The 57,671-nt window shown below is 39.9% G+C and carries 42 protein-coding genes and 1 tRNA gene (1 of these 43 running past the window's edge); 18 read left to right on the forward strand and 25 right to left on the reverse strand.

Going from position 1 to position 57,671, the window contains the following annotated elements; genetic code table 11:
- Positions 1-289 (reverse strand): hypothetical protein (locus tag J4N24_RS12000; protein ID WP_207533932.1); only part of this gene is annotated, 289 nt, incomplete at its 3' end.
- 38 nt (positions 290-327) lie between these two features.
- On the opposite strand from J4N24_RS12000, the gene J4N24_RS12005 reads away from it, so the two are divergent.
- The 5 genes from J4N24_RS12005 to J4N24_RS12025 all read left to right on the forward strand — a co-directional run bounded on the left by J4N24_RS12005 (position 328) and on the right by J4N24_RS12025 (position 5,036).
- Positions 328-768, forward strand: a complete 441-nt coding sequence (locus J4N24_RS12005) for a hypothetical protein (protein WP_207533933.1) — start codon at positions 328-330, stop codon at positions 766-768.
- On the forward strand, positions 758-1,006 hold the full coding sequence (locus J4N24_RS12010) for a hypothetical protein (protein WP_207533934.1): 249 nt from the start codon (positions 758-760) through the stop codon (positions 1,004-1,006). The genes J4N24_RS12005 and J4N24_RS12010 overlap by 11 nt, the downstream gene beginning before the upstream one ends.
- A gap of 109 nt (positions 1,007-1,115) precedes the next feature.
- On the forward strand, positions 1,116-1,862 hold the full coding sequence (locus tag J4N24_RS12015; protein WP_207533935.1) for a rhamnogalacturonan acetylesterase: 747 nt from the start codon (positions 1,116-1,118) through the stop codon (positions 1,860-1,862).
- Between the two features lie 60 nt (positions 1,863-1,922).
- Entirely contained in the window at positions 1,923-3,362 is a 1,440-nt protein-coding gene (locus J4N24_RS12020) for a pectate lyase family protein (RefSeq protein ID WP_207533936.1), read from the forward strand.
- Positions 3,363-3,380: 18 nt separating this feature from the next.
- A complete protein-coding gene (locus J4N24_RS12025; protein ID WP_207533937.1) occupies positions 3,381-5,036 on the forward strand; it encodes a glycoside hydrolase family 43 protein in 1,656 nt (551 codons plus the stop codon).
- A 117-nt stretch (positions 5,037-5,153) separates the two neighbouring features.
- Here J4N24_RS12025 and J4N24_RS12030 read toward each other — a convergent pair whose 3' ends face one another.
- The gene (locus J4N24_RS12030) at positions 5,154-5,624 is read right to left on the reverse strand and encodes an Lrp/AsnC family transcriptional regulator (protein WP_207423497.1); all 471 of its coding nucleotides are present in this window, start codon (positions 5,622-5,624) and stop codon (positions 5,154-5,156) included.
- Positions 5,625-5,725: 101 nt separating this feature from the next.
- On the opposite strand from J4N24_RS12030, the gene J4N24_RS12035 reads away from it, so the two are divergent.
- A complete protein-coding gene (locus J4N24_RS12035; protein ID WP_207533938.1) occupies positions 5,726-7,597 on the forward strand; it encodes an Nramp family divalent metal transporter in 1,872 nt (623 codons plus the stop codon).
- Between the two features lie 442 nt (positions 7,598-8,039).
- Here the strand turns inward: J4N24_RS12035 and J4N24_RS12040 are convergent, their stop codons facing one another.
- Positions 8,040-10,253, reverse strand: coding sequence for a TonB-dependent receptor (locus J4N24_RS12040; RefSeq protein WP_207533939.1), 2,214 nt, complete (start codon positions 10,251-10,253; stop codon positions 8,040-8,042).
- 92 nt (positions 10,254-10,345) lie between these two features.
- Between J4N24_RS12040 and J4N24_RS12045 the strand changes: the two genes are divergently transcribed.
- The gene (locus J4N24_RS12045; protein ID WP_207533940.1) at positions 10,346-11,002 is read left to right on the forward strand and encodes a metal-dependent transcriptional regulator; all 657 of its coding nucleotides are present in this window, start codon (positions 10,346-10,348) and stop codon (positions 11,000-11,002) included.
- 42 nt (positions 11,003-11,044) lie between these two features.
- Positions 11,045-11,494 carry an SsrA-binding protein SmpB gene (gene smpB / locus J4N24_RS12050; RefSeq protein ID WP_207533941.1) on the forward strand — a complete coding sequence of 150 codons (450 nt, stop codon included), beginning with the start codon at positions 11,045-11,047 and terminating at the stop codon, positions 11,492-11,494.
- A gap of 46 nt (positions 11,495-11,540) precedes the next feature.
- Here smpB and J4N24_RS12055 read toward each other — a convergent pair whose 3' ends face one another.
- Complete coding sequence (locus J4N24_RS12055) at positions 11,541-12,200, reverse strand: protein-L-isoaspartate(D-aspartate) O-methyltransferase (RefSeq protein ID WP_207533942.1); 660 nt, start codon at positions 12,198-12,200, stop codon at positions 11,541-11,543.
- Between the two features lie 145 nt (positions 12,201-12,345).
- Here J4N24_RS12055 and J4N24_RS12060 point away from each other — a divergent pair, with 145 nt between their 5' ends.
- A complete protein-coding gene (locus J4N24_RS12060) occupies positions 12,346-13,083 on the forward strand; it encodes a hypothetical protein (RefSeq protein WP_207533943.1) in 738 nt (245 codons plus the stop codon).
- On the opposite strand, the gene priA is transcribed toward J4N24_RS12060, so the two are convergent.
- Together priA and J4N24_RS12070 are read right to left on the reverse strand one after the other, a co-directional pair.
- Positions 13,080-15,560 carry a replication restart helicase PriA gene (priA, locus tag J4N24_RS12065; protein ID WP_207533944.1) on the reverse strand — a complete coding sequence of 827 codons (2,481 nt, stop codon included), beginning with the start codon at positions 15,558-15,560 and terminating at the stop codon, positions 13,080-13,082. The genes J4N24_RS12060 and priA overlap by 4 nt on opposite strands.
- On the reverse strand, positions 15,547-15,939 hold the full coding sequence (locus J4N24_RS12070; protein ID WP_207533945.1) for a DUF423 domain-containing protein: 393 nt from the start codon (positions 15,937-15,939) through the stop codon (positions 15,547-15,549). Before J4N24_RS12070 ends, priA begins: the two co-directional genes overlap by 14 nt.
- Before the next feature lie 67 nt (positions 15,940-16,006).
- Here J4N24_RS12070 and J4N24_RS12075 point away from each other — a divergent pair, with 67 nt between their 5' ends.
- Both J4N24_RS12075 and J4N24_RS12080 read left to right on the forward strand, forming a co-directional pair.
- Positions 16,007-18,616: a DUF3352 domain-containing protein gene (locus tag J4N24_RS12075; RefSeq protein WP_207533946.1), complete on the forward strand. Its 2,610-nt coding sequence runs from the start codon at positions 16,007-16,009 to the stop codon at positions 18,614-18,616.
- A 1-nt stretch (position 18,617) separates the two neighbouring features.
- Positions 18,618-20,042, forward strand: a complete 1,425-nt coding sequence (locus J4N24_RS12080; RefSeq protein ID WP_207533947.1) for a DUF5723 family protein — start codon at positions 18,618-18,620, stop codon at positions 20,040-20,042.
- Here J4N24_RS12080 and tsaB read toward each other — a convergent pair.
- The 7 genes from tsaB to J4N24_RS12115 form a co-directional block, all read right to left on the reverse strand.
- Entirely contained in the window at positions 20,028-20,720 is a 693-nt protein-coding gene (tsaB, locus tag J4N24_RS12085) for a tRNA (adenosine(37)-N6)-threonylcarbamoyltransferase complex dimerization subunit type 1 TsaB (RefSeq protein ID WP_207533948.1), read from the reverse strand. The two genes, J4N24_RS12080 and tsaB, sit on opposite strands and share 15 nt — an antisense overlap.
- A gap of 44 nt (positions 20,721-20,764) precedes the next feature.
- Positions 20,765-21,010 (reverse strand): membrane protein insertion efficiency factor YidD, encoded by a 246-nt coding sequence (gene yidD / locus J4N24_RS12090; protein ID WP_207533949.1) that lies wholly within the window; start codon positions 21,008-21,010, stop codon positions 20,765-20,767.
- Complete coding sequence (locus tag J4N24_RS12095) at positions 20,991-21,383, reverse strand: ribonuclease P protein component (RefSeq protein WP_207533950.1); 393 nt, start codon at positions 21,381-21,383, stop codon at positions 20,991-20,993. Before J4N24_RS12095 ends, yidD begins: the two co-directional genes overlap by 20 nt.
- A gap of 55 nt (positions 21,384-21,438) precedes the next feature.
- Positions 21,439-21,597, reverse strand: coding sequence for a 50S ribosomal protein L34 (gene rpmH, locus J4N24_RS12100; RefSeq protein WP_013632808.1), 159 nt, complete (start codon positions 21,595-21,597; stop codon positions 21,439-21,441).
- Positions 21,598-21,711: 114 nt separating this feature from the next.
- Positions 21,712-22,305 (reverse strand): hypothetical protein, encoded by a 594-nt coding sequence (locus tag J4N24_RS12105; RefSeq protein WP_207533951.1) that lies wholly within the window; start codon positions 22,303-22,305, stop codon positions 21,712-21,714.
- Positions 22,292-22,789 (reverse strand): RNA polymerase sigma factor, encoded by a 498-nt coding sequence (locus J4N24_RS12110; RefSeq protein WP_207533952.1) that lies wholly within the window; start codon positions 22,787-22,789, stop codon positions 22,292-22,294. Before J4N24_RS12110 ends, J4N24_RS12105 begins: the two co-directional genes overlap by 14 nt.
- A gap of 30 nt (positions 22,790-22,819) precedes the next feature.
- On the reverse strand, positions 22,820-23,341 hold the full coding sequence (locus J4N24_RS12115) for a hypothetical protein (RefSeq protein WP_207533953.1): 522 nt from the start codon (positions 23,339-23,341) through the stop codon (positions 22,820-22,822).
- Between the two features lie 132 nt (positions 23,342-23,473).
- Between J4N24_RS12115 and J4N24_RS12120 the strand changes: the two genes are divergently transcribed.
- From J4N24_RS12120 to J4N24_RS12130, 3 genes are all read left to right on the forward strand, one after another.
- Positions 23,474-24,850 carry a dicarboxylate/amino acid:cation symporter gene (locus J4N24_RS12120; protein ID WP_207533954.1) on the forward strand — a complete coding sequence of 459 codons (1,377 nt, stop codon included), beginning with the start codon at positions 23,474-23,476 and terminating at the stop codon, positions 24,848-24,850.
- Between the two features lie 194 nt (positions 24,851-25,044).
- Positions 25,045-25,121: transfer RNA gene (locus J4N24_RS12125), tRNA-His, on the forward strand.
- A 181-nt stretch (positions 25,122-25,302) separates the two neighbouring features.
- Positions 25,303-25,899 carry a histone H3 family protein gene (locus J4N24_RS12130; protein WP_207533955.1) on the forward strand — a complete coding sequence of 199 codons (597 nt, stop codon included), beginning with the start codon at positions 25,303-25,305 and terminating at the stop codon, positions 25,897-25,899.
- Positions 25,900-26,041: 142 nt separating this feature from the next.
- Here J4N24_RS12130 and J4N24_RS12135 read toward each other — a convergent pair whose 3' ends face one another.
- On the reverse strand, positions 26,042-26,407 hold the full coding sequence (locus J4N24_RS12135; protein WP_207533956.1) for a DUF2200 domain-containing protein: 366 nt from the start codon (positions 26,405-26,407) through the stop codon (positions 26,042-26,044).
- 376 nt (positions 26,408-26,783) lie between these two features.
- Entirely contained in the window at positions 26,784-28,358 is a 1,575-nt protein-coding gene (locus J4N24_RS12140) for a glycoside hydrolase family 43 protein (RefSeq protein ID WP_207533957.1), read from the reverse strand.
- 335 nt (positions 28,359-28,693) lie between these two features.
- Between J4N24_RS12140 and J4N24_RS12145 the strand changes: the two genes are divergently transcribed.
- From J4N24_RS12145 to J4N24_RS12160, 4 genes are all read left to right on the forward strand, one after another.
- Positions 28,694-30,481 (forward strand): glycoside hydrolase family 43 protein, encoded by a 1,788-nt coding sequence (locus J4N24_RS12145; protein WP_207533958.1) that lies wholly within the window; start codon positions 28,694-28,696, stop codon positions 30,479-30,481.
- A 171-nt stretch (positions 30,482-30,652) separates the two neighbouring features.
- Positions 30,653-33,046 (forward strand): glycoside hydrolase family 127 protein, encoded by a 2,394-nt coding sequence (locus tag J4N24_RS12150; protein WP_207533959.1) that lies wholly within the window; start codon positions 30,653-30,655, stop codon positions 33,044-33,046.
- Positions 33,047-33,057: 11 nt separating this feature from the next.
- Complete coding sequence (locus J4N24_RS12155) at positions 33,058-33,879, forward strand: CE1 family esterase (protein ID WP_207533960.1); 822 nt, start codon at positions 33,058-33,060, stop codon at positions 33,877-33,879.
- A gap of 191 nt (positions 33,880-34,070) precedes the next feature.
- Entirely contained in the window at positions 34,071-35,186 is a 1,116-nt protein-coding gene (locus J4N24_RS12160) for an alpha/beta hydrolase-fold protein (protein WP_207533961.1), read from the forward strand.
- Positions 35,187-35,611: 425 nt separating this feature from the next.
- Here the strand turns inward: J4N24_RS12160 and J4N24_RS12165 are convergent, their stop codons facing one another.
- The 10 genes from J4N24_RS12165 to J4N24_RS12210 form a co-directional block, all read right to left on the reverse strand.
- The gene (locus tag J4N24_RS12165; RefSeq protein ID WP_207533962.1) at positions 35,612-37,750 is read right to left on the reverse strand and encodes an endo-1,4-beta-xylanase; all 2,139 of its coding nucleotides are present in this window, start codon (positions 37,748-37,750) and stop codon (positions 35,612-35,614) included.
- A gap of 23 nt (positions 37,751-37,773) precedes the next feature.
- On the reverse strand, positions 37,774-38,745 hold the full coding sequence (locus J4N24_RS12170; protein WP_207533963.1) for a DUF5627 domain-containing protein: 972 nt from the start codon (positions 38,743-38,745) through the stop codon (positions 37,774-37,776).
- A 38-nt stretch (positions 38,746-38,783) separates the two neighbouring features.
- Entirely contained in the window at positions 38,784-40,547 is a 1,764-nt protein-coding gene (locus J4N24_RS12175; protein ID WP_207533964.1) for a RagB/SusD family nutrient uptake outer membrane protein, read from the reverse strand.
- A 31-nt stretch (positions 40,548-40,578) separates the two neighbouring features.
- Complete coding sequence (locus J4N24_RS12180; protein WP_207533965.1) at positions 40,579-43,485, reverse strand: SusC/RagA family TonB-linked outer membrane protein; 2,907 nt, start codon at positions 43,483-43,485, stop codon at positions 40,579-40,581.
- A 29-nt stretch (positions 43,486-43,514) separates the two neighbouring features.
- Positions 43,515-45,410, reverse strand: a complete 1,896-nt coding sequence (locus J4N24_RS12185; protein WP_207533966.1) for a RagB/SusD family nutrient uptake outer membrane protein — start codon at positions 45,408-45,410, stop codon at positions 43,515-43,517.
- 9 nt (positions 45,411-45,419) lie between these two features.
- Complete coding sequence (locus J4N24_RS12190; RefSeq protein ID WP_207533967.1) at positions 45,420-48,596, reverse strand: SusC/RagA family TonB-linked outer membrane protein; 3,177 nt, start codon at positions 48,594-48,596, stop codon at positions 45,420-45,422.
- 516 nt (positions 48,597-49,112) lie between these two features.
- Positions 49,113-53,072, reverse strand: a complete 3,960-nt coding sequence (locus J4N24_RS12195; RefSeq protein WP_207533968.1) for a hybrid sensor histidine kinase/response regulator transcription factor — start codon at positions 53,070-53,072, stop codon at positions 49,113-49,115.
- 221 nt (positions 53,073-53,293) lie between these two features.
- A complete protein-coding gene (locus tag J4N24_RS12200; RefSeq protein ID WP_207533969.1) occupies positions 53,294-55,711 on the reverse strand; it encodes a hypothetical protein in 2,418 nt (805 codons plus the stop codon).
- Positions 55,712-55,750: 39 nt separating this feature from the next.
- Entirely contained in the window at positions 55,751-56,884 is a 1,134-nt protein-coding gene (locus J4N24_RS12205) for a DUF4249 domain-containing protein (protein ID WP_207533970.1), read from the reverse strand.
- Positions 56,881-57,671: the end of a TonB-dependent receptor gene (locus J4N24_RS12210; RefSeq protein ID WP_207533971.1), read on the reverse strand. The gene runs 1,981 nt beyond the window's last position; 791 of the gene's 2,772 nt are visible here — the last part of the coding sequence; its start codon lies beyond the right edge, outside the window; the stop codon is at positions 56,881-56,883. The genes J4N24_RS12205 and J4N24_RS12210 overlap by 4 nt, the downstream gene beginning before the upstream one ends.

Below are 57,671 nucleotides of genomic sequence, written 5' to 3' on the forward strand. Positions count from 1 at the left end.
AATCGATCCCATATTTTAGTTGCACTTCACTAATGGTAGATCGGCCCGAGAGAATTTCCCGAATGATCTTATTCCTCTCAGATGGGCTACGCCTTTTCTGCCTGTTTGCCAAATACTCCGAACTTCCGTATTTGACCGCCCAAGCCAGAACAGTGGACTTAGCTAAATTATGGCGATCACAAATCAGATTAATTGATCCACCTTCACGCTCAACTTCTGCGATAATCGTTTTCTTGTAAGACTCTAAATAAAGCCTACCGAACTTCTTACCCTTGATTTCTTTTGACATCGTAACTTAAATTTAGTGATTAATACTTGTTCGTAACGATGTTAAGTTTATACAGGACGAGTCACGGCAAAAAGGAGAATTGTCATGAGTTCACCGCCAAGTACCGCCAGATCACCGCCAGATACCGCCAGGCCTTTTCGATTTGGAATAAAATCCTGAAACTTGAGCTATGGATAATAAAAACAGGAATTAGACCGGAAGTGTATAGCCCCTCTAGGAATAAAACAAAAAGGGGGCAGATCCCAGACAGGTTCGAGGCAACTTCGGAAAGGCTTCGAGGATTTCCGAAGAAGGTACCCCCTTTTCTCGAACAATCCTCGAAGAAATTACTCTTCCTTCCGCATTTCGCCGCAAAAGCCCGCAAATCCCCGCAGTTCGCCGCAGACATTGGCCGCAGTACTAAACTTACATTTCTACCCTTTACATTTGTGGCGTTAAAGTATTTCTTTGCGTTTAGCTGTTACCTAAATGACGAATGAAACGATCACTGGAATTGGAGAAAAAAATGTCTTCTTATTTTATTATTCTTCTTTTGATATCCTGGGGTCCATTATTCCTTGTTATGATATTAGGGACTGGCTATATCTTTACTATAACTACACTTACAGAGCTCCCATATTTTCCAGTGGTGTAATAACGGGTGAGCGTTTGAAAAGGCTAAAGTCTAAAGCTCTTCCAATAAGCAGATCTAATAGCCTAACGGGAACGTTTGCATAAAAAATTATAGGAATACAATAGTATGTCAATGAAATAGTTCATAATCTTGCGTAGGGTTCTTCCCGCAAACAACCATTTTATTAATCATATTTATAGCCACCATTTTTAAATGAAAGCCTTTGCTATTAAAGGAAGCTTCTTTTCCTTGTTTATTCTTCTTAGTTCGTTCATAATTAAAAAAGATAAAGTTACTATTTATATTATAGGAGACTCGACTGCGGCAAATAAAGAAGCAAAAGCTTTTCCCGAGACCGGTTGGGGAATGAAGTTGCAAGACTTCTTCAAAGGCAACGTGTCAGTTGATAACAGAGCATTGAATGGCAGAAGCACTAAATCATTCTTGAACGAGAATCGTTGGCAGCCCATCATCAATCAATTAAAAGCAGGAGATTACGTTTTTATAGAGTTTGGTCATAACGATGAAAAGATCAACAAGCCAGGAACAGGAACAACTTTGGAAGAGTTTAAAACGAACCTGGTTAAATATGTCAACGAAACTCGTGCTAAAAAGGCCTGCCCTGTGCTACTTACTCCAGTTATGAGAAGGTCTTTCGTTAACGGAGTATTTCAGGACTCACATGGTGAGTATCCTGCTGTAACCCGACGAGTGGCTGATTCTCTCCATGTACCGCTTATTGATATGCATAAAAAAACCGAGAAGCTTATTATTGGGCTGGGGGAAGAAAAAGCAAAATCACTGTTTAACTATGTTGATTCGGGAGATGTAAACTACCCTAAAGGTAAAAAGGATGACACCCATTTTAACCCTTACGGTGCTCAAAAAATGGCAGAATTGGTAGTTGAAGGTATCCGAGAACAAAATATTGATCTAAAAAAAAAGTTGAAGAATAAATAGTTGCACTTCGATAAAATTTGAATTGACATATAAAAAGTTAAGAAGTTAAAATGATGAGTGATGAGTATTAAAAGTAGTGTAGCATTGTCGTTACTGGGTATGTCTATCCTTGCTTCTTGTTCCAAGAAAAGTACAAAAACTGAAATTGACCCTTCCGCGTCACCTAAAGTTGTACCTGTTAATGAAAAAGCATTGGCCTTTCCAGGAGCTGAAGGATACGGAAAAGAGACAACAGGAGGACGAGGTGGCAAAGTTATTTTCGTAACTACTTTGGAAGACGGCAACGAGCAGGGAACTCTTCGCTATGCTATTAATCAAACAGGTTCTAGAATTATCTTATTCAAGGTTTCTGGTAATATAATCCTTAAAAGTCGGCTTCAAATTAAAAATGGAAATGTTACCATAGTTGGGCAAACCGCTCCTGGAGATGGAATTTGTATTCAGAATTATGATGTAAATATTGACGCTGATAATGTGATTGTCCGCTACATGAGGTTCCGCATGGGAGATTTAACACGGTATGAGCAAGATGCGTTTTGGGGAAGATACCATCAAAACATTATGATTGATCATTGCTCTATGAGTTGGTCCATTGACGAGTGTTCTTCTTTTTATGCAAATAAGAACTTCACCATGCAGTGGTGCCTCTTGGCCGAAAGTCTTAACAAATCTTTTCATGAGAAAGATGACCATGGATATGGAGGAATCTGGGGAGGAAATGGGGCCTCCTTTCATCACAATTTACTGGCGCACCATAATAGTAGGAATCCAAGGTTCGACGGAGGATTTAGAAGTGGGACGGGAGTAAGTCCTGTAGGTAAAGACCAGGTTGACTATAGGAACAACGTTATCTTCAACTGGTGCGGAAACAGCGCTTATGGTGGTGAAAATGGACAGTACAATATAGTAAATAATTATTATAAACCGGGTCCGGCAACTCCTGCTACAAGAAATAAGCGGATTATGCAGATCTCGATGGAAACAACAAATCCATCCACCTACAGTCCGGGATACGGAAGTTTCTATATAAATGGTAATTATATATATGGGAATTCTGTAGTGAGTGCTGACAACTGGAATGGTGGTGTTAATTTCGATACCGGGGTAAATACAAGTTCGGCAAGAAGTGCAACGCCATTTAACTTGACAAGCATCACCTCCTATTCCGCTGAACAGGCGTATTTTGCGGTTCTAGACTCTGCCGGAGCAAGCTTCAAACGTGATGCGGTGGATGCACGAGTAGTTGATGAAGTAAGAAATGGAACGGCAACCTACAACGGATCAAAAACCGGATTACGAGGGATTATTGATTCGCAGACCGATGTTGGTGGATGGCCTGTTCTTAAACAGACACCCTCCCCTACTGATATGGATGGAGATGGGATGCCAGATGCATGGGAATTATCAAAAGGACTTAACCCTAATGTTGCAAATGCAAACGGCAGAGAACTTAGTACTGCCTATGATAATTTAGAAGTATTTATTAACAGTATAAAATAGTATCACTTTAACACACAGATGAACAACCTAAAAAACGTCCTTCTTACGGGTACATTAGCGGTTGCCGGACTAGCGTTATACGCCCAGACTGGAAAACCTAACTATGTATCAAAAGTATGGGTGGCAGACCAGGGAAATGGAACGTACAAGAATCCAATCCTTAACGCCGATTATTCAGATCCTGATGCCATTCGTGTTGGCGACGATTATTATTTAACATCTTCTTCATTTGAAGACATCCCGGGATTGCCAATCCTCCATTCGAAAGATCTTGTTAATTGGACTCTTATTGGTCATGCACTATTGAGGCAGCCGCCATATGACCACTTCATGAAGAGCAGGCATGGCGAAGGAGTATGGGCACCAGCTATTCGATACCACAAAGGAGAATATTATATTTACTATCCGGATCCTGATTTTGGTATTTACCTTGTGAAGGCAAAGAATCCTGCAGGCCCCTGGTCTGCACCAGTAATGGTTGCTGAAGGAAAAGGTTTGATAGATCCTTGTCCGTTATGGGACGAGGATGGAAAAGTGTACCTGGTTCATGCCTATGCAGGAAGTCGGGCGGGAGTTAAAAGTATTATAGCAGTACGACAGTTGAATGCCGAAGGTACTAAAGCGATCGATGAAAGTGTTTTAGTTTACGACGGGCACGAAACAGATGTAACGATAGAGGGTCCGAAGCTATATAAAAGAAACGGATTCTACTACATATTTGCGCCTGCAGGAGGAGTTCCTACCGGATGGCAATTGGTTTTAAGATCAAAAAGCATTTATGGCCCTTACGAACGTAAGGTAGTGATGGCTCAGGGCAAAAGTACGGTTAATGGACCGCATCAGGGAGCCTGGGTAAGTACACAAACCGGGGAAGACTGGTTTCTTCATTTTCAGGATAAAGACGCATATGGTCGCGTAGTGCATCTAAACCCGATGAAGTGGATAAATGACTGGCCTGTTATTGGAGTTGACCCAGACGGTGATGGGACCGGAGATCCTGTCCTTACTTACAAAAAACCTAATGTTGGTGGTAAAGTTAATCCTATTGCAACACCACCAGAAAGCGATGAGTTCAATAGTATTAAATTAGGTCTGCAATGGCAATGGCAAGCTAATCCTAAATCCACCTGGATGTTTATGAATCCTGGAAAAGGTAGCTTGAGGCTTTTCACAGATAAAGCACCGGAAGATTCAAGGAATTTATGGGAAGCGCCAAATGTACTGTTACAAAAATTTCCTGCGGATAATTTCATGGTAACAACGAAAATGACATTTACCCCTAACGAGAAGCTTGAGAACGAAAAAGCTGGGTTAACCATTATGGGCTTCAGCTATGCCAACGTTGCCCTTAAAAGTAAAAAAGACGGCGTATTTCTGGTTTATACCCTGGGAAAAGACGCGGTGAAAGGTAAACAAGAAGATGAGAAAGTCATCACCAAGCTGGAAAATAAAAAACAAGCAGTTCAGTTTAGAGTAAAAGTAACAGCAGGAGCTAAATGCCGGTTCAGCTACAGCTTAGATGGAAATCAATTCACTGAAATTCGTGATGAATTCCAGGCAGAAGTTGGAAGATGGAAGGGGGCAAAAGTCGGCTTATTTGCAACCCGTGATGCTCAGACCAATGATTCTGGTTATGCAGATTTTGATTGGTTCAGAGTAGAGCCAGTAAAATAAATTTAATAAGCAGATAGAAGGGGCAATAGCGGTCAGCGTTATTGCCCTGTTTTTTGTTTATTACAGTGATGTCAAAAGATCTTATGGCTTTCCAATGTATTTGTCCTTATAAACAAATCAATAGTCCAGCGGCATTACCGGATCCTGTTTACTTGTAGAGAGGATCATCATAGTCTGAAAGGTTTTCACAACGCTGATATTGCTTATCTTCTCCATAATCAATTTCTCATAAGCTTTGATATCCTTTACATAGACTTTCAGAATAAAATCACACCCTCCAGTAACGTGATGACATTCCACTACTTCCTTAATTTCCCTTACTTCGTCAGCAAAAGTTTGTATCGTATTGCTCTTATGAAAATCAAGTTGAACCTGAATAAAGGTTTTAATACCAAGGCCAAGTTCTTCTTCGTCAATCACAGCATGATAATTTTTTATCACTCCTGAATTTTCCAGCTTTCGCACACGTTCCAGTGTAGGTGCCGGTGAGAGTCCTATCATGTTAGATAACTGAAGATTGGTAATTCTGCCGTTTTCCTGCAGGATCTTCAATATCTGAAGGTCGATTTTATCGGGTTGGTAAGACATGGGAGTCGATTTTAGAACGCCAAAATAAAACAATTTAAAAACTTCTCTTATTGTTAGAGTGATCTAATTTAATTATTAGATTTGCAAAACACGTAACATCCATGCTTGCAGATAAATACAGTGAATCATTAGAAGAAGTTCATTCGTCGGTACATACAAAAGGGAAAACAGGCTGGCGCAAACTGTTAGCTTATATTGGTCCGGCCTATCTAATTAGTGTAGGATACATGGATCCTGGTAATTGGGCTACAGATCTGGCGGGTGGAAGTCAGTTCGGCTACCAACTTATCTGGGTATTATTGATGTCAAACCTTATTGCCCTATTACTTCAATCGCTAAGTTCGAGGTTAGGTATAGTAAGAGGTCTGGATCTCGCCCAGGCTTCCAGAAATGCTTATCCTCACTGGGCTAACATTCCATTGTATGGATTAGCTCAAATAGCTATAGTGGCTTGTGATCTGGCTGAAATTATCGGGATGGCCATTGGATTAAATCTGCTCTTCGGTCTGCCTTTGATATGGGGAATTTCAGTTACTATTCTGGATACTTTCCTTCTTCTATTTTTACTAAACAAAGGTATGCGGATGATGGAAAGCTTTATTGTTTCAATGGTTTTCATTGTTGGGGTGTCTTTCCTGGCTGAAATGTTTATTGTTAAGCCTGGATTGTTAGAGGTAGCCAGTGGATTTAAACCAAGCCTACTTAGCGGAAATGCGCTTTATATCGCAATCGGAATTATTGGAGCTACTGTAATGCCTCACAATTTATATCTCCATTCCTCCTTAGTACAGACCAGAAAAATAGACCGCAGTCCTTCTGGAATTAAAGAGGCTTTAAAATTCAACTTTATAGATACTACAGTAGCGCTCAACCTTGCATTCCTGGTAAACGCCTCAATCCTGATTCTTGCAGCAACGGCATTTTATAAGAATGGATACTTTGAAGTAGCTGAAATACAGGATGCTTATAAATTGCTTGAGGGAATTTTTGGTTCTCTTGCCCCTACCCTATTTGCAGTAGCTTTAATCGCTTCAGGCCAAAGTTCTACCATAACGGGAACCCTTGCTGGTCAAATTGTAATGGAAGGCCATCTTAACCTTAGGATACAACCCTGGCTTAGAAGGCTGATCACCCGGATACTTGCTATCGCTCCCGCTTTTATCACCATCATTTACTTCGGCGAAGAGTCCCTTGGGAAACTATTGGTATTAAGTCAGGTGGTTCTTAGCCTCCAGCTAGGTTTTGCTATTATACCTTTAATTCATTTTACAAGTGATAAGGAGTTGATGGGCGAGTTTGCTATAAAGCCTATTACTAAAGTGCTTGCATGGATTAGTGCAACTGTTATCATTGGCCTAAATGCAAAACTGGTTTTTGAGGAAGTGTACGGTTGGATAAAGGAGACTGAAGGAAGCTGGTGGATTTACATCATTGTACTACCTGTTATCGCTGGTGTTTTTCTGCTGCTTTTATATATTCTTGTGATGCCCCTCTTTAAGCAAACACCATCCCAACTATTAACAGTACCCCATGGTGATGCAAGTGACATTACAGAAATTCAATCGGTGCACTATCAAGACATTGGAATAACGCTGGATTTTTCAAAAAAGGATAAAGACAGCATACGACATGCGATTTTACAAGGGGGAAAAGATGCTCATTATTATTTGATCCATATTGTAGAAACTGCAGCTGCCCGCTATCATGGGGAGAAAACTTTGGATTATGAATCACGAAGTGATTTGGAGAATGTACAAAAGTATCAACAAAGCCTGCAAAAGCTGGGCTACGATGCTACTGTATTGATTGGATATGGAAATACTGCCAAAGCTATTACTAAGCTGGCGAAAGCAAATAAGCTGGATTTATTGGTAATGGCTTCGCATGGTCATAAAGGATTGAGTGACCTTGTTTTTGGTACTACTTTGGAATCTGTAAGGCATAATGCGGGAATTCCGATATTGATAGTGTAAAAAATGGATGAACACGAATTTAAGGGGATTTTCGCGAATTCTCACTAACTGATTTAAGAGCGAAATTTTTAAAACACGAATTACACTAAGCATAGGTCTAGAATTTAAAGAGTCACGAATTCTGGAGGATTTTCACGAATTTTCACTAATGCTTGTTCAGAGTTGGAATCATAAAGACTGAAAGAGCACGAATTAATAAAAACACGAATTGCACGAATTACACTAAGCATAGGTCTAGAAGCTTAAAGGTTAAATATTAAGAAGAATTTCGGAGATTTTCTCAACGTGGATTGTCCTAACATATCTTAATCCAGAATTCGTGTTTTAATTTAGGCGCCTAGCCGATTCGTGTAATTCGTGCCACTCCTTCAATTCGTGATACTCCCTAAAGTACTCTACGCCTACATTTCGTGAAAATTAGCCTAATTCGTGAAATTCGTGATCATTTCATTACATTCATTCTTACTCCCAGAAACCCTCTTATCCCCTGGTTCGGTGCGTATACGTATGTTGGGTCGAAGCCATCTTCAAATGGCTTGTCTGCTCCTGCTATCAGGTATGGAAGGCCTTTGTTGGGAGTAAAGTTCAACAGGTTCTTAAGCCCACCGTACAGTTCCAATTTGCGGAAATTATAGGTAAGCTGAACATTTTGCAAGCTCCACACTGGTGATTTTGCTGGACGGGGATCATTTTCCATCAGGGGAAGTTTCATAGGGCCATAGATATTCCCGGTGTAGTCAAACGACAGCTTATTTTTCTTTATGGGTATGGTTAGCGCCCAAGTTCCCATCCATGGTTCTGTTAGCAATTGACGTTCCCTTATTTTGTTTGTAGCCACATTATTAACAGTAGAAACATCCATTAATGTAAAGCCAGTGATGAGTTTGATAGCATTGGCAAAAGTGAGGTCCAAATTGGCACTTATACCCTTGGAAATGGCATATCCCCTTAGGTTATCATAAATGATCTTATTGACGTCCGTTTCATAGTCGGCCACAATTCTGTTATTGAAATATGTGTACCATGCGGAAAGTTCCAAGTTAGCTGGCGAATAGGACTCCCTAGCAATGGTTGTATTAAAATTCAGATTGAGATTATAGCTTTTTTCAGGTTTTAGGTCGTCTAATATGACAACCTCGCGTGCGCCAGTTAGTGCGGCATGATCTTCTGTAAAAATATTAACCACCCTGAACCCTGTTCCTGCATTTAATCGGAACACGTTGTAATCATCCATCTTCCATTTCCAGGCTAAGCGAGGAGTTAAAATATTACCGTGATTAGAATTATAATCGTATCGTAGACCTAAGAGAATATTGTGTTTAGGATTTATAGAAATATCATCCTGGATAAAAATTCCGGGAAGCCAAACATTCTTTGCTTGATTTCCCGCCCCTCTTGAAGCAGTGGTATTATCGGTATAATAGGTATAACGTAATGCGGTCCCTAACAGGAGGTCGTGATTAGTTAGCTTTTTATCCCAGGTTAACTGGTTAAATGCGATGCGTTGAGTTGCAACAAAGGGAGTGACACCATAAGCGGAGTTTTGGTGGTGATCATTATAAGAGAAGGAATAGACCATACGCTCTTTTAAAGGAAGCTGATAATTTCCAAGGAGTTCCCATCTTGAGGTGTAAATACTTTCGCCATAAAAAACACTACCTCCTCGATAATTTCTGTTCCAACTCATTTGTCCGCCCCACCGGTCCTCATAAAAATATCTTCCAGCTAAACTGAACAATCGATTTTCTTTTCGCTGCAGCGACCACTTCTCGAAAACGGATATCCGATGCTGCTGAGTTACATCCGTAAATCTATCGTTATTATTATCGATGGGATTTTTATAGTTGAAATAATTCAAACCGGTAAGGAATGCACTTTTTCCGGAGGTCAATTTAAAACCGAGGTCTGTATTCAACTCTCCCCAAGTAGTGGAAAACACGTCTGCTGAGAAATTTGGTGCTGAGCCGGTTTTCTTAGTGATTATATTAATTAAACCACCAACTGCTTCAGAACCATACAGCGAAGAGGCGGGCCCTTTCACGATCTCAATCCTGTCTATTAAGGAATTTGGAATTCCAGAAAGCCCATAAACGGTAGAGAGACTGCTAACGATAGGCATCCCATCAATAGTTACCATGGTGTATGGCCCCTCCAAACCATTAATGTGTATATCTCCAGTATTACAAATATTACAGTTTACCTGGGGGCGTACGCCGTTCACGTTCTGAAGGGCATCAAATATACAGGCGGTAGGGTTTTTTTTGAAGAAGGCGGGCGAATAAACTTCGACGGGAACCGGACTATCCAAGCGGTTAACCTCCTTCATTGTCCCAGAGATTACAACTTCTCTCAATTGTTTAGAAGCAGTTTTAAGATCGAAGTCGACTATCAACGTATCATTATTAGCCAGCTTAATAGTTCTACCAGCATCTTCGAAACCTACTGCAGTTATGTTTAAGCTGTAAGTTCCTTCGGTAAGCTCATTTATCATATAGTAACCGTTACTATCGGTTACCGCAACCTGACGGTTTCCATTTTTAATACTTACAAACGGCAATAAATTTTTATTGGCTGTCACCTTTCCATGGATCATACCTGATTGGGCGAAAACATTGAAAGAAGTAAGAATTAGACAAAACAAAAAGAGAGAGCGCATATGACAAAATATTTATTACAATAATAACAAAACAAATTAAATTAGGTTTATCTAACTTTTATTCTCCTGATTTTTTGGTTAATTTTATCGCCATGCTGTCATTCACAGAAGAAAATTATCTGAAAGCCCTTTTACATATCACGCTTGAAGTAGAGCATAAAAATGAAGCGGGGACGAACGAATTAGCCTCATATCTAGGCGTTAAGCCCGCTACTGCAACGGATATGCTAAAGAAATTGAAGGATAAAAAACTGATATCTTACGAGAAATATGGAAAGATCTCTCTTTCGGATAGTGGCAGAAATAAAGCAATAGAAATACTGAGAAAACACCGGCTTTGGGAAACTTTCCTTTACGAAAAATTAGATTTTACATGGGATGAAGTACACGAAGTTGCGGAACAATTGGAGCATATTCAATCGCAGAAGTTGGTAGATAAGCTGGATAAATTTCTTGGTTTTCCGGAGTATGATCCACATGGAGATGCTATTCCAAATGCTAAAGGAGAACTTAAACCCTCCTTCAAGAAAACCCTTTCCGAAGCTGAAGAAGGCACCACTTGCAGGATGGTAGCGGTAAAGGATAATACGGTTTCATTTTTAAAATATGTAAGTCAACTCGACTTAGGAATTAACACACACATACAAGTATTAGCACGTCAACCTTATGATGGGTCTATGGAAATTCTGATAAACGATAGCAAGATCACCGTATCCCAGAAATTTGCTGAAAACATTCTTATAGTTTGATGTTTTGTTGATACCTTTTAAACACCCTGATCTAAAAATAATATGGGCAATGATTTAAGTATTAGAAATAAGAAAGCTTATTTCGAATATCATATACACGACAAATATGTAGCGGGCATTCAACTGCTCGGCACCGAAATTAAATCTATCCGGCAAGGTAAAGCCAACATTAACGATGCATTTTGTGCTTTCCTTAATAATCAATTGTACATTAGGAACATGCATATAGCAGAATATTCTCACGGATCATTCTATAACCACGAACAGAAACGCGATCGTGTTTTGCTGCTTACTAAGAAGGAGATGAAGAAGTTGAAAGACAAAACCGAAGAGAAAGGCTTTACGATAGTTCCTCTGTCTTTGTTTATTTCTGAGAGAGGTTTTGCAAAGCTGGAAATTGGTCTTGCCCAAGGAAAGAAAGCCTTTGATAAAAGGGATACAATTAAAGAACGGGAAAGCAAAATTGAGCTGGACCGTGCAATGAAGCGATAAAAGAATTAACTGAGGGAAGAAGAAATACTTCCCTCTTTTTAGGTATCTACCAAGCCTGATCGCCTACAAGGGGTACAAAGCGGAAGGTGTCCAGTTCAATTCGTTCGAAATCGGTTTCATTAACCCTAAATACGGTTATCATTTTCTGAGACTGTTCGTCTCCTACAGGTATAACACAGATTCCTCCAACTCTTAGCTGTTTTAATAAAGTTTCAGGAACAAAAGGAGCCCCAGCAGTAACCAGAATTTTATCATAAGGAGCATGTTCAACAATGCCTTTTGAACCATCTCCGAGAAAAAATTCAGGAGTATACCCCATCTTGCCAAGAAATAATTTGGCTTTCTCGTATAACTTCTCCTGACGTTCAATGGTAAACACCTGGGCCCCTAACTCTAGTAATATACAGGTTTGATAACCTGAACCAGTTCCTATTTCAAGAACTTTATCCCCCTTCTTGATATGAAGTAATTGAGTTTGATAAGCGACAGTATAGGGTTGCGAAATGGTTTGCCCCTCGCCGATAGGGAAAGCAATGTCTTTGTAAGCCTGTGCCCAGAACGTTTCATCAAAAAAATAATGGCGGGGAACTCTTCCTACAGCATCCAACACAGCCTTATCTTCAATTTTCCGCTCCTCTCTGAGTAACTCCACTAATTTTTTCCGGGCACCTTTTTCTCTGTAGTTATCAACAAACTTGTAAGCCATGTAATCACAAAAATACGCTTAAAGAGCCATTTCAAAGAAAGCGATTATAAGCTTAGAGTCTATTTAACTAAAAATGAGAGTTATAAATATGCCTTACTTTCAAAGTCCGAAACTTTGGTTATTTTCGCACTCTGATTAACCTCACATGAAGAAACTGTTACTCTCATTCTTATTACTGCCTTTTCTTTCACAGGCTCAAATAGTTACTATAGATTCAGTAAAAGCACCAGCACGGAGACCTGCACTTCAAAAAATGAGGTCACAAAAATTGTATTCCTATTCACTTGGCGTTAAAGCGTTCAGTTACGAAGAACTTCCACAGATACTTAACCAGGTTAATAATAACAACTTTCAAAGGGAGTACGTTACAGGTTTTATTTTCAAGTTTAATGACAATCAGATAAGCTATAGGGTTACCGGAAACTTTTTTTCAGATGATGTTGCATTCCGAAACGATTGTGAGGAATGCGAAGAAGCTAAAGGAAAACTAAGAGACAATTCCCTGCGTTTGGGCTTTGAAAAGAATATGGTCTATGGAACTGTTCAGCCTTATTTTGGTTTTGATCTGGGATATAGAAGAAACAGTTTTAGAGGAAGTTCTTCAAATGCGTCATCATTGAATTATACAAACCCTTACGATGTAAAAACACAGAAAAACGGTTTTTCCATTTCTCCAATGGTGGGTATAAAGTTTAATGTTATAGATCACATCACTTTAGCGGCCGAAAGCAGTCTCGATCTATTGTATAGCTATGAAAAACAAGAGCGGTCTTTCAAAGACGGAAATCACACCAGAACCGTAAATAATTATAAGAAATGGGAATTTCTGCTTCGGCCAATTGGATTGCTTTCACTTCAATATAATTTTGCTGAACAGTACTAATAGGGATCTACATCTACCTGTATAAATACTCCTTTATTCGTTTTATCAGCTTCAAAATTTAATAAGGTATTTTTAAGGTGTTCTTTCACTTTAGTAAGTGAGATTCCGTTCCTTTCAATTTTTAAGTAAATTGACTTGATATAAAAGTTACGTATACGTGATACCAGTGGATCTTCGGGTCCTAATATCCGCGGACCGAAGCTCTTTCGTAATTCATTTGCAAGTCTAAAAGCTATATCACTTAAAAGCATCGCTTCCTTATGTTTCACATCCAGCTTTATTAACCTATACAAAGGGGGATACTGAAAACTATTCCGTTCTATGATCTCCGTTTTATATAGCTCCTCATAATCGTTTTTCAAAACCTGCTCTAATACCCGGTGTTTAGTGTTATGGGTCTGAATTATAACTCTCCCCTCCTTGTCTCTACGTCCTGCACGCCCGGCAACCTGCGATAATAATTGAAAACTACGCTCGTAAGCGCGAAAATCAGGATAGTTAAGAAGGCCATCGGCCCCAATGATACCGATAACGGTTACAGCGCCAAAATCAAGACCTTTTGCCACCATTTGAGTCCCAACTAAGATGTCAATCTTGCCATCCTCAAAATCACCGAGAATTTGCTGAAAACTATTTTTAGTACGTGTGGTGTCAAGATCTAGTCGTGCTACTCTAGCTTCGGGAAAAATATACTGTAGGTCGTCTTCTATCTTCTCTGTACCAAATCCCTTTTGTTCTATATGCACGGAGCCACAAGCGGGACAAATAGATACCGTGTCTTGCTTGTAACCACAATAATGGCAATGAAGCTTGCCTGAACTTTTATGGTAGGTTAAACTTACATCACAATTGATACACTTAGGTAAATAACCACAGGTTCGGCAGAGAAGCACTGGTGTATATCCCCTACGGTTCTGAAACAAAATAATTTGTTCTTTATTGGCCAATGCCTTGCTCATTTCCTCTATAAGAACACTAGTAAAATGAGCCTGCATCGTTTTCTTACTGGTCTCTTCTGTGATGCTTATTACATCAATTTTGGGCAAGACAGACGATCCATAACGTTCATTGAGCTCGACTAATCCATACTTACCGCTCTGAGCATTAAAATAGCTTTCTAATGAAGGTGTTGCAGAGCCCAATAAAACTTTTGCTTTATGTAAGTAAGCAAGGAAAATTGAAGTATCCCGGGCATGGTATCTCGGGGCTGGATCGTACTGCTTGAATGAGTTTTCATGCTCTTCGTCCACTATTATGAGGCCTAGATCTGAGAAAGGAAGAAAGACAGCAGAACGAGCTCCAAGAACAATTTTAAACTCATTCTTCAAAACTTTATTCCAAACCTCAGCTCGTTCGTTATCACTAAATTTGGAGTGATATATACCGATGTGATTGCCGAAATATTGCCTTAAACGTTCAATTAACTGAGTAGTCAGACCAATCTCAGGCAGCAAGTATAACACTTGTTTATCCTGCTGAAGCACTTCCTCAATAAGTCTGATATAAAGCTGAGTTTTACCAGAAGAAGTTACACCATGAAGTAATACTACCTCTTTTTCAATAAACAGTTTTTTCGTAGCCTCAAGTGCAGTCTGCTGTGCATTGCTTAATTCAAAGTTTTGCAGAAGCTCGACCTCTTGATCACTAAAGCGGCTAACCACCTTGTGCTCAAGAATGAAGACATCTTTTTCTACCAGTCCTTTTATTACAGCTGCACTACATCCTGACTCTTCCTGCAAAGCTTCCCTCGTGATTTCTTTGCTGTCTTTAGCAAGTTTGAAATAGGCTAAAAGAGCATCCAATTGTTTGGGCGCCCGCTCAAGAACTTCGAATAAGCCTCGTCTGCTATCAGCATCTTCGTAGAAGGGATTTAATACAATGTACGCCTTGCGACGTGGTTTATAACGCTCAACTACTTCTTCCGAAATATGAATGACACCCTTATTAAAAAGGGACTTTAAAAGCGGGAAAACAGTCTTTTGCCCCAGTAGCTTGGCAATATCTCCAACTTTTAGCTCCGGCTGAATTTCAAGTGCGTCGACCACGAGAAACTCCTTGTCTGTCAACTGCGATTTATCGTACTCAGAATCTTTTAACAGAAGAATTCTTGTCTCGCTGGCAAGTTTCAAGGCTGCTGGCAATGCCGCTTGCATTACCTCTCCTAAATGGCACATATAGTAATCGGCTATCCATGTCCATAGCTGTAATTGAGTGCGATTAACGATGGGCTCTTCATCAAGAACATCCAAAATATATTTTGCCTCGTACAAGGTTGGCGCCTGCTCTGTAATTGCAAAAGTTATAGCAGTGTAAATGCGACTTTTTCCAAACTGTACGATAACGCGTTTACCCACCCTGATTTGTGCATTCAGAACCGCAGGGACCCTATATGTATAAGTCTTTGAAATAGCAAGCGGCAGAATGACCTCTACAAAATAGGTATGCCTTTCTGCAACAGTTTCATTAAACTCGAGCATCACCAGTTCTTAATCCTGTAACTAATAAACAAACCCAACCGACAATAAAGAGAAGACCACCCAAGGGAGTTATGGGGCCAAGAAATGGCAAATTTAAACCAGTTATAGCTCTCGTACTCAAGAGGTAAATAGATCCTGAAAATAAGATAATTCCAATAGAAAATGCCCAGAAAGCAAGGGTAGTCAACCTACTTTTTGGGGATAGTAATGAAAGGAATAATAAAGCCAGAGTATGATAAAAATGGTAGCTTACAGCAGTCCTCCAATTCTCCAGGTCCTGAGATGTAAGATGAGCCTTTAATCCGTGAGCTCCGAAGGCTCCAAGAATTACGGCTAAAGCACCAAAAATGCTTGCTGTAATAAGAATTTTTCTATTCATATGGTTTGCTAATTTAACTATAGTAATGAGATTTCTTCCGCCTAAAAAGCTAATTTTGTGGAATCCAATGAGAAAAACAATCGCCCTCAGCATCGTTTTGATCATAGCTATCATTGCTATGGCCATAAAATATTTTTCTGCTCTGTCTGTCCATAGCAATAACGTTTCAAAAGCTCTCAAAAATATTCCTGCAGATGCTGCCTTTATACTCAACTTCAACAATGACCAATCATTCTATGAAATTTTTAAAGACTTCGAGCTTTTTGATGCTATAGTAGGAGAGCAAAGGTCTGATGAAATTAATCAATTACAACAAGCGCTGCTGAGGCAACCGGACTTTGACGAAGCAATTGCTGACGAAAATATTTTCATTTCAATACACCCTAATAAAACCAATTCTGTAGACTTCCTTTATTCAATCAATCTAAATGAAGGTTTGACACTTTCGGAGATAGAAGAAGCTTTAGGCAGGAATAGAGACATAAGCAGCGAAAAAAATTCAGAAACAGGCATATATACCATCTCCATTAAATCTTTAAAGAAGCCTTTTTTCATGCATATTGAAGCAGGGGTAGCAACGGGAAGCTTTTCTCAAGAACTATTAAATAGAAGTATAAAAAAAGGCATAACGAGAATAGACAGTAAGTTTGTTGAGGAAATTGACTATGCAGTAACTCATAACCAAAACTCGCCAGTTAATATTTTCATCAATCACAATCGCAGCGGTGATTTTATAGGGCAGTATACACAAAACGTTCCAAATGGAGCACTTACATTAATTACAAGGGTAAAAGGCACCTCTTCATTGAGCATGAACTATAAAAGCGATGCTTTGATGTTCAATGGAATTAGTAAAATAGACAGTACTACGCCTACTTATCTCGGCTTATTTCTAAACCAGCAGCCTGTAAAAAATAATTTGAAGCAGGTAATGCCTAAGAACCTCTCGTATTTTATTTGCTTCGGAATATCCAATTACAATGAATTTGAAGAAAAGCTACATCACTTTTTTGAACGCAGAAAAGAACTTTCAAAGCTTCGTCAACAGTTGACATCAGTACAAGAAAAGACAGGAGTTGATCTGGATAAAGAATTAAAACCTTTTCTAGCAGATGAGTTTGCTGTACTTGAGACGGAAGGGAGAGAGCGTTTGGCAATTGTTAAAGTTAAGAATGGCAGAGAGGTAAAATTGACACTGGAACAGATCAGTGAAATGCGCGATGATATGATAGGTAGACTTAATCATTCAAACCTATTCTATTACTACCTCGGAGATCCTTTAAAGCAATTTTCCCGCCCTTATTTTGCCATCGTCGACAACTATCTTGTATTGGCGAATAGCACTAGTGTCATTACTAATTACATAAACACTTACGGTAGCGAGAAGCTATTGGTGAATACACCCGAGTTTGCCGAACATAATCAATTTATTGCCAATCAGAGTAATATCTTTTATTTCATTAACAATAAGAACGCACAAAGGCTAATCAGAAATTCACTAAGACCGCAGTATTCAGAGGCCTTTAAAAGCGGCAGTTATGGATTGAAAGACTTTTATGGACTATCCTACCAATGGAGCAGCGACGATGGCCATTTTTTCACAAACCTTTATGCAAACTATAAATCAAGTGGTGCCCACAAGTTAACTGAAGTATGGAAAAAAACATTGAGTAATAATATCGCAATAAAACCTCAACTGGTTGAACTTGAAGGAAAAAAAATATTGTTACTGCAAGACAAAAGGCATGCTATTTACGCCATCTCTCCTACCGGAGAAAAGTTATGGGAAACTTCTGTAAACGCTCAGGTATTGGGAAATTTTCAAATAGTAGATGATAAGAACATTATCTTTAATACCACCAGAGAACTTTGCAAATTTGATAGCCAGGGAAAAATGATTGACGGATTCCCTGTTAAACTTCCGTATAATGCCTCTCACGGTCTTTCAAGCATTTCAAATAGCATATACATTCCAGCAGTTAATGTAATTATGAGGTTCGACAAAAATGGGAGAGTACTACCCAACTGGAACCATACGTTAAGCAGCAAAATTTTATACAATCTTGAAACTGCGAAAATTGGAAATGCACATGTAATAGCAGCGGGAACTGAGACCGGCACGTTTTATTTCTACGATGAATTTGGTGATTTACTAACGAAAGCCGAAGTAGGGGCAACTCAATTCCGTAACTCTATTTTCCTTGAGTCGGGGGATAGTCCCGAAAATTCCCGAATAGTTACCATAGATACTGCCGGGACAATTATTTTTATCTCAATGAAGGGTTCTGTTACGAAGAAACAAATTGCTGAATTTAAAGGAGCGTACTCGTTCGCGTATGTAAATGTTGTTGGAGATGATAAACCCGAATTTGTTTATCTTAATAAATATAGCCTGTCTATATTAAGCACTGACGGAACCCCACTAGCTATAAACAGCTTTAATTCCAAATCCAGCAAGGAATTAAGATTGTTTAAGAAGAATAATTATTCGTGGATCTGCGGGGTGGAGGAAAAGAGCACCAAGGAGTTGTATTTATTCAATGAAGACGGTAACTTGTCGAAAGGTTTTCCTGTAAAAGGAGATGGTTACTTTCTAGCTGGGCCAATTAATAATAACAACAAACAGTCTTATCTGTTTTCTGGTATCGGGAATAGCCTTGGCCTTTATAAATTTTAGCATGTATAAATTTGCTCTCCTGGCGTTTCTTTTTACAGTTTCCTTTAATACTCGGGCCCAGCACTGGGCACTTTTTAATACAGGAACTTTGTACGATACTTTTGAAAATCCATCTCAAAAAGCATTTAAAGCAGATACCAGCAAGCGAATAGCCTTTAATTTCCTTATCCCTACCGGCGGAGCATCTGTAGCGGGTCAGGGACCTGCAGAAAGTACGATCAGGCAATTGTTTTATCTGGGCCCACTTGACACTAAAGGACTTGATAATAATAATACTCAATACAATAGGATATTTGCAGATCAGAACATTTACATTGGAATGCTGCGGATATTTAAGACCGTGAAGTATAACAGGGAATTCGGTTTATCATGGCAGATAAAAACAGAGGGAGATTATGCTGTAACCAATCAGACGTTTACAACCTTTCAGAATCCCCTGATCGAGGATAAGACCTACTATAAAAACACGCTGAATGATTACGGGAAAGCGCAATCCTACCATCAGTTCAGTTTAACATACCGGGAGAACTACAACAAGCGCCTGGCCTTTGGAGCGAAATTAAGTTACCTGAGCGGAATGCTTTACTCAAAGCTTTCCATAACGCAATCGGAACTAGCTATCGATCAGGAAGCACAGCAATTCGATGCCTCTTTAAAAGGGTACTATCGTACTAATTTCCTCTATAATAAATTCAGCAAGCGATCCCTGATCCCCCATATTCACAATCCGGGACTCGCCATGTCGGCAAGTTTTAACTATCGTACCCTGCGCGGGCTGTATATCCTGGGTAACATAAAAGATCTTGGCTTTATCATATGGCGAAAAACGCCATATAAGTATACTATTAATCAGGAGATCAGTATCGATGCCTCTAACCCCAAAAATATAGACAATCAACTAACAGAAAGCCTTGAAGACGATGTTCTTGAATACCCTACCCATGAACGCTTTGTATCTTCCATCAACGGAAAAGCGCAACTGCTATTCAGTAAAACATACAACAGGTACCAACCTAATCTAATCCTCTCCAAAAATCTGTTTAACAATTACGGGAACGCCACTCTTGTCAACAATTACAATTACAAGGCCTGGACATTCAGTCTTACTTCAGGGTATGACCTTAGAAAAATTTTCGAATTTGGAGGGCAAATTATGTATAAGAAGCCGAATGTAGAATTCTTCCTGGGTAGTGACAGGTTATTTAAGACCATCGCATTAAGTCGTGGAATATCAGCCATGCAGGCAGACCTATCGGATCGCAGGCAGAACGAAACGCCGAAAGGTAAGGGCTATACAGGAGCCTCAGCATATCTTGGCTTCGCTTTGAAGTTTGGAAGGGTTCTCTACCATTGGCAAAACAGCAGTGAAATACCTGGGGTAGAGCCGGCTTTTAGTAAAAAGCCTAAAAAATCAGGAAAGTTTTGATTTAGGTTTTGCTACCAAAAAGTCTTTCAGATAATAAGGCTCAAAATAGGCAATATCCTCGAATTGCTGAGCATTATACTTTTCAAAAGCAATGCCTGAGAAATGTATTGCCGAATTGAAGAAATCAGTAACAAAAACAGCATGATTAGAGGTGCCCAAAATATCCTGGCACTTCTCAGCTCCATCACCAAAAAAAACAACTGTATTAGACGCAAGGACATTTGAGAATGATTCAGGATCTATAATTTTGGCTTCTACGGGTGATATTTCTGTTAAATGCTGATCAAAGATAGCCGTATACACCTCCATCCTCCTTGCATCTATCATTGGACATAGCAATACTTCTTGCTCACTGAAGCGGCCTATAAGACCAGCAGCCATGGCCTGCAAGGTACTTACGGCAACAAGAGGTATATCTAATGCATAACACAAGCCCTTTGCAGCAGAGACGCCAATTCGAAGGCCTGTATAAGATCCGGGACCCTTACTAACAGCTACCGCATCAAGGTCAGACATCGTCCTTCCTGAACACTTTAAAACCTCTCCAATGAAAAGAGTTATATGACTAGCGTGAATGTTCCTTTCGTTCATTTCCTTCACAGATAAAACATTGCCATTTTCTGCAAGTGCAACGGAACAAGAAGTTGTAGAAGTTTCAATTTGAAGGATCAGTGCCATAAGAGCTGCAAAGATGCAATTTTTAATAGAAATGAAGAACCCAATTAAGGTACCGGGTCATGACCATGACCACCCCAGGGATGGCATCTACCAATCCTTTTAATGGTTAGCCAACCACCTCTAAATGGACCGTGTTTTTTAATTGCTTCTACTCCATACTGGGAACAAGTAGGTGTATAACGACAAGATGCACCAAGGATAGGTGAGATAAGTAATTGATATATTCGTATTAGCAGAAGGAAAGCGGATCCTATTGCCTTCAAAAACAAATCAATCAGTTTTTTTAACATAGGCCCTGGTAAGCTGCGATAAAGCAACTTTTAATTTCTTTTCTATGAATGTATAATCTGCTATTTCCTTGCCTACAAAATGTATTGAAAAAATAAGTTGAAGGTTATTTTCACGAAGAAAATTGTATAATAGCTCTTCTTTGTTTAAACGATAAGCTTCACGGATTCGTCTTTTCAGCAAATTGCGGTCTACAGCATGTTTGAATTTGCGCTTGCCTACGCCAATAACTATTTGGGATGGAGGGTTTCCTGATGAGGAAAGTGGTAGGTGAACAACACGAAAGGGGTAAACTAAAAAAGAAGAACCGTTATGAAAAAGCTCATCTAAAAGCTTTTTGCTGCATAACCGCTCTTCTTTTCTAAATTTATACATTTTGATTGAGGATGCCTTTTGCAGATTGCGCTACAGGCTGCAATCAAAATAAAAATTATGCTTTATGACGACGCTCGTCAGAAACTGTTAATCTCTTTCTACCTTTAGCTCTTCTAGACGCTAAAACTCTTCTACCGTTTGCTGTAGCCATACGCTCTCTGAAACCGTGTTTATTTCTTCTTTTTCTTTGAGAAGGCTGGAATGTTCTTTTCATGACTTTATATCAAAAATTGTAGCTTTTTTAAACAAGAGCGCAAATATAGCCGCATTTTCTTGCAAATCAAACATAAGTTGAGAATTTATTTCAACAAGCTAAAACAAGTCAGGATTAATCCTCAAATTGCTTTTCTAATTTCTCCAAATTCCCGATCATTTCCTGCAGTTTATCCTGTTCCCGTTTCTTGTAAGATTGCATCAGTATCCAACATAACACAAACCAGCTAATCGTAAACACAACGCCGGTGATTGTTTGCCATAGTGGTGCAGCAACAAAGACTTCAACAAAATAAAGCGCAAATGCAACTCCCAAAGTTGTGCTGTAGATAGCAAAAGTACGGGTATTCAAATTATAACGGCGTGTTTTATACCTCTTTAAATATACGATGTACTTATCAGGCTGCTCCAGATAAAGATTATTGTCACGTATACTCTTATAGTCTTTAAATTGGATAAAAACATAGTAAATACAACTTGCAATTAAAAGAGAAAGAGATAAATGAGAGGTCAACAGAAGAAATGATTTAAAGAGCCAAAGGCCGATAAGAAGTACTATTATAGCCGACATAATCAGACTCTCAATAAGTAACTTCTTGGAGTAACCAGCCTTAGTTTTCTTTACTTGCCTAAGTACATCTTCATAATTAAGCTTAGGAACAGAAGCCTGACCTGTCCATATATTTTTCAAAGCATCAAAGTCCTTCATAACGATTATATATGTCTGTCAGCTTGTTCTTTATACGATGTATCTTAACTCGAAGGTTCCCTTCTGAGATCCCTGAGATTTCCGCTATTTCAGGATATGGTACTTCATCTAAAACCATAGTTATAATTATCCTTTCACTTTCCTCTAACTTAGAAATACACTTATACAGCAAGGCAATTTGTTCGTTTTTCTCAGAAAGCTCCTCCTTTTTATTCTCAATAATATTATCAGTGAGCTCATCTTTAGCCTGCCTTTTCTCCACTCTCAACCACGAAAGACAAGTATTTACAGCAATACGATAGATCCAGGTTGAAATCATTGCCTGATTTCTGAACTTGTCCAAATTCTGCCAGACCTTCATGAAAGTTTCCTGCATAAGGTCATGGGCGGTGTCCTCATCACCGGTATAACCGAAACATAAGTGATAGATCTTACGGGAATTGGTCTGAAAAATTTCCTTAAAGACGGCTTCTTTATTAAGCATTTGCTTTTAGATAGACGTTACAACGCGTTGTTACAAGGCAAATAATTTTTTATTAAACCACTTAGCATTCCGGTCCGCCTCGTCCAAAATCTGTCCATATTCCGAAGAATAATCAAACTGAAGATCTTCATGTAATTTAGGAAACAGTTTCTTTAACTTTTCAACCTGGCGTATTAGTATATTATGTAAGGGTTTGTAATGCGTTTTAAGATCAGCATAGAGCAAGTAGTTATGGCAGAACCATAACAGCAAGATCACCTCGGCTTCAACAGAGGCAGTATACTTTGCATGCTTTGCTACTAACCGCAAGATCTTCCTTAATTGCTTAGCACTATGGTAGTCGTACTTTCGAAGAGAATGAAACTCTTCAATAAGCAAGGTTTTTACTGATTCAACATAAGAAACAGGGTCTTCAGCGTCGTATAATAGAAAGCTTAACAACTCTTTATTCTCTTTCTTATATTTTGCCAGCCTCAAGCAAATATCCACTAATTGGTCCCGGTTTAGGGTGTTCAATTCCTTTTTAATTTCACTTATCTTTTCGGCTTTCATCTTATTGATTTACAGTGGAGACAAATCTATAGTGTTTTCATCTATTGCGAATCCTCAATTTTAAATCAATACAAGTCTTAAAAATTTCATACTTTGACATCTGTTTACTATTTTTCGATCTAACACATTTTCATGAAGCTAAAACAGGCTGCTTTATCCGCTATTATCAGCGTTTTCTTAGTTACTCTCCTCACTTTTTTAAATTCAACAAAAATAGTTGCTCTTTCTCCAGAGGTTTTAAAAGCAATTAGATGGATCGCTACCATTCCCATACTCCTTTATGCCATAAAAAAACGATCGTTAACTACCTGGATTTTAGTTTCGATGGTAGTAGGAGCTGAAATAGGCCATGATTTCCCCGAGGCGGCGAAAAATCTGCAGGTTCTAAGTAAGGTATTCCTGAAAATGATCAAAACCATAGTAGCCCCTCTCCTTTTTGCTACCTTGGTTTATGGAATTGCAGGTCACGCCGACTTAAAACAGGTAGGACGAATGGGATGGAAGTCTATTGTTTACTTTGAACTTGTAACAACTCTGGCCCTTTTTATTGGTCTTGCAGCTATAAATCTTTCACAGGCGGGTGCTGGAATTAAAGTACCAAAGGGGATCCATGAAGAACTTCCGCATGTTGCGCCTCAGAACTGGCAGGACATTATCCTCCATATTTTCCCGGAGAACATTGCTAAATCTGTTAGTGAAGGGCAAATATTACAAATTGTGGTATTCAGTGTTCTATTTGGGATTGGCCTTGCAATGGTAAGGGAAGACAAGCGTTTGCCCATGCTTCAATTTACGGAGAGTTTAGCAGAGGTAATGTTTAAATTTACCAATATTGTTATGTATTTTGCTCCAATTGGGGTTGGCGCTGCCATTGCTTATACTGTTGGTCATATGGGTATCGAGATCCTTGAGAACCTTGCAAAGCTTCTGGGAACATTATACGTTGCCCTTATAGCATTCCTTGTATTAGTACTTTTACCAATTGCACTATTTGTAGGGGTGCCAATAAAAAGATTTATTCAGGCAATTTCAGAACCTGTTTCTATAGCTTTCGCAACTACCAGCTCTGAAGCAGCTTTGCCAAAGGCAATGGAGAACCTTGAAGCATTAGGTGTACCACGAAAAATAGTGGCATTTGTTATGCCGACGGGATACAGTTTCAATCTCGACGGTACTACACTTTATCTTGCCCTTGCCTCAATATTTGTTTCCCAGGCAGCAGGATTAAACTTTACTTTAGGCCAGCAGCTCCTTATTGTTTTTACCCTGATGCTGACAAGTAAAGGAGTGGCAGGCGTGCCCCGGGCATCACTGGTAATTTTACTTGGAACAGCAGCTTCCTTTGGAATGCCATCCTGGCCTATCTTAATTATTTTGGGCATTGATGAATTGATGGATATGGCACGAACTTCCGTTAATGTAATCGGAAATTGCCTTGCTACCATCGTTGTTGCGAAATGGGAGGGTGAATTTAATCCGGATCAGGGCAAGGAAGTCGACAAATGTTAAAAGGTTTCTACTTCGATAATGAACACGAAACGAGCGGATTCTTCAAAAAAAGGCTTTTTTAAGATTAATTTTATGAGCTTTTTTAAGCCTTTTTTTATCACCTGCACCTAACCTCATGATTCTCAACCAATAAAAATTACACAAGAAATTTGCAGTGTATCAGAATTGGTATATCTTTGCATCATAACAAAACGGTAGGTATAGCTCAGTTGGTTAGAGCATCAGATTGTGGTTCTGAGGGTCGTCGGTTCGAGCCCGATTACTTACCCCAAAGTTAACAAAAGCCCTTTACTTATAGTAAAAGGGCTTTTTTATTTTATTCTCTAACCCTACATTACCCCGGCAAATGTTGAAAAGCTTATTTAATTATTTGAAAGATTAGCAATAAATTAGCGCTATGATGACCCAATAGTCAGAGGTCAAAAAATACATCAAATTATAATTTTTTTCACTTGCACACATTAAATAGACTACTCCTTCTGAAGAGTGTTTTAAGGGATAATTTTACAGAGCAGTTTATAAATAGGTATGAAGCATTTGTTCTTACCGGAGAAGAGGCGCAGGCTATTTTAAACAAATCGCAGGTAGTTTTGGAAACATTTCCCAGCATTACTGACGCTGCTATCCTTAGTTCAATATTTGCTGGCGAGCTTTACGAAACATTTCCTGTTGCCGTAATTGCCGGTACTTTAAAGTATAAAGGGGTGGAGTTGTTTTCAATCACACAGGCATTTCCTACAAGTGGGAAAACAGTTTCTGTTCAGGTAAGACAGAAAGCGCACTTTTGGATTGAATTTGGGGGATACATTATAGATATATCATTCTTCAAACGACTTTATTCAGGAGAGGTCAGAGCCCCTTTCCAACATGCAATAATTGGAGACTTTGGTGCAAGCAGAGGGGCAATTATTTCTAAGGCCGACCTTGTGAATAAATACGGGTTCGATTATGAACCTCAATTCTCTCTTTCCCAATATCAAATTTCCAGGCTATTGGAGGAGGCAAAAGGAGTAGCGACCACAGTACCCATTCCCGGTGTCTCAACTTAAGGCTACATGATAAGCCAGAAACACTCACCTTATTCCTCATAATTTACCTCGATCTGTTGTACTCTATCGACTTCAACAAGACCTCTATGCCAGTCGTGAAAGCAACGCTATCTGAAGCTTTCCTGCTGACCAAGCTTTGCAACTAAACACCTCTTAATACTTTTTCCATTTTTCGACCTTTGGACAACTCGTCCACCAATTTATCGAGATATCTAACTTGCCTCGTAGTAATATTCTCAATTTCTTCAATTCTGTAACCACAGATTAGACCTGTAATTAAGTGTGCGTTTGGATTTAATTTTGCATTTTGAAAAAAAGTCTGAAAAGTAATTTTCTGTTCGATAAGCTCCTGCTGTTTTTCTTCATCATAGCCGGTTAGCCACTCAATAACCTGATGTAATTCTTCTTTTGTTCTACCCTTCTTTTCAACCTTAGCCAAATAATGAGGATATACAGAAGCAAAAGTCATTTTTGCCATGCGCTCGTCGTGATTACTAGAAGTGCTCATATTTCAAATCAATTTAGATTTCAGATATCTGAGAATTTATAAAGTTAGTTATTGGCACGATAAGAACATAATTACACATATCTCGAACATCTGTCCCATTATCTCGAAGTATGTAGCAGTAACTTTGAGATATGAACTCGAGGGCAAAAACCTTTACACTTCCTTAATTCCCTCCTTCTTAATTGGTTATAAAATTGGTTTAAACCGCCTCTCATCAGGGGCGGTTTCTTTTTATACTAAAAATATGCATTGATCCTCATTTTTGTAAAGCAAGTTCAATATTGTTAGCAAAGGATGGTGGAAAATAAAAAAGACCGGACAGTTCGCACCTGTCCAGTCTTTCATTCAAATTATTGCATTAATTAAACTGCCTTGTCTACTTTAAAGCTGAAATCTTATCTTCCAGGCGGAAGTAATCGAAGTCTGCGTATCCTCCCGGACTTTTTGTTGCGTAACTGAACAGGCCAAAACGATAGCCCATAAAATGAGGAATTGAGTAAGACATAGAAAGAGCTGAACCTATCGCCTTCCATGCCCTTCCGTCAAGACTATAATAGAAGTACCCCTTATCCGCCCTGTTTTTAAAATCACAATCAGCCTTTAGATATACTATTTTCTGGTTTATTGGCACTCCCTGTACTTCAACAGTTTTCCGGTTCACCGTGTTAATCATTACAATGGTTTTGGTTCCCCCTTCAGCTTTTACACCCACCCAACCGAAATCTCTTTGTAATAAGATCAAACCCGCTCTGTCACCGTCCTTCATTCCTGATACATCCAAAGCAGTAATTGCTGCGCTTTCGGGACCAAAAGTGCGTTGAGTAAGTGTATTACGAGCCAGGAGAATGGAGGTATCTACCCTGCCTGTTTTTAATCTTAAAAATCCAGATCGGGTTTTAACAGACCAAAGACTGTTATCTGGGTTATGGTTCCATTGCCATACCAGTGGAAGATCTGCGTCACCCTTATGACGAGAAAATTCATCTGACGCCACAATTCCAGGATTGATTCCTTTGTTCGCTGGCAGATTAAGTTTTTCTGGCACCTTCCCCTCTATTCCATGAACTGGCCAACCATCCTCCCATTTGACCGGGACCCAATACGGAATTCGTCCTACAGCTCCGAAATCCCGGAACAAATAAGCATACCACTCTCCTTTTGGAGTGCTAATGAGTCCGCCCTGAGCAACTCCTTTATCTTGCAAGGCTACTCTCCCTTCATATGGGCCAGTGATTTTATCTGCCCTATGCACAATTACAGTCCTCATCCCCCCCCTTGGCCAGCTAATATTAAAAAGGTAATATTTACCATTCACTTTAAACATCTGTGAACCTTCAGCGGGTAGTCCTCCAGCGTCTGGGCCCGTGGGTAAGCCAGCATTCTCAATTATCACCTTTTCCGTTCCGGCTTTAACTCCTGTTAAGTCCTCTGTTAATTCTCTTAGGGAAATTTTTCCGCTTCCATTGATCATGTAAGCCTTTCCATCGTCATCAAAGAACAAGGAATGATCGTGTAAAGCAGGTTTAAAAGAAACAGCTTTCCAGGGTCCTTTCTCTATGTTTTTGGTTGAATAGATATACGTTTTGTTAGTAGTTTGAGCAAACGTAGATACGTAATAAGTTCCCTTATTGTATCGAAGGCTGCTTGCCCACGAGCCGCGTCCATAAGTGCTTTTACCATTTGTAAGATTTAACTCATCAACATCGTCCAAAGTATTATATGCATAACTAACAAGTTGCCAGTTTACGAGGTCTTTAGATTTCATTATGGGTACACCTGGACTCATATGCATAGTTGTACTACTCATATAATAGGTATCCCCAACCCTTATCATAGAAAGGTCGGGCACGTCAGCATGAATAATGGGGTTTTGAGCCGTCTGGCCGTTAACAGATAAACCAATAACAACGCCAAGGGCTAAGAGACAAAAATGTAAAATATTTCCTTTCATAAATTTGGTTGTGTAATTTAAGGAAGATTCATATCAGGACCAACAAGATAGAACTTCCAAAACTGATGCTTAAGAGTTGCTGACAAAGAGGGCGACTCCTGCAAAAACAAAACTATTTGAGATAACAAAGGGGACACTGCATAAATGTGGAAAGATATAGAACAAATGTGCAGCCCATACTCAATTAAAAGCTCAATTAAAGCATTTTAACATTTGTGCTATAAACATCTTCATCAGTATCCCTCTAAGAGTAAACCTTCAGCGATTTTTGATCCTGAAATAGAATAACTAACAACAAATACTTTTATCAAATCAATTAAATAACCTTTTTATTAATGAGTTCAACTAAACTGTCGACCTTTTGGGGGAACAAACTAGCAGCTGCATTTATCTCCTCCATCGTCATCTGCTCAAGTGCAACTTCGCAAACTACTGTTAAATCATCCAAAGATGCACCTGTATTCTCTCAATTTACCTACAAAGGGAACGATCGTATTTATAACGAAAATCCATTGAAAGACGACGAGTTTTACACTCCAGTTCTGCAAGGTTGCTATCCTGATCCCAGTATCACCCGGAAAGGCAATGACTACTATTTGGTAAACTCTTCGTTTGCTATGGTTCCAGGTGTTCCTATTTTCCATTCTAATGATTTGGTTAACTGGAAACAGATCGGACATGTATTAGACAGACCTTCACAACTAAAAGTACAAAATACCGGTATCTCTGCAGGAGTATATGCACCCGATATTAAATACAACAAGAATAATAATACCTTCTATATGATCACTACCCAAATTTCAGCGGGCATGGGTAATATAGTTGTAAAGACACAAGACCCTGCTAAAGGATGGAGCGATCCGGTTAGGCTTAAATTCGATGGTATCGATCCTTCTTTATTTTTCGATGATGATGGAAAGGCCTATGTATTACATAATGATGCGCCCCCAAAAGACAAAGCACTTTATGAAGGTCACCGTGTAATTAAAATATGGGACTATGATCTGGAAAACGATAAGGTGATAGAGGGTTCTGATAAGATTATTGTTGATGGAGGGGTAGATATCAGTCTGAAACCTATATGGATCGAAGGACCTCATCTTTACAAGAAAAATGGAAGGTATTACCTGATGTGTGCAGAAGGAGGTACAGGCGACTGGCATAGTGAGGTAATTTTCGTCAGTGATAGTCCCAAAGGACCATTCAGGCCAGCGCCAAGCAACCCTATCTTAACTCAAAGGCACTTTCCAAAAAATAGAGCGAACAAAATGGATTGGGCTGGTCACGCTGACCTGGTAGAAGGCCCTAATGGTAAATACTATGGAGTATTCCTGGGAATCAGACCGAATGAGAAAGACCAAGTAACAACTGGACGGGAAACCTTCATGTTGCCCGTCGACTGGAGCGGAGAGTTTCCGGTTTTTGAAAACGGCCTTGTTCCTCTTAAACCAAAGATTAAAATGCCTGCAGGAGTAAAAAATCAAACGGGACAAAATGGTTTCCTTCCAAATGGTAACTTTAGTTTTACTGATAATTTTACTAATGGAAAATTAGATTACAAATGGATTGGCATCCGCGGACCAAGAGAAGGGTTTGTCTCTCAGACGAAAAATGGACTCACAGTTACGCCATTCGAGAAAAACATTAAAGCAGTAGCACCAATTTCAACGCTCTTTTATCGTCAGCAGCATAATACCTTCGAGGCTACAGTAACCCTCAAATATGCTCCAAAGTCAGAAAAAGACATGGCGGGACTGGTTTGTTACCAAAGTGAACGTTTCAACTACGTTTTTGGCATCACTCAAAAAGGGAACAATAGCTACATTGTCCTTGCCAGAACAGAAAAGGGGAACACTACCGTGCTTGCGAGCAGTAAGGTCGATACCAGGAAGCCCGTTCAATTGCAGGTAGAAGCCCAGGGAGATACCTATCGTTTTAACTACTCTACTGATAAACAAAATTTCAAAAATCTTGGTGGGACTGTTTCCGGAGATATTCTTACAACCAATGTTGCCGGCGGATTTACTGGAAGTCTGATTGGCCTTTACGCCACTGCAGGAAATGACATTCAACCGAACTTAGAAGGGCAACCGGTAGTTAACACCTCTGCTACCCAACCTTAATCTCCTTTAAATGTGAAATCGAGAAGGGTCTGGATTGGATGCAATCGCCCTTCTCTTTTCTATTAGCGAGTTAGTTTGCCTAAAATTTTTATTGAAGCGCGAACTCAGTATCTTAGGTGCTGTTGCCATAACCAATAAAACAAACAACAACACAAATAGACCAATTAAAAAATGAAACATACTATAAGGAAACTTGCTGCGGCGCAGGCATTTTTTTGCCTATTTTCTGCCTCTGCTTTAAAAGCGCAGACCAAGCTCTATCCGAACGAATTCTCTCTAAAAGACGTAAAGTTACTGGAAAGCCCCTTTAAACATGCCCAGGACCTTAATATCCAAACCCTTTTGAAATATGACGTAGACAGACTGTTTGCAGGCTACCGAAAAGAGGCAGGACTTCCTTCCAAAGCCGCGATTTTTCAAAATTGGGCAGACCTCGACGGACACGTTGGTGGCCACTATATTTCCGCGCTTGCAATCAATTACGCTGCAACCGGAGATATGGAGTGCAAAAAGCGCCTGGATTATATTATAGGAGAATTAAAAGCCTGTCAGGATGCCAATACCTCAACCTATCCAGATTGGGCCAGAGGATATGTGGGAGCGGTTCCAAATGGGATTGGAATATGGCCCAAAATTAAATCAGGAGATGTTAGCCTGATCTGGAAGTACTGGGTGCCCTGGTACAATGTCCATAAAACCTATGCAGGATTAAGAGACGCATGGTTGTATACAGGTAGCGAACAGGCAAAACAAATGTTCCTTAAGTTCTGCGATTGGGGTATTGATATTACATCCAGTCTTTCAGACAGTAAAATGAATGAAATGCTGGGGAATGAACATGGAGGCATGAACGAAGTTTATGCTGATGCGTATGCCATGACCGGCGAGGAAAAGTACCTAAGGGCTGCGAAACGATTTTCACATAAAATGCTCTTGGATGCAATGGCCGCCTCAACTGATAACCTTGACAACAAGCATGCTAACACCCAGGTACCCAAGGCCATTGGCTTTGAGAGGATTGGAGAGATTGCTAAGGATGAGACGTATAAAAAAGCAGGCAGCTTTTTCTGGGAGACTGTTACCACAAATCGCTCGATTGCCCTTGGGGGGAATAGCAGGAGAGAGTTCTTTCCAAGTCGGGGAGCCAACATTGATTTTGTGAATGATGTAGAAGGTCCTGAATCTTGCAATACCTATAACATGTTGAAGCTTACGGAAGATCTTTTTAGAGTGGACCCGCAAGCCAGATATGCCGATTATTATGAGAAGGCGCTTTATAATCACATCTTATCAACTCAACACCCTACCCATGGAGGATATGTTTATTTTACCCCAGCTCGCCCGCGCCATTACCGTGTATACTCCTCCCCTAATGAAGGAATGTGGTGTTGCGTAGGAAGTGGAATGGAGAACCATGGAAAATACGGGCAATTTATTTATACACACACTAATAACGATCTTTTTGTTAATCTTTTTTTACCATCAGAGTTAACTTGGAAAGAAAAGGGAATCAAACTTAAACAACAAACAAATTTTCCTTATCAAGCTCAGACAAGCCTCGAAATTACCGAAGGAAAAGGTTCCTTCGCATTAAAGATCCGGTATCCCCAATGGGTGAAAGAAGGAGAGTTCAAAGTACTGGTAAATGGGAAGTCTGTAGAAACTAAGGCATTACCTTCTTCCTATGTATCCCTAAATCGCACCTGGAAAAAAGGTGACCGGGTGGATGTTATGCTTCCTATGCATACCACGGTTGAACATTTACCAAATGTTCCAAATTATATTGCTTTCATGCATGGGCCAATCCTTCTGGGAGCTAAAACTGGAACAGAAGACCTAAGGGGTTTAATAGCAGGCGATAGTCGTTGGGGACACATTGCGAGCGGAAAAAAGCTTGCTGTTGATAAAGCTCCTATACTAATTGAAGATAATATTGAGTCTCTTGGGAATAAATTAACGCCTGTTTCAGGAAAACCGCTGACATTCAAATTAACAGGAGTTAAGATAGTAAATCCGACAGATGTAGTTTTAGAGCCATTCTATAAAATTCACGATTCAAGATATATGATGTATTGGATGGGATTATCCAACAAACAGTACAAATCATATCTCGACTCGGTAGCGAAAATTGAGGAATTTAATCTTGCTCTTCAAAAAAGAACCGTTGATTTTGTTGCACCAGGAGAACAGCAACCAGAAGCCGATCATTTTATTCAGAAGCAAAACTCGAATACTGGGAATACGATGGACCAGTTCTGGCGAAGTGCGCAGAATGATGGTTTTTTTAGCTATTCCCTCTCCACGAATAAGGAAACCAATCTAAGCCTTATTGTTCGTTACTGGGGAGCTGAATCAGGAAATCGAAAATTTGACATCTATATTAATGATAAGAAGCTTGCATCTGAAGACATTTCTGGAAAATGGAACCAGCAACAGTTCCAGGAAGTCGAATATTCCATTCCCGAATCTATATTGAAAGGAAAAGAAAAGATCATTGTGAAATTCCAGGGCCAACAAGGAAATATTGCAGGACCTGTTTATTATGTGAGATTAGTAAGGAAATAATTAAGTATATAATGAAAACTACATCACTAAGATCAATAAGAAAGCTTTTATCTGTTATATATTGTCTCGTGTTTTTTTCACTTGCCGTGCAAGCTGAAGAAATTCAGGTGGGTGGCGTAACACGACACTTTCTTGTACATGTGCCAGCAAATCTACCCGCTAATCGACCCTTAATTATTTCAATGCACGGTTTTAACCAGGACGCCGCATATCAAAAGGCTCAAGCCAAATGGGAACAGGTGGCGGATACAGCTGGTTTTACAGTCGTGTTTCCCGATGGTCTTAATAAAAGATGGGATATTTCAGGTTCAACAGACCTTGATTTCATTCTTTCCATTATAGACAATATGTCTGCCCGGTACAAAATTGATCGCAACCGGGTCTATCTATCTGGCTTTTCCATGGGAGGAATGATGACTTACTTTGCGGCAAATCGTATTTCTGATAAAATTGCAGCCTTTGCTCCAATAAGCGGTTATCCGCTTAGGGGCCAAAATACAGAGAGTGCCCGACCAGTACCAATTATTCACACTCATGGAACAACAGACGATGTTGTAAGCTACAGCGGAGTAGAAGCTTGCATGAATGCCTGGCGAATCAGAAATGGCTGCTCTGAAACACCCATGATTACCAATCCCTACCCTGCTAGTAATCCTAACTCGATAGCAAGTAAAACTTATTGGAATGCCGGAGCAAATGGAGTTGCAATGGCATTATTAACTTTGAAGGGAAAAGGCCATTGGATTTCTAATGACGTAGTAAATGGAGTACATACGAGTGAGGAGATCTGGAAGTTTTGCAAGAACTATTCTCTTCCTACCTCAAAACCTTAGTTTATCAGCATTAGCACTATTTTAGACCTGGGCAACACAAATCCTTATCACAATTATTCTTATTAACCAATGCCAGTGGGGAGTCTACCCTCTGGAAAGCCCCTTGAACATTCCTGCTAGAAGACTGAACAATTTTAGCATTAGACTTTTTTGGCCAGCCTTACTTTAGTTCTTTTAACTAACAAACTGATATGAGCCTTAAATTTATTACTATTGCTTTATCCCTCGCTTTATCCACCGGAATTTGCGGGGCACAGACTAGTTCTGAAAGTGTAAAAGATGATTTCAAACCCTCAGCCTTAAACCAGCCGGGACAAGAATTTCCACAAGTTAATTCTCAGGGCTACGCGCGATTCCGGATTCATGCTCCCAAAGCCGATAGTGTAAAAGTTAGCCTTGGATTAGGAGGCCAGGGAGGAACCCGCCTCGCCAAGGGAACGGATGGTTTCTTTACCGGCACCACTTCTGGACCTATGGATGAAGGCTTTCACTATTACCATTTAACCATTGACGGAGGAACTTTCAATGATCCCGGCGCTTTAAACTTCTACGGCTCTACCAGATGGGAAAGTGGCATTGAGATCCCTGCGAAGGATCAGGATTTTTATGCGCTTAAAGATGTGCCGCACGGGAATGTTCAACAGATTTTATTCCCTTCAAAAAGCACTAATACCTCGCGAAGAGCTTATGTATACACCCCTCCAGGATATGGAAAAAGCTCAAAGAAATATCCGGTACTATATCTTCAACATGGATGGGGTGAAGATGAGACAGCATGGAGTAATCAGGGCCGCGCAAACTTAATCATGGATAACCTTATCTCTGAAGGAAAAGTTAAACCATTTATAATCGTGATGACTTACGGCATGACGAATGAAATAAAATGGGGAGGAATGAGAAATTTTAAAATTGATGCATTTCAAACAGTACTTACTGAAGAACTTATCCCCTATGTAGATGCAAATTTCAGCACACTAGCAAATAGAGATAGCAGGGCTATGGCGGGCTTGTCTATGGGAGGCATGGAGACGCATACAATAACACTTAACAAGCCTGACTTATTTGGTTATTACGCCTTGTTAAGTGGAGGGACCTTTAACCCCGCCGAACTTAAGGATAAAGCAAAGCCTCGTTTAATTTTTCTTAGCTGTGGCAGTAAAGAACGGCCAGAAGGTGTAAAAAATGCTGTAGCAGCATTAAAAGAAGCGGGTTATAACGCAGTGTCTTATGTTTCTGATAATACTGCTCACGAATTTCTTACCTGGAGAAGAAGTTTAAGAGAATTAGCTCCGCTGCTATTTAACTAGGTGCTTCTAAAGCTTAAGCTCAGAGGAAAATGCAGGGCTATTCTCCATCTGAGCTTCTCCAATCTAATTTATCGCAATTTCACAAGGTCCATAATCTCTGCAGTTACCCTACTACCTAAGCGAATGAGTTTAATTACACAACAAGCAAAATTCAGATCCGATTAATTCGTGCATTTGAGAAGGCGGGAGTTACATTTTCGACTCCTTCACAGGACAAGCAGAGGTTCCCTGCCAGGAGTTGTTACGTAATAAAAATCATTAGAACTAATATAAGGAAGAGAAATTTCTATTTAGCTGGAGAGGTGGCAGAGCATTAAGTACAAGCAATGGCAGCTATTGGAGAAATATTTATAGAATTTCCTCATAAAAAAAACCAGGAGTGATTCTCTTAAAAGAATCACTCCTGGTTAAAAGATTAGTTATTATTATTTGTCTTTTAGAGCGTCGGCAACACCCATGTAAGCAGGTTTGCGTGTAAAACCTTCTGTCCACAGGCCAATTGGTTCTCCTGCTCTCCAACTTGAGCTCGCAGGACTATCTGTAGGACTCCAGATCGTAATTCCATATCTCTGAGCTTTCGGTACAAGCTCGAAATATTTCTCAATTACATATTTATACATGTCTAACTGCGCCTTGTACTGGGCTTCTGTAGCGTCCGGCGTTTTAACATTGCCTAAACCTAAATCTAATTCTGACACCTTAATCAATTTGCCGGTTGCAGCAAGTAGAGTAAACATCTCCGCAATTTTGGCCTTGTCAGTATTGATATCAATGTGCATTTGAGTTCCTATACCGTCTACAACAGCACCTTTACTTTCTATATACTTCACATATTCAATCAGGCCACGGCACTTGGCAATACTATATTCCAGATTATAATCGTTAATAAAAAGCTTATCTCCTTGATTGGCATGTTGACGAGCTATCTTAAATGCTTCCACTGCATAATCTTTACCCATGTAATCCTGCCAGTAAAACTCATCTTCCGCGAGCTTTTTACCCACGCCCGTTTTTAATTCGGACGGACGGCCATCATCCATGGGCTCATTGACAACATCCCAGGCTTTAACATAATATTTGCAGGTATCAACCATCCCCGAAATAAATTGGTTCAGAGCGTTGGTAATTATTGTTTTCTTTTCTGCAGGTGTTTTTTCAATGATCTGATCAAGTGCACCACCGAAACCCTGGCCTTGAGCTGAGAGACCACGAGTTGATCCATTACCCCAACCACCCCAGCTACCTACTCCTGATTCGAAATCAGAAGTAGCGATTAGATTTTCAGTACTTCCACTTGCAGTTAATTTTACGTTGTCTATATTAACAGTCCCGGCATAATCTCCGAAACTAATTATGAACCTATTACGATCAGCCTTTGAAGTAGTAACTTTCAGTTCATACTCTTTCCATGCATTGCCTAAACTAAGGGTTCCAAAAGAGTTTGAAGAATAATCCGACGACGACTGTAACTCTGCACGTATAGCACCTTCAACACTTCCCTTTGCCACAATCTTTAAGGTATACTCTTTGTTGTTTTGTAAAGCGGGGAAATCATAAGCAACCTGAGCATCCCAAAAGTTTTTGGCCGATGGATTTGTAAAAAAGAACGAATAGCCCGCATTCCCGCTGCCTTTGGCATTATACTTTTTCAAAGAAATATTATCAAAATAATAACTTGTCGCATTTTTACCTAAATTAAACGCGATAGCTCCACTCGCAGCCATGTCCTGGGTGACTGTAATAGCTTTAGTGTATTTTGACCAGGTAGTTTTAGCGGGAATACTTCCAAAAAAGTCATAAAATTTATAAGAATAAGGAACAATATGCGCCTGAGTTGGGAAACTTACATCTGCGTCAGCCTTTACATCCATACTTAACTCATATTGTTCCCCTACCGCTACAACAGGACTGAATTTAATAAAAAACTGCGCATCCCAGTCGTTTGCTCGAACCACATCATTCGTTATTTTCAATGCTCTTCCCGTTCCCCCTGCGCCTTGCCCTGCAGGGGTAAAAGAAAGCTTTGCATTTGCATTTGACTCGTAATTTGAATTGTTATCTGTCTCAAAATTTGCTTCGGTAACAGGGTCCCAGGTAGGCGTACTTTGGCCGGGAATTATTAGTGGTGCAATAAGTTTATTTAAATAGGTAGCATTCTGATTTGCATGCCAGGTAAGTGTATGTCCATAAACCGCCATCCCTGCGTTTTTTGCAGTCTCCAGCAGGGTTTTTACGTTATCAAGGGATAGTTTTCCGTCCGCCTGAACTACCGCTCCATGTTTCATTTCATACCCCAGAACAATTTCATTGAAATTGGTATTAGCTAGTCTATACTTCACGCCTTTGTTAACATACTCTGAAAGAGACAAGGCAACACCAAGTTTGAAATTAGAGGTCGGGTCGGCTTTCAAATAAGTTTTCAATGGTTGGTATGCGTCAATTAGCTCCTGCTGGGCGAAACTGGCAGGTTTATCGACATGATAATCAAGAAGCTCACTTTTTGTACAAGAAGCCATCAGCGCTGAGGCAGCGAGGCTTAGTGCCAATATATTTATATTCTTCATTCTAATATCTTTTAAAGCTTAAACTATTTGCTTACAGGAGTAAAGGTTTCCATCTTTACCCCACGATCACGTACAACCAGCGTATCTGTTGAAACAACATGCATTGCGGCTAGATCTACCTGGTAATTTAGATATAGAGCATCCCGGTCTTTAGCTCCCCAACTGTTCTTCTCGCCCTTCTTCACAAACTTCCCACTTCCGGATGCTGTGAAACTATTATCTCCACCATTAGTAATGGAACAATTTCCGTTATTATCGAAATTCAATTGAAGCTTACAAGTGATATTTTGGTTATTCTGATCCTTGAAAATGACAGGGAACTCGGCAACGGCAAGAGAATTTGTCTTTAGTCCCGAAACTTCGTCGTCTTCTACGTATTGCTTATGTCTTACGATCGTTTTATTCAGTGATGTATTTCCATTTTTTCCGGTTACTACATCCTTTCCTCTTCTTAGATAGTTTGCATGCCATGGATTAATATATTTCACGGCATATAAAACATAATTTTTACCCGCTACTATTGAGTCTGCATTTTGAACATTGGTCATTCGCACCGGAATCACATAAGTATTTTTTAAAGAAAGAGGATCAGCAAAAAAAGCATCAGATAATTCTACCTGCACCCCTCCCGCTATTTTACCCTTAGGAATAATAATTTGATTAGACGTAAGGCGGTAGTAACTTGATGGCATTGCAACAATATCGCCACCCGTATTGAAAGCTTTATTAGCGGCAAGTGAATTGTCAATCTGAACGCCAACTGTTACATCAGATTTGTTAGAGTATACTCCTCCCATTGTTGCAAAAATTTCAAACTTATGCTCATTATCCAGGGAGGTGTCGAAGACATCCTCACCTAGTGTTATAGTTCTTACAGGCCCCTGGTAAGCGAAATAAACCGATTGAAACTCATAATCATCAAACTCCCAGTCACCGTTCTTACAAGAACTTAAACAAACGGATGCTATCAGTACCATTAATAATAACTTCTTCATTTTTTCTTTCTTAAAATCAATAGTGTTTAATACCGTAATTATTGCCATCCGGCATTTTGTAATAGATTAGTATATTTAACCGTTTCGGTATAAGGAATTGGACCATAAATCATGTAGTTATCATAGGACCTGTTTTCCACATTAATAATAGAGTAATTTGAACCTGAAATACTAATCCCTTTCGCTGTTTCATTCAGATTGCTGTTCCATCTTCGCAAATCCCAGAATCGGAAACCCTCAAAACATAGTTCTAGTCTTCTTTCGTTCCTGATTAAGTTTCTCATCGCATCTTTATCAGCCTTTATTGATTCCAAATAGGGATCGCCATTAGAAGTTCCTACTCCTGCTCGCCTACGGATGGCTTTAATCACATCGTAAGCAGAATAAGTATGTGCTCCGGTGGCCAAAGGCCCCCAGGCTTCATTAGCAGCCTCAGCATATGCAAGGTACATTTCTGTATACCGGATATGAGGGTTAAAGTGCTTTTGAGTTGTGGTAGATGAAGGGTTGAGGTTTACATCCTGCCTTAAAAGCTTTCTCAAGTAATAACCAGTTCTTGTTGATGTTTCAACTTTATTTAAACCGTCATTGGTGGGGCTAGTGGCTGAAGTGTTTATTACCGAATTCGAAGTCCCGGCAGTGCTGCCGTTTACAAGAATAAAAAGGTTTAATCGTGGGTCGCGCCCGGTATATGGAGTACCAGCATTAAACCCGGAGTTTGCCAGATCAGAAATGGGATAACCGTTAGCCATAGGGAAAGCATCAACGAGGTTTTGAGTTGGATTAACCCTTCCGCTACCATTTAAAGTTGGGGGAAAGTTGTTCCTTTCCAGATCGTTGCTTGTACCCACATTTCCCCTCCACAAAATATCAGGGGAATTCGCACCGGCAGCAAGCGCATCAATACCTCCCGTTGTATTATACCATTGAAGGTCATTATTGCTGTCTCCTCTCGTTAAATTAGATAATCCGCCACCTAGGTCGATCACCTCTGCCGCATAATTTGCTGCGGCTTCCCATTTAGAAGCTCCGCTATTGAATGCTGGACTTGCAGCCAATAAAGCTGCCTTTGCTCTGATTGCTTTCGCTATACGCCCCGTCATACGGCCCATGAAACTTGCCCCGAAAACCCGGTGATAATTATCAGGATTAACGCCTGCATATTTTGCGGGTACGGGACTATTATCTGTATAATCGACAGGCAATAGCTCTTCAGCTTTATTTAAATCTGAATATAACTGTTCCAAGCAAGCTTCAAAAGTGGCACGAGGTTGATTGAAGTCGGACGTCACTGTCTCATGCTGTAGCAATAGCGGGACTCCGAGTAACTCTCCGTTAGCTGCCTTACCAGCATGGCTCTGTAGTAGATAAAACATAAATAGCGCTCTTAATCCGTAAGCCTCACCCTTCATCCTGTCGTTGAACATTTTGCTGATGACAGGATCTACTGCCCAGGTAACGCTGTCGGTTACAGCGAAAAACTGATTAAGGTACTGGATGGCAGACCTGCTATTTCGCCATTGATCAAAAGGGTTGTTCATAGAGGTCCACTGCCCGGTAGCCGCTTTGAGAAATCCACTGTTACGGTCATTTGTAACTGCATCATCGGTAGCTACTTCATTGAAAGACCATGAGTTTGTTGGAATACGTGTATATCCATTTAATAAAAGGCCCTGAGCATACGTTGCATTGGTATAAGCGTTTTGCAGCTCCAGGTTGTTTTCAATCTCAGGCTCGAACATATCCTCACAGCTGCTAAACAACACTACGATTGATAAGCAGATTAATAATATCTTTTTCATTTAAATAAAATTTAGTTTATCGATCCCTCAATTAAAACATGGCTTTCACGCCCAAATTGTAAAATCTGGTCTGTGGAGCGGAGCCGATATTTAGTTCCATAATTTCTCTTTCTTTTGCTACAGTGAGCAAATTAAACCCGTTTACGTAGGCCCCAAATTCCCTGATAAATCCCTTACCTAATAAGCGGGCGGGGAATTGATAAGAAACCTGCACCTTTGCAAGGTCAAATCTGTCTGTGCTGTATAACCAAAAATCTGAGTTACGATAATTGTTATCACTGGTACCGGTAGTAAGCCTTGGGAAAGTGGCTGTGCTTTTTGTGTCCTCGGTCCAGCGGTTGCGCACCACAGCCGAATACTTGTCCTGTCCGTCGACCCAGAAGTAAGAATTGTTTTTCATTGCAAAAGCTCCAAACCGTCCTGTTCCGAGAGCAAAAAATGTAAGGTTTTTCCATTTTGCAGTTAGGTTTAGGCCTAAGGTTAAAGGTGAGCCAGACCATCCTCCCCTTCCAAGGTAAACTTCGTCGCGTGTATCTACAATACCATCATTATTCTGATCTTTATATTTAATATCGCCTGGTTTAACGCCACCTGAAGCTAAAGTGGATTGGCTTGGAGAGTTGGCAATATCTGAAGCATCCATGAAGAGCCCCGCGCTTTGCAGTCCAAATATAGCGTCGAGAGGTCTTCCTACTCTGAGTTGATATTCATCCACAAATTGGTTATCTGAAGCTCTTACTCTTGCTTCAGTTTGATAGTAAGTACCGTTCAAACCAAGGCTCCAGTTCGTCTGTCCCAGCTTCTTATTGAAATTCAAACCAAGATCAAAGCCTTTGCGCTGATCATTATCATAATTTACAAAAGGGATATCTGAATAGACAGGAAAACCAGTTGAAAAATAATTAGGATAAAGTGAAGTTGGCTGAACGATGTTCCCCTTCGTTTGGCTGAAAAACGCATTCCCAGTGAATGATATGGAATTGTTGAAAAAGGAACCCTCCAGGCCAAAGTTAATCTCCCTTCTTTGCGGAAAAGTCATGTCAAAATTATTACCCCGTCTTCTATCAAAACTATGAACCAACTGCCCATCTTTCCAGCTGTACCAGGCGGCGTCGTTATAGGTATAATAACCCTGATATAAATAGTAATTTGTTATATCCAGATCGGTGTTTAAAATACCTGCAGAGGCTGTAAGTTTCAGGTCATCAACTGCGGAGTTATCTTTAAGGAAGCTTTCCTCACTTAATCTCCAACCAAGGCTTATAGTAGGCGAAAAAGCGCCTCTGTTTTTCTCGGGTAGCCGGGCTGAATAAACATATGCACTACTGAAATCAGCATAATATTTCTGACTAAAGTTATAGGCTAACTGCAGGCCCAGATTTGCATTATTAGTTTTATGATAACTGCCCGATTCTCCAATGTGGAAGCCATACCCTAATAAAGTACCAGAAAAATTATGTCTTCTATTAAATGAACGATTATAGTCAAACTGACCAGAGAAGGCGATATTCTGACGATAATAACTGCTACTGATGTTCTCTATACCAGTTTTAGAATCATCACCAAATTTAGTAAGAGCACTGATCTGATCAAAACCAGCATAATTATTCCAGGAAGCTTGATATGTAGCGTAATTGTTATTGTACCCCTGCGTAAAGGAAGTTAAATAATCGATGGCTAGAGCTGATTTAAAAGACAGTCCCTGCAGCAAACCATTCAAATCGAAATCCACTCCTGTGTTAAACTGGAATTGCCGGCTTATACTTTTATTTGATCCCCCGGCATAGATGGTTCCGAACACATTTGTCTGATCCAATTGTGTTCCACCCAGCAGATATTTTCCGTCTATTATATAATTACTGTTATTAACATAGATCGTGGAAGGATCATCACCATTTTCAACCATACTAATTGGAATAAGCGGAGAAAACCTGTTCGGACGGACGGTAGCGGCACTTCCCCAGTAATCTGCATTAACGCCTTTTCCGGTATAAAAGCTTGCTGTTGCGTCTACATTTAATTTGATGATCCGGTTAAGCTTCATGTCAATATTTCCCCGCAAGTTGAACCTATTAGCTCCTCCATTATCGGCTGCTTCGCCAAAGTTTAGCAGGGATCCGTTTGACCAGTAACCAAGGTTGGTATAATATTGTGCCTTATCATTACCACCTGAAATCTCCGTTGTTACATCATAGCGATTATAACTGTCTTTCAAATAATCGGACGAGTAGAAATTGAGATTAGGATAACGGTATGGATTGGCACCGGCAGAAGTGTTATAGATGTCGTTGGGAGTATATAAACTGCTTAACCCATCGTTTCGAAGTGCTTCGTTGTATAGCGTCATGTACTCTGCTGATCCCAAATATTCCGGGTAGGCTGTTGGTACATTTACACCCGCATTTGCTCTAACATTCACTTGCTGCCCATAATTTCCGCCTCTTTTAGTGGTGATATAAACTACACCTTTTGCTGCCCTGCTCCCATAGAGTGCCACCGATCCGATCCCTTTCATAACCGTGATCTGATCAATTTCGGTAGGCATTATATTATTAGCATCGCGTGGAACACCATCCACTAAAACTAAATAACTGTTGTTTCCCCAAATATTTCCATGAAAACCAGGGGCTAAGGCTTCAAGGTTTTCCAAACTGTAGGTCGAATAATTCTTTTCCATCAATTGAGAAAGATTCACAACCGAAACTCCCCCTAACAAATCAGCCTTTTTAACTTTTTTAAAAGCTACCTGGACAAGGGAATCTTTGTCATTTTTTACATCAAGCGAATCAAGTTCTTTTATTTCTGAGCCTTTCGGGCCTTTTTTTATTTTAATAATCGACTTACTCTTTATATCGATCGCAGCCTTTGCCGAACTTAACCCTGACAATCCCGTTGCGACAGTGAGGCATAGTGCTATTCCTATTTTTAATTGCTTCATTTTCGTCTCTTTTAGATATTTAAAATCTACTACCAACCTGGGTTTTGTTTAAACTCGGCATACATGTTCACATCGTTATTTTTAAGAGGTAACCAGTAATGCTTTTCTGAGAAATTCCTTTCCAGCAGTGTTACTTCACGTAAGTTGGCCACTTTGTTTTGGGTAGGATCGGCGGTATTAAAAGTTCCTGTACGATCAAATTCCACAGACTTCTTCAATGTGTAAGGTTGCTGAATTAGTAAAAGCCACCTTCTCAGGTCGTTAAAACGATGTCCTTCAAAAGCAAGTTCAACAGCTCTTTCTCTCCGTACCTCTTGTAAAAAGGCTTCCGTAGAGTTGAGGAACTTAGGATTTACGGCATCAACTCCAGCTCTTGCCCTAATCACATTAATGGCTTCCACCGCATTTTTACTAAAGGCCGGATCTTTACCAGTTGGAGAATTGTAACCCATCAGAGCCGCTTCAGCATACATTAAATAAACATCGGCTAATCGCATATAAGGCACATAAATGTGCAAGTTATACCCCCAGTCGTAGCCATTATCGTACTTGTTTGCTGTAATTGGAATGAATTTACGAAGTACATACCCGGTACGGCTTCCTGTTCCGACGTCTCTGTAACTACCTCCTGTATAGAGGTTAGCATACCGGTTTCCTTGCTCATTTACGTTTGGAATTGCCCCCTGAACAAATTTCACACCATCGAAAACGATATCATTATAAAAACGAGGATCTCTATTTTTCCAAGGAAATTGCGGGTCGTATCCTGATTCAGCATCAGCCTTTGTTATATCAGGAATTGGAAGGCCGTTCTTCATCCCATAATTATCAACGTAATTCGCTGTTGGTGTAAATTTTAAATCACCCTCGGAAATAACAACAGGTGTATACTGCTTACTAGTACCCCAGTTCGAGTTATTAGCGGAATAATAGGGGCCTCTGAAAATAGCTTCCGAACTTCCTGGAAGAGCCCAACCTTCGCCAGTGGTATAAAAGTTCTTATAATAATTTGTAAAGGCTACCAGGCTATACTGAGTTGTTCCCCCTTCAGTTAAATTTAATAACTCAGCGAAAGCTGCCGCTGCCTTTTTACAATATTCGGCATTATAGGTTCTGCTTCCCGTAGACTCGTAGTTCATTAATGGACTTCCCGCCCATAAGTAGTTCTTACCCAAATAGGCCAATGCCATAATCTTATTTATACGAAGCGCATTTTTACCCAAGGTTCTTCTACCAGGAGCGGTGTTATCCCAGTTTACCGGCAATAAATCGGCGGCAGCTCTGAAGTCGGCAGCAGCTTTATCAGCACATTCACTGTATTTAAGACGAGGCAATCGCACTGCTCCCGCGCTGGGAAGCACATAGTCGATATAAGGAAGACCACCAAAATACTCCATCAAGCGGTGATGGAACCATGCCCTGAAGAATAACAATTGTCCCTTTACCAAATTCCTTTCTTCAGGTGTTGCATCTGTCATCTTATCCATATTTGCCAGGCCGATGTTAGCTTTACGAATGCCATACCAGGCTGCATTCCAAAGGTCTTTGTTAAAACGGTTATCCTGAGAAGTGCTGGTTGTAAAATCGCTCTGATTCATCCACCCTGAACCCCAGCCGTCAAACTCAGACTGCCAGCCCCAAAAGTTGCCGTCGTCTATCTTATGTATAAAATGAAAATTTCCAGCAGTAGAAGTTATTTCATCTTCTCCCCAGTTGAAGGAGTTTGTCCAGTAGTTATTACTGAAGTTAACAATACAGTTATACAATTCTTCCGTAAACCCCTGGAAATTGGTAAAATTCTTAAATGCTTCCTTTTCGGAAATATTCGTTTCGGGATCTTTGTCAAGGTACTTTTCGCATGATGAAAAAACCATACAAGTCCAAACGATAAGGCATGATATAATTGGTTTTATATACTGTTTCATGGTATAATCTTAAAAAGTGATATTTGTGCCTAAATTGAAGCGCTTAACAGTAGGGTAAGCACCCTGAGAAGCCCATCCAGTGCCGGCAAAATTTGATTCTCTGTCATCGGGCATTTTAGTCCATACAGCGAGGTTATTCCCATTGAAAAACACCCTCATACTTGCAATCCCTATTTTTTTCACAAAGCTGTTTTCCCTGCGGAACGTATAAGCTATCTCAGCATTTTTTAACCTGATATAAGACCCGTCAAACATAAACCTGCTACCGGGATTATAACTACTAGGGGTAGATAACCAACGAGGTAGGGGTACATCTGCATTTGTATTATCTTTCGACCAGTATGATCCTTCGTTATAAACCAAATGGTTCTGGCTGGATAGACTTCCAAACACTACCTGACGAGTGACATTATTTACTCCGTAAACCTGAACGAATGCACTGAAACCTTTCCAGTCAAAGCCCATCGTGGCATTAAAGGTATGTTGAGGGACTGAGGGGAATGCATATGGAATGTTATCCTTCGAATCAATGATGCCATCCGCGTTATAGTCCAGAATATGGAAATTCCCTGGAAGCTTCTGAGCATCGCCATTATCAGTCATGGTACTTGCGTAAAGTTCATCCCAAGTATTATAATAACCTGCGCTTACGTGGGAGTAAGTTTGACTGATCTGCATATCTTCGCGCTTTTGATATCCTGGCAGTAACAGTGCGTCATCGGCATTAAGGACCCTATCTTTTGCCCTCGTGTAATTAACATTTCCCCAAACTCTCCAATCCGGATTTAATTTTTTATCGACAGCTACCTCCACTTCATAGCCCTTGTTCTCTACTGCCCCTAGATTTGCTGTCGGCGCAACAGCTCCAAAAAACGTGGGAATTGCCCTTCTGTTTCCTGTTAGGAGAATGTCGGAACGCTTGTCTTTGAAGAAATCGACCTTTCCTGAGATAAAGCCTTTTAAAAATCCGAAATCAACACCAACATTCAATTTCTGAACCTTCTCCCAACGTATGTCAGGGTTTCCTAACGCGTTCTCCTTATACCACACGTAAGGACTTGTTTCTGAGCCTTCACCGGTAATTCCCAGGTCTGTTTGTCCGCCGTACCCCCATTGAGTCAAGTATAACCAACGATCGCCGCCGCTATCATCACCAATCTCTCCATAAGAGCCCCTGATCTTCAGATTATTAATAAATGTCAAAGGCTTCATGAATTTTTCTTCCGATAGTGTCCATCCTAATCCACCTGAGGAGAAAAAGGCAAAGCGGTTCTCAGGACCGAATTTGGATGATCCATTATAGGATCCATTATATTCGATCATGTATTTGTTCGCATAGTTGTATGTGGTTCTGAAAACCCAATCTTCACGATTGAAAGGGATAGCGCTACCTGTTGCATCCTGATTACGATTGAAAAGGCCCATCGCCGTAAAATTGTGTTTGGCAAAGGATTTGGAATAGTTTAGCTGGGCTTGATAGAAGAGGCGACGAAAGGTTGCCCAATTCTGAACAGATCCCGCACTTGTAGCCCAATTAATACTGTTTTGAAAATCGAAACGGTTGGTGGCATCAAAAGCCAGTTGGTAAGTTGTTTGTCCGGTTTCAGGGTCTACCCATTTCGACTGAACATCATTATAAAGGTCATTAACACCACGGTCTCCCTCAACAAAAGTGTTATCAAGGGCAATTGTTCCTTTAAAGTTTAAGCCTTTAATCACTTTACCCAAATCCTGATCTAAGGTAAAATCAGTTGTTATACGATTAGTAGTAGTGTACTCTAGTCCGCTTACTGCCAACAACCGTGCAGAGTTAAGGCCTCGTTGTACGTTAGGCGCATGATACCCCCAGGTTCCGTCTGCATATCTTGGCATAAATACATCCGGAGCGGTAGAGTAAGCTGCTATCCAATAAGAGTAATCACTGTTTGAAGCGCCCCAAGGCATCTTTTTTACCCCTCTTGAACCGGAGAGATTTGCCCGAAGAACTGTCGACTTAGACAACTGGAAATCCAGGTTACTACGCATATTCAAACGATTAAAACCGTAACCGGGTTCGTATCCCCTGTTATTTTCGAACTTCCTAAACAAATCGCCTTCATATAAATAATCTGCACTGGCGAAATACTTTACTTTATTGGTGCCACCGGAGATATTAAGATTTGCGTTATGCGCTGTAGCGTAGCTTTTAAACAAAACGTCATCCCAGTTAACATTAGGATAGCGTTCTGCCTCAGTCTGATTTGCAGGGAAACGATACTTATCAATAACTGCTTGAGGAAGATAGTCGTTCCAACTTTCTGGCCTCAGAGCCAGCTCATATTCAATTACTTGATTTCTAATTCTTAAAGCATCGTAAGCGTCATATTTACCAGGCAATTTCGAAGGTACTTTAGCCACATTGTTTACAGTTCCCCGAATACTTGCCTGGCCATCGCGACCTCTTTTGGTGGTAATAAGGATAACCCCATTTGCTCCCCTTACTCCAAAAACGGCTGTAGCAGAAGCATCCTTTAGTACAGAAACGGATTCTACAGATCCAATATCAACACTTGTCATTGGCCTTTCGATCCCATCCACCAGGATTAAGGGACTCGTATTATTCCATGTACTCCTTCCCCTAATTAAAATTTCCGGATCTTCATCTCCTGGCATGCCTGTACTTGCCGTTGTTACCACTCCAGGCACATTACCAGTTAGTGCAGCTCCAATACTAGATACCCCTCCGGCCCTTTCCAATACTTTGCCAGTTGTTTGGGCGATGGCGGCTACTACACTGGCTTTTTTCTGAGTACCATAACCAACCACGACAACTTCGTTAAGTTTTGTCAGGTCATCCTTCATGATCACCTTAACATAATTGTCGCTTCCAATATTAACCTCCTGAGCGATCATGCCTACATAAGTTACTATCAGACTTTTAGCATCAATAGGCACATTAAATGAAAATTCCCCCTTTGCATTGGTTGAGGTGCGAGAAGAAGAACCTTTAACGGCCACGATTGCTCCTATTACTGAATTTTGCTGCTGGTCAATTACTATACCTTTTACATTACGGACCTGCTGCCCGTAAACAGTATTTGCTAGCAGGCCGATAATTATCAGAGCCAGAAAGAATTTGGTTATAGGATGTCGGGAGTTACTGTATTTGTGGTCGTAGTTATTAGATAACTTGGCATTTTTTTTCATTACTTCACTTCATTTAGAGAAAAATAGAATTGGTTCGAATTACTTTCATACCTCTGCAAGGAAGACAGGTATAGTACTGATGGCAGAAGAAACCACCACCTTTCGGAAACATTGCGACTTGTTTTCATATAATTTTTGTTTAGTCAATAATTGGTTCAATTAATTTACAATTGAAGCCTCTTCAACTGTAGCAGACTTAATTAGGGATAAAGTAAAAATCACAATGAGGTAGGTTCCATCATCACAATTCTAATTCATCACTAGATCAAAGTCATTTTTTCCATTGCTCTACGTCAAGTGTCTGTAATCGGAAGCATCATAGTTAGTTCAGTAGGTTATAATTTCGTTTGTTCGAAGGTAGCCGGAAGGAGTTTTAAGAGGTGCAAGATTTGAATAAAAGGATGAAGCGATTGTTCAAAAAACAAGGTTTTAAAGGGTTTTGAGGCGGTTTACAAGGAAACAGTGCAAACGTTAGCATGAAATATAACTTCTACAGGTGCAACTTATAATTTGTTATCAATTACTTCCTCTTTTTGATATGATGTATTCTGAAGGTAGCATGTTAAAACGTATCTTGAATGCGCGGGCAAAATAATTTGGAGCCGAGAAGCCAACTGAATAACTTATCTGAGCAATATTCATATCACTTTTTTCCAGAAGAACGGCAGCTCTATCCAGTTTTATAGATCTGATAAATTCAATTGGAGTTTCCCCTGTTAGTTCTAGAATTTTACTATATAGGGATCCCCGGCTCATTCCCATATTCCGGCTCAAATCTTCTACTGACAATTGGGGATTATTGATATTTGATGTAATGTACAGTATGACCTTATTCAGGAACTTTTCATTTTCAGACTCGATTATCACCTCAGGACTTGTCATCTTAATTTGCTTGGTATAAGTCTTTTTAAGTCTTTCGTTAAGTGCTAAAAGATTCCGGATTTTAACGTTCAGGATATCCAGATTAAAGGGTTTTGTCATGTAATCATTTGCACCGGTCTCTAATCCTAACAACTGGTCTTCTTCCCCCGTCAAAGCAGTTAATAATAGCACAGGAATATGGCTGGTTCGTTTATCGGCCTTTATCTTACGACATAGATCTATTCCGCTGGCATGAGGCATGCTAATATCACTTACCACTAGCTGGGGATGAGAAGAAAGCGTTTTTTGCCAACCTTCCTTACCATTAGAAGCTTCAACAATGCGGTAGGCTCGCTTTAGATTATCCTTCAGATAAAACCTGAAATCGTCACTATCCTCAACTAGTAGAACTACCGGCAATTGCGAATCTGCAATTGCTCCCAATAAATGATCCTGAGGGTTCCCTTCGTGCATCAATTCCGGTTCATCTTCATCTAAGCTCCCGGGACTTTCAATGCGATTAAATGGGAAGTGAATGGAAAATACTGAACCTTTTCCGACGATACTGTGCACTTCGATACTGCCCCCATGCATATTAACAAACTCTCTGGTAATAGACAGGCCTATACCGCTTCCCTGGTTAAGAATAGCAGAACCTGAATTGCTCTGAAAGAAAGATTCAAATATTTTGTCGTGTGCTTTTTCTTCAATCCCTATACCCGTATCTGCAACCTGCACCTTAAGGCCGTTATCTGAATCTTCTATCCTGAAAGTAATTAGTCCGCCCTTCAAGGTAAATTTAAAGGCATTTGAAAGCAGATTAAAAAATATACGTTCCACCTTTTCATGATCGAAATTGGTGAAATAGGATCTGACCTGGCTGTTAAATTCAAAGTTGATCTGCCTTCTTTCAGAGTAATCTCTGAATGATTCTGCAACATCTCGCGCAAAGGCGATAAAATCCCCTTCAATTACATTCAGTCGTAACTCACGATCCTCCATATTACGAAAATCGAGCAACTGATTAACAAGATTTAGCAGGCGCCTTGCATTCCTGCGGATCATGCTTAACTGGCCATGTTTATTAGTACTGGTTTCGAGCTGCAGCAATTGCTCTACTGGCCCCATAATTAAGGAAATAGGAGTGCGAAACTCGTGACTTAAATTTGTAAGGAACTTTATTTTTAGTTGATCAAATTCATGCACACGTTCAGCTTCACGTCGTTCCTGCTCTATGGCAAATTTCCCCTCCAGCTTTTGGATTCCTCTACGGCGGATGAGCCATAAAACCAAACCAATAATTAAAAAGTAGAAAAAATAGGCCGGGTAGGTTAGCCAGAATGGCGGTCTAACAGAAACTCTTATGGTGGTGACGGGACTAACCCAATTACCATTTGCACTTACAGCCTTTACGTAGAATGTGTATTCTCCAGGATCAAGGTTTGTATAAACTGCCGTATTTAGAGCTCCCACATTGTTCCATTCCCTGTCAAACTTTTCCAGCTTATACATATATCTATTTTCTTGGGGGGAGGTAAAATTCAGTGCTGCAAAACTCAAGGAAAAGTTCTGTTTATAATCTAATTTTATCCGCTTGGATATGGAAATATGCTCATTAATTTCAGCATCAGGAGATGGAAGAACACTTTTATTTGAAATTTTAAGGTCGGTAAGAACAATTCTTGGGTTGTTCCTATTAAAATGCAAGGCACCAGGATTTACGTAATTAAAGCCATCAACGCCACCAAAAAACAAGGTCCCATCCGATACTTTCATCCCTGAGCCCAGAACAAATGGACTACGCTGTAAACCGTTGTGGTATGAAAAATTTCTAAATTTTTTTAGCCCAGGATCAAAACTACTTAATCCCTTATTCGTGCTTACCCATATCTTTCCATAATTATCCTCCAATATCCTGTAGATCACTTCATTTGCGAGTCCGTCTTTTTCGGAATAGGGTATAAATTGTTTCTTTCTTAAATCGTAATACGCCAACCCTCCTTCGCTCATACCTACCCAAACAGTTCCGTTCGAACTTACACATATTGCGTTCACATTATCTTTGGGTAATTTACTATTGGCAGAATTTAAAATTAACGATTTATTACTTATAGGATTATAAACAGCAATACCACCACCGCGGGATCCGATCCACAAATTCCCCTCATGATCTTCTTCGATAGCTCGGATGTACCCATTCGCCATTATAATATCCCCTCCCCTTTCAGACTGTGAAAAATGTCGGAACGATTTTTTTGAAGAATCGTAAAAGGTGACGCCCTGGCCATTGGTGCCAAGCCAAATGTTGTTCCTGCTATCCTTTTTTATACAAAAAACACTGGGACCACTTATGCTTCTCGAACCAAGGCCTGCACTTATCCGCCGGATTTCACCCGTTTTTGTATCATAAACAAAAAGCCCGTCCAGATAAGTTCCTACCCAAATTTCTGCACCCACACCTTCCATTGCAAGAACGGCCTTGCCTTTCCCTGAATTCGACAATGGTATATTTTTAAAGAGGCCTGTGTTACGATTGAAATGGTTAATTCCCCCTCCGTCTGTTCCCACATAAATTTCCGAACGGTTAACTTCAGCGAATGAGGTAACAACCGGAGCACTAAGTCCAAGAGGATCAGAAGGATTACTCTGACGAAGGTTGAAAGTTGGAAGATTCTTATCATACTTGTTAATACCGCCGCGATAGGTTCCTACCCATGAAATACCTTCTCTGTCAATTAAAATTGAATTAACAGCCTTACCTATTAAACTATAGGGATTTCTATGATTACGTCTGATCCGACGAACTACCTTACTTGAAGGGTCAAGAATATTTAGGCCTTCTTCAGTTCCAATCCAAATTCTGCCATTTGGCTCTGCAGCCAGGGAGTATATTATGTTACTACTTAAGCTATGCTCGCTCGGGGTATGTTTATAATTAGTAAACCCGCTACCATCTGGAAGCAACATACTTAGACCGCTATCTGTTCCTACCCAAATATTACCTTTACGGTCTTGAATAACGGATTTTACAGCGTTGTTGGCTAAGCTTGAACTGTCCTTGTCAGAATGCACATACTTCTTAAAAGAATTTGATTTCTCCAAATAAAGATAAAGGCCGTTACTGGTTCCAAGCCACATACTACCACTTTTATCTGTAAATACCCTCTGAATAGTAGTTGAAACAGCCGCACGTGCAGCTGGATCATTGGAATAGAAATAAGTAAATTTTGATGTCACAGGATTAAATAGGATTAAAGCACCATAAGTTCCCATCCAGAGACTACCATCAGGGCCAGTAGCTATGGATAAAATTGGATTGCGAATTAGTTTATTATAATTTATAAAAGAATCCATCCTCCTGTTATACATGATCACCCCAGAACTGGTAGCAATCCATAAGTTCCCCTTCCCATCCTCATAAAGATCTACGATATCGTTGGAGGCGATACTATTTGAATCCTTTACATTATGCCGGTAAACAGTAAATTGTTTTCCATCAAACTTATTTAAACCATCATCGGTTCCAAACCACAGATAGCCAAATCGATCCTTTAGTATAGACGTAACAATATTTGAAGAAAGACCTTCCCTGCTACCCAGGTTCATAAAATTCATTTCATTTTCCTGAGAGAAAATCAGAGAGGGAAATAGAACAAAAAAAACTATGAAATACAGATATTTCAGCTTAAGCATTTCAGATCATATTGGTTAGTGCCTCCTTTATTCTTTTAGGAGATAGGTAAAATTAATTTTATGGGGCCTTATGGCTAGCACACATTGTTTAGGATGATGGTACAAATGTTCAAGGCTCCTTTTTTTTGCACTAAAACTGATTTTTATTTATCGTTTCTCATAGCAGCATTTTCGCTAAATACTTCAAATTCTGCAACTTGCGAGCCACTGTACCCTTCTTCCGACAACGACTGCACCACTACGTTGTACTTGCCGGTCAAATCTGAGGTAAAAAAGTTTACAGTGGCGGTTCCCTCTTGGCTGGTTTCGTTAGTTCCATTCCAAAACAAGGTAGTTCTATAATCCGGAATCCTTGAAGAGGTCATCCAATCTCCATCATACATGGGGGAGTAAAACGCTCTTTCCTCCTGTACTCCTTCATAGTCTATCACTGTAGCGTGTGTAGGCAATGCTAAACCACCTAAGTCACCCTTGAAAGTTCGAAAACTGGCTATCCCTGAGAAACGGTTGTTTCCATAAATATATCCATTACTAACTACCTCTAGCTGCTTAACCTTTAAGGGGTCGATTTTTATAAGGGTTGTGCCATCATCGAAAACGGGCACTCCATCTACCAGAATCAATGGAGACGATGAATGGAATTCATTCCTTTCCTTGTCGAATACACTTAAGTAATAATCCTTTTTTCTTACCGCGACATTGATTTCAGAAACATATTCGCGCAGAACCTCCTCCATCGTTTTAAACCTGACATAGTTATCTAATTTGTAAATCTTTTCGGGTTGGTGATAAAAAGAAGTGGAATCTATTGTTCGAGGGATTCGATTATTGAGCAGTCTTCCATTAAAAGCATTATTAACTTGCATGGCAACACTTCGTTGAAGAAGATCTTCTACAGAAGTTTTGAAATTGAACTTGGCGGGCGTATAATCGGAATGATTAGAGGAGAATGGTCCCCTAATCTCTATCCTTGCCAGACTATCAATTCGGGGATCTGTTTGAACAACAACTCCCAATGGACTATCAGAAAAATCCTTTGTTAGAAAATTAAATTCCCCTGACTTATCGGCGTAAGCGGTATAAAACTGAATTCGCTGTCCCGGAATCGATAAAAAAACGTTCCGGTCAGCGAGAGGTCGGTTTGTCTCCTTTTCTAAAATCCGGCCGCTTATAATATGTCCTTGCGGCTCAGAGAAAAATCTAAGATCAGGTTTCTTCTCTTGAATAATATCTTCCCATTTAAATCTTCTCCAACCATGAGTTAGCATTAAATGATCCATCTTTTCTTCTGAATATTCTCTCAGATAAGACGAGACCCGTGGTATCCGCCCTTTTAGTTCTGAGCTTAATAAAAGGTGTGTGGAAATATCATCATAAGGGGTAGCTATTGAATCAACCTTGAAAACAGAGATGGAAAAACTAGTTTTTAAGGCTTTCCCTCTTACTGTTTCCCTCACTGAAACCTTTACCTGTTCCCTGGATGAATAATTCTTCTTGTCTGTTAAAACTTCAACGCTTGCAAGCTTCAAAGGCTTTTTAAAATATAAACGTTCACATAATGGTTGTTGGGCATTATTGAAAAGCGTTAAATGAGAAATACCCTCCCCTAAATCCTTATATGGAACCTTAAAACCTTCTGCAATACTTTTACTACTTAGGGTTTGGGTAAATACAGTGTGATAACCTGTATGAACAAAAAGGGTATAGCTGCCTTCGCTCTCGAGGGTGGACTGAACTGATATATTTAATATTGAGTCGGCACCGAACGTTGTCGACATCACTGCCCCTCGTTCAAAGATTTTTGGAAGCTGTACGGAAAATGGCTTTTCATTAACCGGTGTTATTAATACCTGGTAATCCTGAATCTGCTCCGGCCTAAAATAAAAGGTACCTATACCATCACCAGAAGGACTAAATCTTGCAATTGTGTCACCAGAGGGGTTTACAATGCAACCGCGGAAGTGAAAGGTGTTACCTTCACTATCCACAGCTTTAAATCCTACTTTACTTTTTAAACCCAGAACAAGATTCCCTCCTTCAGGGAAAAATTGTACAGCGTATTTCTTTCTGACGGCCGTTCCCAATACCTCCTCTTTAGTTAAAAAATTATAGATTGCTAAATCTTTATAGAAGTAGAAGGAAGGGTCAAAATTCTTCATCCAACTTGTATAACATCTTAAGGTATAGGCTCCGGTAGCAAGAGTTATAGGTATATATAGAGAGCCGGAGCCATCGGATAAATCCACCTTTGTCTGAAGAACTGCTGTATTTTGCTCATCAAAAACTTCAACATAAGCAACTTTATTATAACTTATAGGACGGTTTGTGTAAGCTTCAACATTGTAGATTTTGAACCATATAATTTCTCCCGAAATATATGACGACTTATCAGTATGAACATAGATCTTCTCTTGAAATGTATTTTTAAGATAAGAGTTGAACTTATGCGTTATCGATGTAGAATCAAACTTCTGACCTAGGACATAAAACGGAAGTAGTAGGCAAACCAATAAAAGAGAAAACCCATTCTTCATGATAGTTATGGAAATTATCTTGTTCAATTTATATTTTGTAATTCCGGGCATAAGAGATATTTGAATTTAATCAGGCCAGTACGGAGGTTTCACATTGCTTCCTTTTAGTCTGCAGTCGATACACTTATCTCTGGTCATTGTAGCATGAGTAGGAGGGCCTTTCATGGGGTCAAAGGGAGCATAGTCTTTTATCAAATAGCCGGCGGTAGTATAAATGAGCACGCTATCAAGAGGTACGTCTCTTGATTCGCAAGCCTCCTCCCTGTATGACCATGTTGGTAATCTTTCCCTTCTATGAATGAAAATTCTCTTTTCCGTGACAGTCCCAGCTCCGATCCATCCGAGTACTTGTTCTTCCGGATTTGTGACACAAGTAATATTGCCTTTAAGCTCAGAAGGTTGAGGGTCAAAAATACTTCCGATCTCCTCTGTGTTCTTTTTCATATCTTCAAGATATTGATAGCCCTCACGCGTGTGAGCATATTGTTTTACAAGAATGCTATACAACAGATTTAGCTTAATTGAATTACCTTTAATAAAAGTTAGGGGAGCCTGAGAAACTCTATCCTCTGATAGACGCTCAGTGGAGCTTAGTAGTATCGCTGAAGAACCGTTGCCTTGCCAGCAACGGTTAATATTAATAGACCTGTCACGCCCAACAATTCTCCCATTCTTGAGTTCTAAAAGAGAAAAAAAAGGTGTTGTTATTTCCCATGTCTCCTGGAAATGCCATGAATAGAACCTTGCTTTGTTTGAAGGGTCGTGTGTACTTACGTACAATTTAAAGCCATCATTCTCTATTCTACGGCTGATGCTATCTATTTCGGGTGTGACTTTGCTTTCCAAAAAATCTGTTTGATAAACACTGCCATCTTTTGTAGTTATTTTTATCCGGTAAGTCTCGTTCAGATTTAAACCGGTGGTTTTCAGCAAGCAATCCCCTTTCTCACTGGTAGTACCCGAGATCACCGTGGTTTGATGATTCTGAACTTCTATCCTTGAACCAGCTTCCGGAATACGGCCTTGCCAGTCTTTTAAATCTCCTGTACGACTAAGGATGAAAGTTGTAGAGTCGCCAATATTTAAATATCCTTCAACGACCAGAAGATTCCTAAAATGAGCATCCACCTCTGGACTGAAAGATTCCCTGCAGGCACTTGCAATAACCAGAATGATAATAAGAGCTATATATGATTTCATTTAAACCGAATATTGTAGTTTACGAAGGGAATAGCTGAACCAAAAATGGATAGCTTATATCCGTTAATGACCTTGTTCTCACTGGCAAAAAAGGTTGCAAAGGCATTTTTCCGCCCTGTCAAATTGTATACTCCAAAAGTCCAGGAATTATGAGTTAGTTGTTTAACTTTATGGTTTCCGAGCACGTTAATTGATATGTCAGAACGAAAATAATCAGGTATACGATACTGATTCCTCTCTGAATACAACAGCCGCTGCCCGCCCTCATAATAATATTTACCAACAGGAAGAGTGATTGGCCTGCCTGTACTATAAGTGGTATTTAAAGAAAAACTTACCCGGTGTGAGAAACGATAATTTCCAATAAGTGTGAAGTCATGAGGCTTATCGTAATTTGATGGGTAGTACTTACCATCATTAATAGAATTGGCTCCCGTTACATCTTCGGTTTTTAGGAATGTCCTTGAATAGGTATAACCTATCCATCCATTCAACTTTCCGGTGAGCTTTTTTACCAGAAACTCTACGCCATAAGCTTTCCCCTGTGTTGGTAGTACATCCTGCTCGACCTTGTGATTTAAGATCAATACTGCCCCGCTCTTATAATCTAAAAAATCCGTGATATTTTTGTAATAGCCTTCGATGGATGTTTCAACAGTATTAGACTTAAAATTTTTGTAAATCCCTAGCGAAACCTGATTACCTCTCTGAGGTTTTATATTTATATCGCTCAACTTCCAGACATCCGTAGGAGACATAGAAGTAGTGTTCGACAACATGTGTATAT

Origin of the sequence: Desertivirga arenae, from assembly GCF_017355785.1 — a bacterium.
GTDB classification, from domain to species: Bacteria; Bacteroidota; Bacteroidia; order Sphingobacteriales; family Sphingobacteriaceae; genus Desertivirga; species Desertivirga arenae.

Bases quoted from the DNA above. Each gene is read 5' to 3' on its own strand.
- J4N24_RS12005 (WP_207533933.1), top strand. From the start codon at position 328: ATGTTAAGTTTATACAGGACGAGTCACGGCAAAAAGGAGAATTGTCAT.
- J4N24_RS12080 (WP_207533947.1), top strand. From the start codon at position 18,618: ATGTATAAATTTGCTCTCCTGGCGTTTCTTTTTACAGTTTCCTTTAAT.
- tsaB (WP_207533948.1), bottom strand. From the start codon at position 20,720: ATGGCACTGATCCTTCAAATTGAAACTTCTACAACTTCTTGTTCCGTT.
- J4N24_RS12175 (WP_207533964.1), bottom strand. From the start codon at position 40,547: ATGAAAAAGATATTATTAATCTGCTTATCAATCGTAGTGTTGTTTAGC.
- J4N24_RS12205 (WP_207533970.1), bottom strand. From the start codon at position 56,884: ATGAAATCATATATAGCTCTTATTATCATTCTGGTTATTGCAAGTGCC.
- J4N24_RS12115 (WP_207533953.1), bottom strand. From the start codon at position 23,341: ATGAAAGCCGAAAAGATAAGTGAAATTAAAAAGGAATTGAACACCCTA.
- J4N24_RS12010 (WP_207533934.1), top strand. From the start codon at position 758: ATGACGAATGAAACGATCACTGGAATTGGAGAAAAAAATGTCTTCTTA.
- J4N24_RS12165 (WP_207533962.1), bottom strand. From the start codon at position 37,750: ATGAAGAATATAAATATATTGGCACTAAGCCTCGCTGCCTCAGCGCTG.
- smpB (WP_207533941.1), top strand. From the start codon at position 11,045: ATGGGCAATGATTTAAGTATTAGAAATAAGAAAGCTTATTTCGAATAT.
- J4N24_RS12070 (WP_207533945.1), bottom strand. From the start codon at position 15,939: ATGAATAGAAAAATTCTTATTACAGCAAGCATTTTTGGTGCTTTAGCC.
- J4N24_RS12180 (WP_207533965.1), bottom strand. From the start codon at position 43,485: ATGAAGCAATTAAAAATAGGAATAGCACTATGCCTCACTGTCGCAACG.
- J4N24_RS12145 (WP_207533958.1), top strand. From the start codon at position 28,694: ATGAGTTCAACTAAACTGTCGACCTTTTGGGGGAACAAACTAGCAGCT.
- priA (WP_207533944.1), bottom strand. From the start codon at position 15,560: ATGCTCGAGTTTAATGAAACTGTTGCAGAAAGGCATACCTATTTTGTA.
- J4N24_RS12150 (WP_207533959.1), top strand. From the start codon at position 30,653: ATGAAACATACTATAAGGAAACTTGCTGCGGCGCAGGCATTTTTTTGC.
- J4N24_RS12055 (WP_207533942.1), bottom strand. From the start codon at position 12,200: ATGGCTTACAAGTTTGTTGATAACTACAGAGAAAAAGGTGCCCGGAAA.
- J4N24_RS12195 (WP_207533968.1), bottom strand. From the start codon at position 53,072: ATGAATTTTATGAACCTGGGTAGCAGGGAAGGTCTTTCTTCAAATATT.
- yidD (WP_207533949.1), bottom strand. From the start codon at position 21,010: ATGTTAAAAAAACTGATTGATTTGTTTTTGAAGGCAATAGGATCCGCT.
- J4N24_RS12020 (WP_207533936.1), top strand. From the start codon at position 1,923: ATGAGTATTAAAAGTAGTGTAGCATTGTCGTTACTGGGTATGTCTATC.
- J4N24_RS12035 (WP_207533938.1), top strand. From the start codon at position 5,726: ATGCTTGCAGATAAATACAGTGAATCATTAGAAGAAGTTCATTCGTCG.
- J4N24_RS12060 (WP_207533943.1), top strand. From the start codon at position 12,346: ATGAAGAAACTGTTACTCTCATTCTTATTACTGCCTTTTCTTTCACAG.
- J4N24_RS12120 (WP_207533954.1), top strand. From the start codon at position 23,474: ATGAAGCTAAAACAGGCTGCTTTATCCGCTATTATCAGCGTTTTCTTA.
- J4N24_RS12025 (WP_207533937.1), top strand. From the start codon at position 3,381: ATGAACAACCTAAAAAACGTCCTTCTTACGGGTACATTAGCGGTTGCC.
- J4N24_RS12185 (WP_207533966.1), bottom strand. From the start codon at position 45,410: ATGAAACAGTATATAAAACCAATTATATCATGCCTTATCGTTTGGACT.
- J4N24_RS12160 (WP_207533961.1), top strand. From the start codon at position 34,071: ATGAGCCTTAAATTTATTACTATTGCTTTATCCCTCGCTTTATCCACC.
- J4N24_RS12190 (WP_207533967.1), bottom strand. From the start codon at position 48,596: ATGAAAAAAAATGCCAAGTTATCTAATAACTACGACCACAAATACAGT.
- J4N24_RS12075 (WP_207533946.1), top strand. From the start codon at position 16,007: ATGAGAAAAACAATCGCCCTCAGCATCGTTTTGATCATAGCTATCATT.
- J4N24_RS12105 (WP_207533951.1), bottom strand. From the start codon at position 22,305: ATGAAGGACTTTGATGCTTTGAAAAATATATGGACAGGTCAGGCTTCT.
- J4N24_RS12135 (WP_207533956.1), bottom strand. From the start codon at position 26,407: ATGAGCACTTCTAGTAATCACGACGAGCGCATGGCAAAAATGACTTTT.
- J4N24_RS12015 (WP_207533935.1), top strand. From the start codon at position 1,116: ATGAAAGCCTTTGCTATTAAAGGAAGCTTCTTTTCCTTGTTTATTCTT.
- rpmH (WP_013632808.1), bottom strand. From the start codon at position 21,597: ATGAAAAGAACATTCCAGCCTTCTCAAAGAAAAAGAAGAAATAAACAC.
- J4N24_RS12095 (WP_207533950.1), bottom strand. From the start codon at position 21,383: ATGTATAAATTTAGAAAAGAAGAGCGGTTATGCAGCAAAAAGCTTTTA.
- J4N24_RS12140 (WP_207533957.1), bottom strand. From the start codon at position 28,358: ATGAAAGGAAATATTTTACATTTTTGTCTCTTAGCCCTTGGCGTTGTT.
- J4N24_RS12155 (WP_207533960.1), top strand. From the start codon at position 33,058: ATGAAAACTACATCACTAAGATCAATAAGAAAGCTTTTATCTGTTATA.
- J4N24_RS12040 (WP_207533939.1), bottom strand. From the start codon at position 10,253: ATGCGCTCTCTCTTTTTGTTTTGTCTAATTCTTACTTCTTTCAATGTT.
- J4N24_RS12110 (WP_207533952.1), bottom strand. From the start codon at position 22,789: ATGCTTAATAAAGAAGCCGTCTTTAAGGAAATTTTTCAGACCAATTCC.
- J4N24_RS12030 (WP_207423497.1), bottom strand. From the start codon at position 5,624: ATGTCTTACCAACCCGATAAAATCGACCTTCAGATATTGAAGATCCTG.
- J4N24_RS12170 (WP_207533963.1), bottom strand. From the start codon at position 38,745: ATGAAGAAGTTATTATTAATGGTACTGATAGCATCCGTTTGTTTAAGT.
- J4N24_RS12045 (WP_207533940.1), top strand. From the start codon at position 10,346: ATGCTGTCATTCACAGAAGAAAATTATCTGAAAGCCCTTTTACATATC.